Raw genomic sequence first — 57,671 nt, forward strand, 5'->3', positions numbered from 1 at the left:
CCTGATCGGCTTCCAGGGCGAGTTCATGACGCTGACGCGCGGCACGGGCCTGATGAGCCACGTGTTCGACGCCTATGCGCCGGTCGACAACTCGAAGGGCGAACTGGCCGGCCGTCACAACGGCGTGCTGATCTCGCAGGATGACGGCCAGGCCGTCGCCTACGCCCTGTGGAAGCTGCAGGATCGCGGCCGCATGTTCGTGTCGCACAACGACCCGGTCTACGAAGGCATGATCATCGGTATCCACTCGCGCGACAACGACCTGGTCGTCAACCCGATCAAGGGCAAGCAGCTGACCAACGTGCGCGCATCGGGCACCGACGAAGCCGTGCGCCTGGTGACGCCGATCCAGCTGTCGCTGGAATACGCGGTCGAGTTCATCGAGGACGACGAACTGGTCGAGATCACGCCGAAGTCGATCCGCCTGCGCAAGCGCTTCCTGAAGGAGCACGAGCGCAAGAAGGCTTCGCGCGAAGCGTAAGCATTCCGTCGGACCGACCGACCAGAACCGCCGCCTGCGTTTGCAGCCGGCGGTTTTTTTATGGGATCAGAGGTGCCTGTTCCCTTGGGGTTTCTGCTCAATACAATGCGCAAAACGCGCAGCTAATCATCATCCTGATTCTTTCGAATCACGCGACTTTTTATCCGTATCCCTCCCCTAGAATAAAAAACAGCTGATCAAGCAGCAGGGCAGAAAGCCCCAGAACACAGGCCATCGAAGGCCGATACCGGAGGAGACCCATCGTGATTGAGCATCCGAATACCCCCCAGCGTCAATGCCGCCTGACCGCCTGCGCATTGGCCGCGGCGCTGCTGGCGGCCCAGGCTGCGCAGGCCCAGGACAGCAGCCAGGGCGCCACCCCGGCCGCCAGCAGCGCCGGCGCCAGCAGCGGCGCCCGCCAGGCCGGCGGCGGCGACCAAGGCAACGTCGTCATGGTGGTCGGCACGCGCAAGTCCGTCGCCTCCGCGATCGACCGCAAGATCCGCAACGCCACCGTGTCCGATTCGCTGGTGGCCGAGGACATCAACCAGTTCCCCGACAAGAACGTGGGTGAGGCGCTGTCGCGCATCACCGGCGTGCAGCTGTCGCGCTCTTTCGGCGAAGGCTCGCAAGTGGCGATCCGTGGCGTGGAGCCGGACCTGAACCGGGTCGAGATCAACGGCATGTCGGTGCTGGGCACCAGCGGTGGCGCGGGCCGCGGCGCCGAGCTGCGCGAGCTGGCCTCCGAGCTGATCGCCTCGATCGACGTCTACAAGGGCACCACGGCCGACATGACCGAAGGCGGCGTGGGCGGCACGGTGGTCATCAAGACGCGTAAGCCGCTCGACTTCAAGAAGCCGACCGTCGCCACCACGATCTCGGGCGAGCATTCGACCAGCCGGGGCGGCGTCGATCCGCGCGCCAGCCTGCTGCTGGCGGACCGCTACTTCGGCAACCGCCTGGGCCTGATGGCCAACCTGGTCTACGACAAGGTGCTGACGCAGAACGACTATGCCCGCAATACCTCGTGGCGCTTCCTGCGCGACTGGGACATGAGCGCCGAGAAGACAGTCGTCAGCAAGAATCCCGCGTTGGCGGCGATCGGCACCAAGGCCGGCTGCGACGGCCTGGCCGCAGCCGACAAGACCGCTTGCCTGGCGCAGTGGAACGATTACTCGCCCGGCCTGCCGCGCTACGGCATCTGGACGCGCGACCACAAACGCTCGTCCGCCGAGCTGACCGCGCAGTACGAGTTCGCCAAGGACTTCACGGCCTTCGTCAGCTACCAGGACAACAAGCAGGACCAGCGCCTGAACGACCGCAACTTCGGCACCAGCTTCGAGGCGGAGAGCCGGCTGTTCAACGCCGGTACGGCGCCCGTGTATGACGCCAGCGGCAGGCAGACCACGGCGGGCAGCTGCACGCCAGTGACCACGACGGGAACGCCGCCCGGCATGACGGTGCGCGACCATTACGTCACCGAGTACACGGTCGGCGATTGCCTCTACGCGTCGGGGCAGGGCGGCCAGGGCGCGTTCCTCACGTCGGCGCGCGACTTCTCGCTCAACATCCGCTCGAAATACTATTCGACCGGCTTCAGCTTCAAGCGCGACCGGCTGGAGGCCGAGGGCTTGCTCGGCAAGTCCAAGTCCGAGTACATCAACCAGAGCAACAACGTGACGATGACGATGAACGCGCCGGGCCTGAAGGTCACGCTGGACCAGCAGGGCCTGCCGCACTTCGACTTCCCCGCCGCGTACTCGCCCGAGAACAGCAGCTCCTACACGCAGGTGCAGTTGCAGTACCGTCCGGAGGAAGTCAAGAACACGGAAGACCAGGCCAAGCTGGATTTGAAGTACCGCCTGGAGACGCCGTTCTTCACCAAGGTGTGGTTCGGCGCGCAGGCGCGCAAGAGTACCGGCTACCAGTACAAGGGCGGCGGCTTCCTGCGCAGTAACGGCGCCGACCTGGCCGGCGTCGGCGACGACGTCATCGTCCCCAGCGCGAACGTCAACCAGACGCTGATCTGGGACCCGGGCTGGAGCGGCACGCCGCGCGCGCCCGATCCGAAGTCGCTGCTCAACCCGAACAACGCCACGCAGTACGTCACCGCGGCGCAAATGGCGCAGCTGATCGACACCATCCGCACCCGCTCGCCCGGCAGCTTCTTCAAAGGCTTCGACAACGTCCGCAACCTGCCCACCAGCTGGGTCGCGCCGGACTTCGCCAAGGCCGCGCCGTTCTTCGACACGTCGCACTTCAACCACGACCTGGTGCGCAGCGCGCGCGCCAGCGACGGCAACGTCTATCCGCAGATCCCGGTTTACGGCGCCGAGGAGCGCGTGCGCTCGGCCTACGGCCGGCTCGATTTCGACACGGAGCTGTTCGGTTACGCGGTCAACGGCAATCTCGGCGCGCGCTACACGCATACGCGTGCGGTGGCGACGGGCTCGTACCAGAACAAGGTGCGCGTGGCCACCGGCACCGGCGCCACCGGCTGGGTCGACTACATCGTGGAAAACGGCATCGCCAGCGTGGCCAGTTCGTACCACGACGTGCTGCCCAGCGCGAACGCGATGGCATGGCTGGTGCCGGACGTGTTCCTGGCGCGGGTGGGCTGGGGCAAGGTGATGTCGCGTCCGCGCATCGACCTGCTGGCGCCGAACGCCACCTGCACCCTCAACAGCGGCCGCAATGAATTCGGCGGCGACGGCACCGACGACTGCACGGCCGGCAATCCGGACCTGAAGCCGTTCCGCGCAACGAACACGGACCTGTCGCTGGAATACTATCCGGGCCCCGATACGCAAGTCAGCGTGGCCTTCTTCAAGAAGGAGATATCCAGCTACATCCTGGAGAAGCAGCTGGTCAAGCAGGTCGACGTGTTCCACGACGGTACCCGCTGGGACGTGACGCAGCCGATCAACGGCAAGGGCGCGACGACGAAGGGCATCGAGATCACGGCGCGCACCGCCTTCACCTTCCTGCCCGGCTGGCTGGGCGGCTTCGGCGGCGACGTCAACTACACACGCATGACGTATAAGTACGCGCCCGGCACGGAGCGCCTGAATGTGCTGGACAACACGGTGCTGCCGTATCCGGGCCTGTCGAAGAACAGCTACAACGTGGCACTGTGGTACGACCGCGGCCCGATCAACGCCCGCGTCGCCTACAACGCGCGCGACCGCTACTACACGGGCGGTAACGACGTGTCGGGCAATCCCAACTTCCAGGAGAAGACGGGCTACCTCGACGCCAAATTCCAGTACCGCTACAACGACAACATCACCTTCTCGATCGAGGGCAAGAACCTGACCGACCAGGAGGAGATCACCGACGCGGGCGATCTGTTCCGCGTCAACGAACTGGCCTTCTCGGGGCGCCGCTACTACGCCAGCGTGTCCCTGAAATTCTGATCCGTGCCTGTGCGCAGTCGATCGCTGCGAAAACCCCAGGTGTCAGGCACTCATCTTCAGGTCGGAGACCTGAAGATGAGTGCCTGACACCTTTGGTTAACGCTTATCCCAGCCGCGAAAGCCAGGCCAGCCGATAAGCCGCCAGTCCTTCCAGCGGGAGCGGCTGCGCGACGTTTGCCCGCACGGCGGGCACGCGGCCCCAATGCGCCAGCATCCAGCCGCCGCACGTGGTGCCGCTGGCATCGTCCGTCACGGCGACGCGCCGGCCCGGCCGCAGCGCCGCCAGCAGTGGCGCGAAATACGGGTTGCCGGTGAAGCTGCCCTCGACCACGACATCGTCGCCGGCGCCCAGCGCGTCCAGGCAGTAGTCGCTCATCAAGGCGAGGTACAGTGTGGCCAGCGCACTGCGCTCGGTATCGTTGACGGGCGCCGGGCCGACGATGCTGCCGTGCCGCCCGGCGAACGGCCCGCCCGCGCCGGCAAAGCCGGGCAGGGCATAGGTGCCGCTGCAGACGATGCGCTGCAGGGCCGTCGTGTGGAACGCGGCAGGCCGCGACCCCGCCAGCTCGGCGAACTCGCGCCCGCCCATGAAACGCATGCACGGTACCGGCTGGCCCAGCGCGCTGGTGTTGGCCAGCATGTCGAACTCCTCGCGCAGGCCGTCCAGCGTCCGGCCGGGCGCAGCCGCGATGACCCAGGTGCCGGTGGACAGTACCGCCGGCGTGGCGTCGCCGCCCAGGTGGCGCAGCAGCGAGGCATTGCTGTCATGGATGCCGCACACGATGCGGCACGAGGCGGGCAGCCCGGTTTGCGCGGCCAGCGCCGGCAGGATCGTGCCCAGCGTGTCCCAGGCGCGGCGCAGCGGTGGCAGCAATGGCTGCCAGCCCATCTTCGCGACGAGGGACGAGTACTGCTGGCGTTGCGGGTCCCACAGGTCGGTATGGCAGCCCAGCGACGTGACCTCGCCAGCGGCGATGCCGCACAGCCGCCACGCCCAGTACTGCGGGTACATCAGGATATGGCGCGCTCGGGCGAAGGCGGCCGGTTGCGCCTGCACCAGCCATGCCAGCTGGCGGCCCAGGTTCAGGCCAGCGGGCAGGCGCGGCGAGCGCGTCTCGGCATAGGCCGGCCGCACCGCCAGGTACGCCGCCGGCGCGGCGGCCGGGTCGTGCTCGTAGTCCGGCACCGGCAGTACCAGACCGGCGTCGTCCACCAGCGCCGCCGTCGCGCCATGCGTGACAGGCACGATGGCCTCGACGTGCGCCATGCCGGCGAATTCCGCCAGCGTGGAGAGCATCCAGTGCCAAATGCCTTCCGTGTCGTGGTGCGGGTAAGGCCCCTGGCGCAGCGGCGCGTTCGGCCGGCGCCGTTCGGCCAGCAAGGTACCGGCATGGTCGATCAAGGCCAGCTTGACGTTGGTCTTGCCGATGTCCAGTACGACGACCGCGTTCATTCGGCCCTCACTTGGCCACCCTGCGGCCGCCCAGCAGCCGAGGCAGCGCGATCGTCACGAGCAGCAGCAGGCCGACTACGATCGTCATGTAGATACCGGGTACGTTCAGCAGCGACAGCCCATACGTCACGGTGCCCAGGGTCAGCACGGCCAGCAGCACGCCGCCGATGGTGCCGGCGCCGCCGGCGATGCTGACGCCGCCCAGGATCACCATCGTGATCACTTCCAGCTCCCAACCCATCGCGATGTTCGGCCGGGTGCTGCCGATACGGCCCGTCAGCAGCCAGGCCGCCAGGCCCGCCATCGCGCCGGTCAGCATGAACAGCACCAGGCGGTAGCGGTTCACTTCGATGCCGGCGAAGCGCGCGGCCACGGGATTGTTGCCGATGGCGTAGATGCGGCGCCCCCAGCGCGTGGCATGCAGTACCACGGCGAACAGCGCCGCGCACAGCAGCAGCACGACGAACTCGCGCGGAATCACGTCGAAGAAGTAGCCCTGGCCCCAGTCGGCCATCAGTTGCGGGTAGCCGGTGAAGGCCTGGTCGCCCAGGACCACGCTGGACAGTCCACGAAACAGCGAGACGGTGCCGATCGTGACGACGATCGACGGCAGCGCGAAGCGTGTCACCAGCACGCCGTTCAGCAAGCCGCATGCGCTGCCCGTCGCCAGCGCGACAGGCAGCAGCAGCGCCGGCGGCACGCCATGGGTGTGGGCCAGGCCGACGGCGACCGAGGACAGCGCCAGGATGCCGGACACGGAGATGTCGATCTCGCGGCAGATGATCAGCAGCGCCATCGGCAGCGCGATCAGCGCCTTCTCGCTGAAGTTGAAGGTGCCGTCGGCCAGGTTGTACGGATCGAGGAAATTCGGCACCAGGATGCCGTTGGCCAGGAACGCGGCAATGCACAGCAGCGCCAGCAAGGACTCCCATTTGCCCAGCAGGGCGCCCAGCCGGAAGCCGGGACGGTCGTGGATCGTGTAGCGCGAGGTGTGGGTGGCGGTCATGTCGGCGCTGTTCATGCGGTACTCCGGTCGGGCTGGTGCAGCGGCAGGATCTGGCGGCCGCCATGCTTGCCGTCGCGGGCGTTGATCAATACGGCGGCCAGGATGACGATGCCGGTCAGCGCGCTTTGCCAGAACGGCGAGACCTGCACCACTGGCAGCGCATTGCCGATCACGGCCAGGAACAGCGCTCCCAGCACGGCGCCCAGGACGGTGCCGCTGCCACCGGCGATGCTGATGCCGCCGATGACGCAAGCCGCGATGACGGTGAACTCGAAGCCATAGGCGATCTCGGTATAGGCCACGGCATAGCGCGCCACCCACAGGTAGCCGCACAGGCCCGCCATCAGCCCGGACAGGCCATAGGCCCACAACAGCCGGCGCGCCATCGGGATGCCTACGTAGCGCGCGCACGACGGTGCGTTGCCGATGGCGTACAGGTCGCGCCCGAAACGGCTGTGGCGCGTCACGAACCACGCCGCCAGCGCGACGGCGGCGGCGATCCATACCAGGTGCGTAATGCCCAGCAGCCGGGTGAGCGGGAAGGCGATGAAGTGCTGCGGCATCTGGTGCGACGAGACCCAGGCGCCGCCGGACAGCACGAACACCAGTCCTCGGTAGACGCTCATCGTGCCCAGGGTGACGACGATCGGCGGCAGCTCCAGCCAGCCGATCAGCCAGCCGTTGACGAGACCCAGCGCCAGGCCGATGGTCGCCGCCGCCAGCATGACCGCGACCAGCGGCAGCGCAGGGTAGCGCGACGCCAGCAGCGCGGCCATCATGCCTGACAGGGCCAGATTCGAGGCGACGGACAGGTCCACGCCGCGCGTGACGATCACCAGCATCTGCGTCAGCGCCAGCATGACCAGCAGGGTGCTGTCGGTCAGCAGGTTGCCCAGGCTGGCCGGGCTGACGAACACCGGCGAGCGCAGGCCCACCAGGAGTATTAGCACGACGATGGAGCACGCCAGCAGCGTCTCCCGGCGTTTCAGGATCGTCATGCGGCCTCCCTGGCGTGCGGTTCGCTGCCGGAAGCGGCAGCGACGACATTTTCCGGCGTGGCTTCGCCGCGCGCGAATTCGCGTTGCACGCGGCCTTGGTGCATCACGACGATGCGGTCGGCCAGGCCCAACACTTCCGGCAGTTCGGACGACACGAGGATGACGGCCAGGCCCTGGCCCACCAACTGGCCGATGAAGCGGTGCACGGCCGCCTTGGAGCCGATGTCGATGCCCTTGGTCGGTTCGTCCAGGATGATCACTTTCGGCTCGGTCGCCAGCCACTTGCCCAGCACGACCTTCTGCTGATTGCCGCCGGAGAGTTCAGCCACGTGCTGGTACAGGTGGCTGGCCTTCAGTTCCAGCTGTTCGGCGTAGTGGCGCGCTACCGCGTTTTCGCGGGCGCGGCGCCCGCGCAGGAAAAAGCCGATGCGGTCGAGGATGGGCAGGGTGATGTTGTGCAGGATCGGCATCGTCAGGTGCGCGCCCTGGTGCTGCCGGTCTTCCGGCACATAGGCGATGCCGTGCGCGATGGCATCCGCCGCGCAGCTGATGCGCACCGGCTGGCCCGCCAGCGTGACCGTGCCGCGCGCCAGCGGCGTCAGGCCGAACAGCGCCTGCATCGCTTCCGAGCGGCCGGCGCCCACCAGGCCGTAGAAGCCCAGGATCTCGCCCCGACGCAGCTGGAAGCTCACGCCGTCGAATTCGGTCGGGTGGCAGAAGTCGCGCACCTCCAGCACAACTTCGCCCGGCGGTACGTCCACCTTCGGGTAGGCCTGCTGCACGGTGCGGCCCACCATCAGCGCCACCAGCTCGGCCTCCGTCACGTCGGCGATGCGGCCCGCCGCCACGTACTGGCCGTCGCGCAGCACCGTGTAGCGGTCCGCCACCGCGAAGATCTCGTCGAACTTGTGCGTGATGAAAATGATGGCCGTGCCGGCCGCGCGCAGCTGGCGCACGATACGGTACAACTCGACGATCTCGCGTTGCGACAGCGCGGCGGTAGGCTCGTCCAGGATGACGACCCGGGCCTGTTGCGACAGCGCCCGCGCAATCTCGACGAAGTGGCGCTGCGCCACCGACAGGTCCTTGACCCTGGCGCGCACGGGCAGCTTGACCTCGAGCCGGGCGAACAGCTGCTCGGCCTCCCGTTCGATCCCGGCCCAGTCGACGCGCCCGCCGCGCAGCGGCTGGCGGCCGACCCAGATGTTTTCGGCCACCGTCAGCTCGTCGAACATTACGCTTTCCTGGTGCACGGCCGTGATGCCGGCCGCCATCGCGTCCTGCGCGTTGGCGAACGAGACCGCCTGGCCGCCCAGCGTGATGGTGCCTTCGTCCGGCTGGTAGATGCCTGTCAGCGTCTTGACCAGCGTGGATTTGCCGGCGCCGTTCTCACCGATCAGCGCCAGCACCTCGCCGGCGCTTGCCGATAGCGCTACCTTATTGAGCGCCACGATGCCTGCGAAGCGCTTGCTGACGCCGGCCAGCTGCAGCACCGGCGTCGCGTCTGGAGAAGTGGCCGTCATGTCAGAAGATCTTCGCGAACTGGTCGACGTTGGCCGCGTTGTAGAGGAACGGTTCGGCCATCGCGGCCTCGCCCTTGGCGTCGATGGCGATGCTGCCCATGCGGCCCGCGTCCACCTTGCCGCCCGCTTTCGCGTCCGGATGACCCTTGACGAAGTCGTAGGCCGCATAGGTGGCGGCGTAGCCCAGGTCGATCGGGTTCCAGATCGCGAATTCCTTGACGGCGCCGCTCTTGACGTGGCCCGCCATCTCGGACGGCAATCCCAGGCCCGTGACGTAGACCTTGCCGACCAGCTTCTCGTCGACGACGGCCTTGCCGGCCGCGTTGATGCCCACCGTGGTCGGCGCGATGATGGCCTTCAGGTTCGGGTGGCTGCGCAGCAGACCGAGCGCTTCGCGGTAGCTCTTGTCCGACTGGTCGTCGCCATACACGGTGGCGACCAGCTTCAGTTGCGCGAACTCGGGCCTGGCCAGCTCGCTCTTCATGACGGCTATCCACAGGTTCTGGTTGGTGGCCTGGGCCGAGGCGGACAGGATGGCGATCTCGCCGGCACCGCCGATCGCGTCGCGCGCCATCTCCAGCTGCTTGCGGCCGATCAGTTGCGCGCTCGACGGGTTCAGGTGCATCAGCCGGCCCTCCGGCGCCAGGCCGCTGTCGAACGACACGACCTTGATCCCGCGCTGCATGGCCTTCTTCGCGATGGGCACCAGCGCGCTCGGATCGTTGGCGGAAATGACGATGGCGTCGACCTTCTGGCTGATCAGCGAGTTGACGATCTCGATCTGGCCTTCCGCGCTCGGCGTGGTGGGACCGGTGTAGATGATCTCCACGTTCTTCAATTGGGCCGCCGCCTCCTTGGCGCCCGCGTGGGCGGCGTCGAAGAAGCCGTTGCCGAGGCTCTTGACGACCATGGCGATGCGGACCTTGTCACCGGCCTGGGCGGCCGGCCTGTCGCCGCAGGCGGCCAGCGCCAGGGCGGCCGTGGCCAGCACGGCGAGGGTGCGGCGCTTGTACTGGTTCGGGTTCAATGGGAGACCTCCGCCTGGAACATGCCCTGGGCATGCAGCTCGAAGCCGTACGGGAACGACATCGGCGGCTGCGGCGCCGGCACCGCCTCGGGCGCGACGGTGACGACCTTCACGCCGGACTGCTCGAGCAACTGCACGGCGCCATCGGACGCGTTGGTGTCGGTGATCACGGTGGAGACGCGATCGAGGCCGCACAGGATCAGGCCCGCCTTCTTGGCGAACTTGGAGCTGTCGGCCAGCACGATCAGTTCCTCGGCCTGGCCGATCAGGCGTTTCTCGGCCTGGATCAGCAGCGGGTCCGCTTCCATCAGTCCCAGCAGCGACAGGCCGTACACGCTCATGAACATCTTGGCGGCGTAGTGGTGCTGCGTGATGTCGTTGTCGAACGGGGACAGGATCACGTTCTGCTCGCGGTACACCTTGCCGCCCGGGAGAATGATCTCGTTCTCGCTGGAGACCAGCAGGCGCTCGGCCATCAGGAAGGAATTGGTCAGGATCTTCAAATGCTTATCGACCAGGAACTCGGCCATCATGAACGTGGTCGTGCCGCCGTTGATGACGATCGTCTCGCCTTCGTCGCACATGCCGGCCGCGTAGCGGGCGATGGCGCGCTTGCGCTCGGCGAAGCACTGGATATTGTGCTCGAAGGTCTCGCTGGTCAGGGTGAAGTTGCGCTTCTTCTGGGCCAGGTTGGCGGCGCCGCCGCGGGTGCGGGTCAACAGGTTGCGCGCGGACAGCCAAGCGATGTCGCGGCGCACGGTGGCGGGGGAAGCGCTGAGCCATTCGACCAGCTGGGGCACGCTGGCGCTCTGGTGTTCGGCGAGCAGTTTCAGCAAACGTTTACGGCGCTTGTGATTGACCATTGTCGTCTCCTTTGTTGTGAACCTACTGCGCGGGCGAACCCGGCGTGGTCTGTTTGTTAACGCTAGAGGCTAAACACTTCAATTTCGGCAGTCAATCACCGAGTGCTCAAAACCGTGATTATTTCCAGGGCGCGGCACCGCGTGCTGCGCGTTTCGATCATCCTTATGATTAATTCGTTCTTGGTCACGATGTTGAGCGGCGGCGCATTGACACCCCGAGGGGCCCTGCCTTCTACTGATCGCGCTGCCGGGTGGTGCACCACGCCGGCTCAACCCATGCGGCGGAAACGAACACTCAACGACGGAGAACACATGACGGCATCGCACGAATCGAACCAGCCAACCGACAGCCCGGCGCGGCACCGGCAGCCCATCGCCTCGCGATGGGACGACGCCAGGGCGGCCGCCATGAGCGAGCCGGAACTGCTGCTGTACCGCTCCAACCTGCTCGGGTCGGACCTGCGCATCACCAACTTCGGCGGCGGCAACACGTCGGCCAAGGTGATGATGGCAGACCCGCTCAGCGGCGAGCAGGTCGAGGTGCTGTGGGTGAAAGGCTCGGGCGGAGACCTGGGCAGCATCAAGCTCGATGGCTTCTCCACGCTGTACATGGACAAGCTGCGCGCGTTGAAGGGGCGCTACCGCGGCCTGGCGCACGAGGACGAGATGGTGGCCTACCTGCCGCACTGCACCTTCAACCTGAACCCGCGCGCGGCCAGCATCGACACGCCGCTGCACGCCTACATCGACCGCAAGCACGTCGATCACATGCACCCGGACGCCGTGATCGCGATTGCCGCCTGCGCCAACAGCAAGGCGCTGACGCAGCGCATCTTCGAAGGTGAGCTTGGCTGGCTGCCGTGGCAGCGGCCCGGCTATGACCTCGGGCTGAAGCTGGAGGAGCTGTCGCGCGCCCAGCCCACCCTGAAAGGCATCGTCCTGGAGGGGCATGGCCTGTTCACATGGGGCGACACGGCCAAGTCGTGTTACGAGACGACGCTGGCGATGATCCAGCGCGCCGAGGAATGGCTGGCCGCGAACATCGAGCAGCCGGTATTCGGCGGCGCCGCCGTGACGCCGCTGCCGGCCGAACAACGTGCCGCGCTGGCCGCGCGCCTGATGCCGCTCCTGCGCGGCAAGATCAGCAAAGGTGAATACAAGCTGGGGCACTTCGACGATTCGGCGGCCGTGCTGGAGTTCGTCTGCAGCCGTGACCTGCAGCCGCTGGCGGCGCTGGGTACGTCCTGCCCCGACCACTTCCTGCGCACCAAGATCCGGCCTTACGTGATCGCGTTCGATCCGGCCAATCCCGACTTCGAGCAGGTCGCCGCCAGCCTGGACGAAGGCCTGGCGCGCTACCGCGCCGACTACGTCGCCTATTACGAGCGTTGCAAGCATGCCGACAGCCCGGCCGTGCGCGATGCCAATCCGGTCATCTACCTGATTCCCGGCGTCGGCATGCTGTCGTTCGCCAAGGACAAGGCGACGGCACGCATCGCCGGCGAGTTCTACGTCAACGCCATCAACGTGATGCGCGGCGCGAACGGCGTCGACAGCTATGTCGGCCTGCCCGAACAGGAGGCGTTCGACATCGAATACTGGCTGCTGGAAGAGGCCAAGCTGCAGCGCATGCCCAAGCCGAAAAGCCTGGCCGGGCGCATCGCGCTGGTAACCGGCGGCGCCGGCGGTATCGGCCAGGCCGTGGCAAGGCAGCTGCTGGCCGAAGGCGCCTGCGTCATGCTGACCGATATCGACGGCGAAGCGCTGGAACAGGCGCGCGAGGGGCTGGCCAAGGCGGCCGGCAAGGACAACGTGGCCGGCTTCGTTGCCGACATCACCAGCGAGGCCGCGGTCGAACAGGTGCTGTCGGCCTGCGCGCTGCGTTTCGGCGGCATCGACCTGCTGGTCTCGAACGCGGGCATCGCCTCTTCGAGCCCGCTGGAGGACACCACGCTGGAGGTGTGGAACCGCAACCAGGACATCCTCGTCAAGGGCTACTTCCTGGCCAGCCGCGCCGCCTTCCGCACGATGAAGCAGCAGGGCCTGGGCGGCAGCATGGTGTTCGTGGCCAGCAAGAACGGCCTGGTCGCATCGGCCGGCGCTTCCGCCTACTGCACGGCGAAGGCGGCGGAGATCCACCTGGCGCGCTGCGTCGCGCTGGAAGGGGCGCCGCACGGCATTCGCGTCAACGTCGTCAATCCCGATGCCGTCATCCGCGGCTCGCGCATCTGGGACGGCAAGTGGAAGCAGGAACGCGCCCAGTCGAACAAGATCGACGCGGACGACGTGGAGAACTTCTACCGCGAACGCAGCATGCTGAAACGCTCGGTGCTGCCCGAGGATATCGCCGAGGCGGTGTACTTCCTGGCCAGCGACAAGGCGGCCAAGAGCACCGGCAATGTGCTCAATGTCGACGCCGGCAATGCGGCCGCGTTCACACGCTAGAATAAAACCAGAACAGGTATCGAAGGAGACAGGATGAGTGCAGTGAATATGCCGATCGACAGCGGCCGTGTGGCCGAGTACAACGCGAGCCTGGCAGCTGAAGTACAGGCGGATTACGAAGCGCTGGCCGGCATGCTGGCACGTCGTGGCGCAGACATCGAACGGCTGACGGCCCTGGCCCAGACGTTTGCCGTGGCCGTGCCCAGCTGGGGCGTGGGCACGGGCGGCACCCGCTTTGCCCGTTTCCCGGGCCGTGGCGAACCGCGCGACGTGTTCGAGAAGATGGAGGACTGCGCGGTCATTCACCAGCTGACGCGGGCCACGCCCACGGTCTCGCTGCACTTCCCCTGGGACCGCACCGACGATCCCGCGGCGCTGCGCGAGATCGCCCGGGGCTATGGCCTCGGCTTCGATGCGGTCAATTCGAACACCTTCCAGGACCAGCCGGGCCAGGAACAGACCTATAAACATGGCAGCCTGACGGCGCACAGCGGCGCGGTGCGCGCACAGGCCGTCGCGCACAATATCGCGTGCATCGAGCTGGGCCAGGCGCTGGGCTCGAAGGCGCTGACGGTGTGGGTGGGCGACGGCGCCAACTTCCCCGGCCAGCACAACTTGCGCGGCGCGCTCGAACGCTACCTGGACAGCATGCGCGACATCTACGGCGCACTGCCGGCCGACTGGCAGCTGTTCATCGAACACAAGCTGTTCGAGCCGGCCTTCTACGCGACCACCATTGCCGACTGGGGCACCAGCTTCGCCTGCGCCACCGAACTCGGGCCGAAGGCGAAGTGCCTGGTCGACCTGGGGCACCATGCGCCCAACACGAACATCGAGATGATCGTGGCGCGGCTGGCGCAATTCGGCAAGCTGGGTGGCTTCCACTTCAACGACAGCAAGTATGGTGACGACGACCTGGACTCGGGCAGCATCAATCCGTTCCAGCTGTTCCTGGTCTTCAACGAGCTGGCCGACGCCAGCCAGCGCGACCCGGCGTTCCGCCCGGCCTACATGCTGGACCAGTCGCACAACGTGACGGACCCGATCGAGAGCCTGATGTCCTCCGCGATCGAGGTGCAGCGCGCCTTCGTGCAGGCCGCGTTGGTCGACCGCGAGGCGTTGCGGGCGCACCAGGAAGCGAACGACGTGCTGCAGGCCGCGCAAACCCTGAAGGCCGCCTACCGCACGGACGTCAGCCCGATCCTGGCGATGGCACGCCTGCGCGCGGGCGGCGCGGCCGATCCGGTCGGCGCCTACCGCGCCAGCGGCTACCGCACGCAGGCGGCCGAGCGGCGGCCGGCGCGCGCCGGCGCTTCCAGCAGCGGCATCGTCTGACCCGTGCGGCGCGGCCTGCAGGCGCTGCTGGCGCCGCTGATGCTGATGTCGATGCTGGCCCTGGCGGCAAACGTCGGCGCGGCCACGTTCAGCGTGGCACGCTTCGGTGCCCGGCCGGATGGTGTCACGCTGAACACGCGGGCGATCCAGGCCGCCATCGATGCGGCGGCGGAGCAGGGCGGCACCGTCGTGTTCCCGGCCGGGACCTACCTGAGCGGCTCGATCTTCGTCAAGAGCGGCGTCACGCTGCGCCTCGACAAGGGCGTGACCCTGCTGGGATCGCAGGACATCCGCGACTATCCGGTACTGCCGACGCGGATTGCCGGCATCGAAATGGCGTGGCCGGCCGCGCTGGTCAACGTCTACCGCCAGCAGGGTGCCGCGATCGAGGGCGAGGGCACGGTCGACGGCGACGGCAAGGTGTTCTGGGACAGTTACTGGACCCTGCGCAAGGCGTATGAGCCGCGCGGCCTGCGCTGGGCCTCCGACTACGACGCGCGGCGCCCGCGCCTGATCCAGATATTCGAGTCGTCCCGAATCAAGGTTGGCGGCGGCTTGTTGCTGCGCCGCTCCGGCTTCTGGACGCTGCACATCTGCTACTCGGAAGACGTGACGGTGGACGGCGTCGTCATCCGCAACAACTCGGACGGGCTTGGCCCCTCGACGGACGGCATCGACATCGATTCGTCGCGCCAGGTGCTGGTGCAGCATGCCGACATCGACGTCAACGACGACGCGCTGTGCCTGAAGGCCGGGCGCGACGCGGACGGCCTGCGCGTGGCGCGGCCCACGCAGGACGTGATCATCCGCGATTCCATCGTGCGTGCCGCGGCGGCCGGCATCACCTTCGGCAGCGAGACCTCCGGCGGCTTTCGCAATATCGAGGCGTACAACATCACGGTGGCGGGCAAGGTCCCGGTCGGCATCCTGTTCAAGTCGGCACGCACGCGCGGCGGCTTCGGCGAAAACCTTCGCCTGCACGACATCACGATGAACGACGTGCCTGTCGTGCTGCGCATCACGATGAACTGGAACCCCAGCTACAGCTACGCGACGATCCCGCCGGAGGTGCGCGAAGTGCCGCCGGTGTGGCGCGTGCTGGCGACAAAGGTACCGCCGGAGCGGGGCCGGGCGCGCTTCCACGACGTCAGCCTGTGGAACATCAGGGCCACCGGCGCCACCCGCGCCTTCGAGGTGGACGGCTACCGCGAGGTGCCGCTGCGGCGCTTCAGCTTGAAGAATGTGTCGATCGAAGCGCGCGAGGGCGGCTGGCTGTACGACGTGGACGGCTGGCGCTTCGACGACACGCGCCTGACGCTGGGCAGTCCGATCGACCTGGAGGATCGCGCCGCGGTGCAGGGATTGCCCGCTGGTGCCGCCGTGGTGCGGCCGCGCCAGCCGAAGGCCGACCCGGCGCAAAAGAGCTTCGAGGAACAGGACAAATCATGAAGGAGCAGGAAATGACGCAGCAGGGCTTCAAGATGCGGCTCAAGCCGGGCATGGCGGAGGAGTACCGGCGCCGGCACGATGCGCTGTGGCCGGAGCTGGCCGAGGCCCTGACGGCGGCCGGTATCCATGATTATTCGATCTTCCTGGACGAGGAAACGCTGATCCTGTTCGCCGTCCTGAAGCTGCACCCCGGCCATACGGCGGACGCGTTGCCCGGGTTGCCCGTGATGCGGCGCTGGTGGGACTACATGGCCGACATCATGGAGGTGGAACCGGACAACCGGCCGTGCCAGTGGCCCTTGCGGCCAATGTTCTATTTCGCTTGAACCACGCCGGATGGCGTCAGCAGGCCGCGGCTGCGCAGCCATTCCTCGGCGCGGCGCGGCCAGCCGGACGCGTTGGCCAGGCCGTCGCGCATGCCCATGCCGTGGCCGCCCTGCTCGAACAAGTACATTTCGGCCGGCACGCGCGCACGCGTCAGCGCCTGGTAGAACAGGATGCTGTTCTCGACCGGCACCGCTTCGTCGGCCTGGGTATGGATCAGCAGGGTGGGCGGCGTGCGCGGCGTCACCTGGTGCTGCAGCGACATCAGCCGCACCAGTTCCGGCGCCGGGTTGGCGCCCAGCAGCGCCTTGCGCGAACCGGCGTGCGCCGCCGCGCCGTCCAGCGTGATGACCGGGTACAGCAGCATCAGGAAGTCCGGCCGGGCGCTGACCTGGTCCAGCGCGTTGCCGGTGCGGCCAAGCGGATGGTCGAACAGCGTGCCGGCGCTGGCGGCCAGGTGGCCGCCGGCCGAGCTGCCCATCACGCCGATGCGGTCCGGGTCGATGCGGAATTCGGCGGCGCGCGAACGCAGCAGCCGTACCGCGCGCAGCACGTCCTGCAGCGGCGCGGGGTGGCCATACTCCTGCATGCGGTACTTCAGCACGAAGGTGGTCACGCCCAGGGTGCCGAGCCAGTTGGCATACTGGATGCCTTCGCGTTCGTAGGCCAGGCGTACATAACCGCCGCCCGGCGCGACGATGACGGCGCTGCCGTTGGGACGGTCCACTGCGGGCCCGACACGCAGCAGCGTCGGCTCGCCCACGTTGGCGACGTAACCGCCGTCGACCCGTTCGGGGCCAATGGTGCGTGCGCCCGGCACGCCTTCGGGCCACAAGGGCAGGACGGTTTGCGCGAGGGCGGAGCAGGTGGTGGCGGTCATCAGCAGGGTGGCGGCAAGGGCCTTGGCGGTCATCTTCATGGTCAGGAGTGTAGCGGATCGAGGTTGGCATCGATGGTATCTCGCGGCACCGCGTCACGGGCGCCGGAGTGACCGCGTCACTTGCGCGCCAGCCAGTCCGGCGGCACGGGCACCACCACGATGTTCATCGAGCGCCCATCGGCGGCCAGCATGGCCGACTGGATCTGGATCCTCGTGCCCTCGGCATTGAAGGTCGGATGCGGATGATCGGCTGCCGTGGTCTTGTGCCCAGTTGTCAGCAGTTTCATCTCGCGCGTGCGGCGGTCGATCAGCCACACACTGCGTGAGAAATCGTCGCCGACCGCGAAGCGGCCGTCGGCCGAGCCGTGCACGTGCCACAGGCCGCTGCCGGATGGCGTCTGGCCGGCGATCGTCATCTCGCGCGTGCGCAGGTTGACGATGCCCAGGCCGCTGGGCTTCTCGCGCGTGCCGGCCGGGCCCCAGGCCGCATCCTGCCCCGGGTTGGCGCCACCCACGTCGGTGGCGGGACCGCCCACCGCCGCCGCGCCGCCCGGAATCGGGCGGTGGCCCATGATGGCGAACGCCACCTCGTCCGGCGTGATCACCGCTTCGTGCGTGACCCACTCGTAGGGCGCCTCGGGATACAAGGGCCGCAGGCCGCTGCCGTCGGCCTGCACGGTCCAGGTGCGCTGCGGCGACTTGCCGCCGGTCTCCCAGCTGAATACCAGCTCGCCCGGACGCCACAGGTTGGCCTGGATATGGCCGACCTGGAACGGTACCGACACCACGTGCCGGATCTCGCCCGTGCGCACATGCATGCGCGCGATGCCGTTCGGCCCGGCGCCCATCTTGCGCGGACCGAAATCCGGCTCGATCTTCGTGCCGGGCGCCAGATGGCGCGCCGCTTCTTCCTTGCCGACGCGGAAGTAGACCCATTCCTCGTCCGCGTCCAGCGCCATGTCGCCGCCGGCGCCCAGCGCGGCCGGCATCACGCCGCACAGGCGCTGGTAGGCCTCGGCCCGCCGCATTTTGCCGGCTGCGCTGTCGGCCAGCACCGCGCCCAGGTCCACCTCCACCACTTGCAGCCGGCCCGGCTCGCGGTCCTGGCGCATGAAGTACAGCTTCATCGATTTGCGTGCCAGGTTCAGCATGCCCGTGTAGCCGCCCTCCGTCACCTGCACGATGGCACCACTCGCCTCGTTGACGGCGAGCGCCTCGTTGCCGGCCAGTTGGGAGCGGAATACGAGCCATTGTCCGTCCGCCGTCCATTGGGGGTGGGTCGGATAGATCTTCGAATCGCCATGTGCTTGCGTGGTCAGGAAGGTCAGCGGCGTGCCGGTGACGGGGTCGGGAACGATCTTGCGCTCCGACGGGAAGCGCTGGCCGATGCCGGCGTGGGCGGAGGCGGCATACAGCAGCAGGCACAGGGCGACGCGGGCGGGCAGGGTCATGGTTGCGGTGGCAAGTGGGACACGTGACCATTGTGGTGGCGATCGTGCGCATCGTTCGCTCATCTTCCTGATTCTTTGCGGCCGCGCTGCCGGCTTAGAATGGACGGCATGAACCGATACCTGCGGGCGCTGGCCGGCGCCGTCCTTCTCCTCCTGTTCTGCGGCGCGTACGGCCAGACGCTGCCCGCCGCCGTCAACACCGATCCGGCTCGCGCGGTCGTCACGCTGCCGGAGCCCGCCAACCCGGCGCTGCCTTCCTTGATATTGATCGGCGACTCCACCGTCCGCAACGGCAAGGACGATGGCCAGGACCTGGGACCGGCCGGGCAATGGGGCTGGGGCCGGCCCATCGCGGACTACTTCGATCCGGCCCGCATCAACGTCGTCAACCGTGCCGTCGGCGGCCTGTCCAGCCGTACCTACCTGACCAGCGGTCACTGGCAGCGCACGCTGGCGTTCGTCAAGCGGGGCGACGTGGTCATCATGCAGTTCGGCCACAACGACGCCAGTCCCGTCAACGACGATCGCCGCGCGCGCGGTACCTTGCGCGGCACCGGAGAGGAAAGCGACACCATCGACAACCTGCTGACGGGGCAGCGCGAGACGGTGCATACCTACGGCTGGTACCTGCGGCGCTTCATCGCCGACATTCGCGCCCGCGGCGCCACGGCCATCGTCTGCTCGCCCGTGCCGTTCAAGCGCTGGGATGCCGACGGCCGCACCCGGCGCGCGCGCGCCGACTATGGCGGCTGGGCGGCGCAGGTGGCGCGCCAGGAACTGGCGGGCTTCATCGACCTGAACGAAGCCGCCGCGGCGCGGTACGACGCGCTCGGTCGCGACGCCGTACTGCGGCTGTTCCCGCAAGTGACGCCGGACGAGACGGTGCACACGAACCTGGCGGGCGCCCGGCTCAACGCCGAGGTCGTGGTGGCCGGCATCCGTGCGCTTGGCGTGCCCTTACTGGTGGGTGCGTTGAACGACAAGGGCCGGGCCATCGTGCCCCTCGACGATGCGCGGCCCGTCGTTACCGGGCCACCGGGTCCGCCGCGGCCGGCCAACGACCTGCCGGCGTTGTTCCTGGTCGGCGATTCGACGGTGAAAAGCGGCGGCAAGGATGGCATGGTGGGCTGGGGCGAGCGGATCGCGCCGTACTTCGACCCGACCAGGGTGAACGTCGTCAACCACGCCATCGGCGGGCGCAGCAGCCGCACGTTCTACACGGAAGGGCGTTGGGCGCGCGTGCTGGAGCAATTGCGGCCGGGCGATGCGGTGCTGATCCAGTTCGGCCACAACGACGGTGGCCGCATCGGCGATCCCGCCATGAAGGGCCGCGCCTCCGGTGCCGGCACGGGACCGGAGACGGTCATGGAGCGCAAGGCCGACGGCAGCGTGGAGGCGGTGCACACCTTCGGCTGGTACATGGCGCGCTACGTGGCCGACGCGCGCGCAAAAGGCGTGACGGTCGTGCTGCTGTCGCCGGTGCCGCATCGCGACCGCTGGCAGGAAGGCCGCGACTTCGCGGAGTTTGCCGCCTGGGACGAGGAGGTGGCGCGTCAGGGCGGGGCGCTGTTTGCCGACCTGACGATAGTGGTGACGGAGGGCTATCGGGCGCTTGGCGCGGCGGTGGTGGATGGGTTCTTTGCCGACGCGCGCACGCATACCAACGATGCCGGGGCGGCGTTCAATGCGCGCCAGGTAGTGCTGGCGCTGCAGGGATTGCCTGGCAGGCCTTTCGAACGCTGGTTGAAGGCGGGCATGTAGCGCTACTGGCTGCTGGCTCTCTTGCACCCAGAAGCGCAGAGCCGGGGTCGGACCCGCCGGGTCCGACCCCAGTCTTCGGTCTCGGGGTGAGGTGCACGAGGCGCCGGGGCTGCGTCAGCAAACTTCGGCGACAGACCCCAGCGGCCCCGCCTCAGCGCGGCCCCTGGTACATGAAGCCGCTGTCGTTGACGCCAAAGCGGTATGTGCGGTTCATCTCGATGACCTCGGCGCCGGCCAGCAGCACGGGACCGTAACCGTGCGCGGCGCGCACGCTGACGGGCCGGTAATAATAGAACGCCGGGTCGAACGCCATGCCGGTGCCGACGCAGGTACCTTCGACTTCACCCTTGGCGTTGACCTTGGCGGCTACCGCGTTCCAGGCCAGGTTGGCCATCGGGCCATACATCTCCTTGTCCAGGTAGCCGCGGTTGACGGCGCGTGCGATGGCGTAGGTGTAGATCGCGCTGGCCGACGTCTCCAGGTAGGAGTCGGGCCGGTCGATCAGCTGGTGCCACAGGCCATCCTTGTCCTGGAAGCTGGCCAGGCCGCGCGCGTGGGCGCGCAACTGGTTGACGACGGCCTGGTAGCCCTTGTGCGTCTTCGGCAGCACTTCCAGCACCTCGACCATTGCCATGATGGCCCAGCCGTTGGCGCGCGCCCAGTGCAGTTCCGGATGGTCCTGCATGCCCTCGACGTAGCCGTGCATGTAGATGCCCAGCTTGGGATTGAACATGCGCTGCGAGAACTGCAGCACCTGGCGCACGGCGTCGTCGTAGTATTTCGTGTTGCCCGTTTCCTTGCCCATCAGCGCGATGGTGGGCACGCCCATGAACATATCGTCCAGCCAGAGCGTATCGGGCAAGGGCCGCATCTTGACGCCGCCCTTGCCATCCGGCCCACCGCGTGCCAGGGTGCCGTCCTTCAGGCGGTATTCCTTGCGCGTGACGAAGGTGGCGCAGATATCGATCATCTGGCCGTAGTCGACCCGTATGCCGGCCTGCTGCGCTTTCAGGAAGCTCATGCACAGGGCGCCCGCGTCGTCCAGCGCGTGCGGGTTCAAGAAGCTCTTGATCGGCGCTTGCGCGTTGGCCGCATCGGCCTTTACGGCGGGATGGTAGAGGCGCGTCAGGTCGGACAGCAGCTGGTGGCGACGAACGGTGTAGTCGGTGTAGCGCCGGTCGCCGGTGGCGGCGCCGGCGGCCAGCATGCCAGCATATGTGACGCCCCACTCGTAGCTGGTCAGGCGAAAGTCGCCCGGTTTCAGCACCGCGTCCGGATCGGCCCGGTCCAGCCGCGCGATCGGCGCGCCGCTGCTCTTGCTGACGAGTTCCGCCGGCGTGCTGGCATCCAGATAGGCCAGCACGCGATCGAGCACCGCCTTGACCTCGGCGGCCTCCATCGCGCGGTAGGGATTGGGATACTGGACGGCCAGCGCATGCAGCATGGCGTCCTTCGGGGCCGGGCCTTTTTCCTGTGGCGGCGGGGCTGCCTGCGCCCGCGCCTGCGGCGGCAGGCAGGCCAGCAGCGTTGCAAGCAAGGTGGCGGCCAGGGTGATCTGCGTCTTGTTCGACTGCTTGTTCTGCGATTGATTCATCTTCGCTACGTCTCCACGGTTATGGCCGCATGCAGGCCATGGCCACAGTAGCTCATCATTCGGCGGTCCGCAATGCACCGCGCGGCGCGGCCGCACATCACTCGTATTGTTGATCGGAGCAGGACCTGGAGGCAGGGTTTGCGCAGCCGATCGAGCGGTCGTGGCGGATCTTCAAGGATGCGTTTCGTCGCCCAGCGGCCGTTCGTTGGTGAAGTTGGGACTGGCCGGTACGGCAAACGCGTCCAGCGGATCGGGCCGGGCCGGATCGAACGTGAAGCCGTCGATCACGTGGGCGGCGGCCGGCACGCCGGCGGCACGCATGCCGGCGACGACGGCCTTGGCCAGCTGGTAGGCGCCGTAGTTGTTGTGGTGCGTGTTGTCCACCTTGCCCGGCGCCGGCTGCGCGAACGCGGCCTTCGAGCCCTCCGGTCCCAGCGCCTCGTACAACGGCTTGCTGGCCGCGTTCAGGTCGATGAACGGCACGCCCAGCTCACGCGCGGCTTGCGCGGCCGCGGCGGCATAGTCGGCCAGCGAGCCAACCACCTTGCCGTCCGCATCGAAGGCACGCCGCTCCATCGGCGACAGCACGACGGGCACGCCGCCGCGCGCGCGGATGGCCTCGACGTGGACGCGCAATTCCGCCCTGTAGGTGGCAGGGCTGCCGCTGCCCTGTTTGAGCTGCTTCTGGTCGTTGTGGCCGAACTGCAGCAGTACCGTGTCGCCGGGGCGCAGCAGGCCGACGATCTTGTCGAGCCGGCGCCGCGCCAGCGCGTCGCGGTAGGTCTCGCCCGACTCGCCATGGTTGGCCACCGCGATGCTGGGCTGGAAGAAGCGCGGCAGCATCTGCCCCCAGCTGGCGTATGGCTCTTGCGGCTGGTCGCAGACGGTGGAATCGCCCAGCAGGTAGACGGTCGGCACACGCGCAGGCCTGACTTCGATGGTCCGCACGGGACCGTGTACTTCCAGCGTCAGGCGGGTGTCCCAGTTCCAGGCTTCCTGCACCGTCTCGCGCGGCGCCTTCAGATCCACGCTGCCGCCACCGGCGATCCGCGGCGTGCGGGTGTTGACAATGAACGTGCGCGTGACGGTGGCGCCGGCGGGCACGGGCACGCGTTCCAGCATCAGCCGGCGCAACTCCGCCTTGACGGTGGCGCTGGCGGGCTCGCGCACCGGGCCGAACGTGACGGTGACGGCGTGGTTGCCTTCCGGGACGTCGGCGGAGAAGAAAAAAGGTTGCGAGCCCGGTGCGGGGGATGGCTCGAAACCGAAACCGCGGGTGCTGCTGTAAGCCATGCCCGGCCGCACCGCGATGCTGGCGGCGGATGGGGCATCGGTAAAGTCGAAGCGCCAGGTATCGCGCGGCGCGGCCGCGCCGCCGCCTGCGGCTGCGCACAGGGCCGCGAACGTCACGGCACTGCGCGAGGCGGAAAAAATGGTGACTGTCACCGCTTTTTCAGCGCGGGCGGATCGGCGCCGGCATCACCGGCTTCATGCCTTCGCCAAGGTGGAAGCTGGGGTGTGGCGGCTGGTTGTAGCCGGCGTTCTGGCCCGCCACCTGCACGCGGTACTGCGGGTCGTGCATCAGGGTCGGAATGCGGTAGGGCGTCGGCGCGGTCGTCGCGAAGACCAGCAGGGCCGTGTTGTCGGCGCTGCGCAGCACCACTTCCTCGCGCCAGTCGCCCAGCAGGTCGGCCGACAGCACGGGCGTGGCCTTGGTGCCGTTGTTCGAGGCCGCGCCATCCGTGGCGCCTTCCAGGATGCGCTGGAACGCCAGGGTGGCCGGGTCCCACTTGTCGATGCCGGTGCCGTCCAGCGATTCGCGCAGCAGGTCGCCGTCCCACCAGGCGGCGAAGTTGATGCGGTTCGGCCGCGTCGTCGAGATCTGCTGGCCGCTCGCGCTCATCAGGCCACCGACGGAGGCCCAGCATTCCTCGCCCGGGAAGGCCGGGTCGATGTCCATGCAGACGCCGCGGCCCACGTCGCGCCCGTTGCCTGGCACACTCCACAGCAGCTTGCCGGTGGCCGCGTCGTGCATGCCAGCGCCGACGGTGCCGTAGCAACCGGGGCTTTCGTGCACCATGAAGACCTGTTGGCCGTCGCGTGCAGGATCGAGCTTACCCACGTGAAGCGCGTCGCCGTGGCACAGGTTGGTGCTGTACAGCAGGTGGCCGTCGCTGCCGATGGTGGCGGCGCCGTAGACGATGTCGTCGCGGCCGTCGTTGTCCACGTCCGCCACCGAGAACCAGTGCGCGCCTTGGCCGCGCGCCGCGGCGCCCTCGACGTCCGTGTCGAACACCCAGCGGCTGCTCAACACGCCGTCGCGCCAATCCCAGGCCGCCACCACGGCGCGCGTGTAATAGCCGCGCGCGAATACCGCGCTGGGGCGCGAGCCGTCCAGGTAGGCCACGCTGCCGGTGAAGCGGTCGACGCGGTTGCCGTACTTGTCGCCCCAGGCGGCCACGTCACCGCGCGCGGGCAGGTAGTTGGTGGTGGCGAGGGCCTTGCCGGTGCGGCCGTCGAACACGGTCAGGAACTCCGGCCCTGCCAGCACGTAGCCGGCGCTGTTGCGGTGATCCGCCGCCGCGTCGCCAATGACGGTGCCGCGCCCGTCGATAGTGCCGTCGGCCGTCTTCATCATCACTTCGGCGCGGCCATTGCCGTCGAAGTCGTAGGCCAGGAAGGTGGTGTAGTGCGCGCCGGCGCGGATATTGCGGCCCAGGTCGATGCGCCACAGGCGCTTGCCGCTCCATTCGTAGGCGTCGACATAGGTATTGCCGGTGTAGCCGGACTGCGAGTTGTCCTTGGCGTTGGTGGGCTGCCACTTGACGACCAGTTCGTACTTGCCGTCGCCATCGAGATCGGCGGCCGAGCCGTCGTTCAGCTCATAGGTGTAGGCCACGCCATCGGGCGTGACGCCGCCGGCCGGGGCCTGCACGGGAATGCGCAGCACGGCTTGCGGCCAAGTGGCGCCGGCGCTGTCCTTGTCCTTCTCGCTGCCCTTGACGACGGTGCGCACCACGTATTGCGCCGCCGCCGTGCCGGCCGGGTCGACGAGGTTGCTGGCTTCCAGTGGCGCCGCGTTCAGGCGCGCGCCATCGCGGTAGACGTTGTAGCGGGTGTCGGCAGCGTCCGTGCCCAGCACGCGCCAGCCGACAAACACGCCGCCGCCGGTGGCGATGGCGACGACGCCGCGATCGAGTTTTTCCACCTGCTTGCCGGTGTCGGCGGCGGCTGGCTGCAGCAGGGTGGTGGCGAGGAGGACGATGGGGGCCAGGCGCAGCGCAGGCGGGACGGCTCGTGTCATGGGATCACCGGTTCGTGGAAGAAGGCAGTCGAGTATCGACAGCGGCGATGGCAGTGTCAACGGAGCGGCCCCATGTAATCACGTTGATGAGCGTTGCGCGCTCGCCCGCACGGTCCGACACGGCGCCGCCGCCGGCTCGCCGCTTGTGGCACAATCGTCGGAACGGCTGCTTTTCCGGGGCCGCGTCTTCAGACGATGGGCTGCTCGACTGAGGCGTTATTGCAGGTACGAAGGCATTGCGGGACGGCTTGTACGTTGTGGCGATAGCGAAGGGGTGTCAAGTGGCTACCGATGACCAGTTCAGGGCTTGCCGCCGCAGTAATTACGTGCGTGCGGCCTATGTCGAGGCTGCGATCCGCGTCAACGATATGTTCGGTTCCGATCGGGCGTATTGGATACTGATTCGTGAAAGAGTCCCCGCTCCCGTCATCGAACGAATCCTGAAAGGTGGCAAGGAACACGTTCGGTGCAAGGACCGCCGTTACGCGACCCGCGTGGCCGGCACACGCGAACGCGACCGGGACTGCCCCCCTGGCAACGTCCGCTCGGACGAGCTGACCTCGCAACGCATCGAGGTGGCACTGGTGTTCCAGGCGATGCTGGGGACGGACGCGGCGGCACATTACCTGCGCGATGCCGGGATTCCGGTATGGATCACGGCCCGCGTGCTGGGATCGACCAAGCGCCGGCCGTCGCCGGACCTGGTCGAGGCCTGATCCGTGCGCGCCGAGGGCTGCGGCCCACCGCTTGCGCCTGCTTGCCCGGTGCGGCATTGGCGGAGCCGCTGCAGCCGGTTCTACCTGCATATTGCCTGTATAATGTGCGGCCCCGCGTTTCCCGCCCTTCGTCATGACCGCCACTCCCGCTACCCCTGCCACCAAGCCGCGCGGCCGCCGCATCAGCGTCGCCCCCATGATGGACTGGACCGACCGCCACTGCCGCCTGTTCCATCGCCAGATCACCAAGCACACCTGGCTCTACACGGAGATGGTGACGACGGGCGCGCTGGTGTACGGCGACGTCGAGCGCCACCTGCGCTTCAACGACGAGGAGCACCCGGTCGCGCTGCAGCTGGGCGGCAGCGACCCGCACGACCTGGCCGTCAGCGCGCGCCTGGGCGAGAAGTGGGGCTATGACGAGATCAACCTCAACTGCGGCTGCCCGTCCGAGCGGGTGCAGAAGGGCGCGTTCGGCGCCTGCCTGATGGCCGAGCCGGAACTGGTGCGCGACTGCGTCAAGGCGATGCGCGACGCCGTCAGCATCGACGTCACCGTCAAGCACCGCATCGGCATCAACGAGACGGAAAGCTACGACTTCGTGCGCGACTTCGTCGGGCAGGTTGCCGATGCCGGCTGCCGCACGTTCATCGTCCATGCCCGCAATGCCATCCTGAAGGGCCTGTCGCCCAAGGAGAATCGCGAGATCCCGCCGCTCAAGTACGAGTATGCGTATCGCCTGAAACGCGACTTCCCGGAGTTCGAGATCCTGATCAACGGCGGCATCAAGACGGAGGCGGAGATCGACGAGCACCTGCGCCACGTCGATGGCGTGATGCTGGGACGCGAGGCATACCACAATCCCTACCTGATGGCGACGTTCGACCGGCGCTACTACGGCGACGACGCGCCCGTGAAGTCGCGCGAGGAAGTCCTGCGCGCGATGATGCCGTACATCGCGGCCCAGCTGGCACAGGAGGGCGGCCGTGGCCTGAAACTGAACACGATCACACGCCACATGCTTGGCCTGATGCAGGGTTTGCCGGGCGCAAAGAACTTCCGCCAGACTTTGTCCGATTCGAAAAAGCTGGCGTCCGGTGACCCGGCGCTGCTGCTCGACGCGATTCCGCGCGGGCTCTGAGCGGTACCTCTTCTTCCAGAAATCCGTAAGGGATCAGGTGCCTGAAGCCGAGCGCGCGCTCGACTTCAGGCGCCTGTCCGAGCGACCTCATGCGCTACGGCGTGTCTGTTTTTCCACAAAGAATCAAATTTGCTTAGTTCTTAGGCAATATTTCCTTGCCCCTTGGCAACCTCGCCAACTATAATTTCCGCAGAGACATAACTTTCACCGTTAACAATACGGTGAAAAGGGATGAAAAACGACAACTTCTCGGCGTTTCGCTCCGCTTGTTTTGCATTCGCAGTCAATGTTTGTTACTGTCATTACTTGCGTGACAGCAATGATTAGTGAGTTGCATCAACGTCAAGCACTCTTGGGCAGTCGATAACAACCGTCATTTTTACGAAGAGCCGAAATGAATTTAAGCAAAATGAAAGTAGGGACCCGCCTTGGTCTCGGGTTCGCACTGGTGCTGCTGTTCCTGGTCGTGGTCACCGTGGTCGGCATCTTCCGCATGGCACAGATCCAGGACCGCCTGGATCACGTCGTCAGCGTCAACAACGTTGTGACCCGCCTGGTCGTCGATATGCGTCATAACGTGCAGGACCGTATCGGTTCGCTGCGCGTGCTGACCCTGATGTCCGACCCGGCCGATATGGAGCCGGAGTTCACCCGCCTGAAAGAGCAGACCGCGAAGTACGAAACCGCGCTGAAGAAGCTGGAAGCGCAGTTCGCCATCGAAGCGCTGCCGGAAGAGAAGAAGCTGCTGGCGCAGATCAAGGAACATGAAGCCGTCGCGATGCCGGCCATCGAGCGCGCCTCCGCGCTGTGGCTGGCCAACGACGCCATGGGCGCCACCAAGATCCTGATCAAGGAAATCAAGCCGGCCCAGAAGAAGTGGATGGACGCGCTGGACCAACTGGGTGCCTTCGAGGACAAGCTGAACAACCAGGTCAAGATCGACGCGGCCGAAGGCTTCAACAGCGCGCGCACCTTCATGATCGGCATGGGCGTGCTGGCCGTGCTGATCTCGCTGTCCGCGGCCTGGGCCATCACCCGCGGCCTGCTCAAGCAGCTGGGCGGCGAGCCGGAATACACGGCGGCCATCGCCGGCAGCATCGCCAACGGCGACCTGTCGATCGCGATCGACACCTCGTCCACCGACAAGGGCAGCCTCCTGGTCGAGATGAAGGAAATGCGCGACAGCCTGGTGGGCATCGTCGGCCAGGTGCGCGTGGGCACCGAGACGATCGGCACCGCCTCGCGTGAAATCGCCGCCGGCAATATCGATCTGTCGTCCCGTACCGAAATGCAGGCGTCGTCGCTGGAGAAGACCGCGTCGGCGATGGAAGAGCTGACGTCGACCGTCAAGCAGAACGCCGACAACGCCCGGGAAGCGAACCAGCTGGCCGCCAGCGCCTCCGACGTGGCCCGCAAGGGCGGCGCCGTGGTGTCGCAGGTGGTCGACACGATGAGCTCGATCAACGAGTCCGCCAACAAGATCGTCGACATCATCGGCGTGATCGACGGCATCGCGTTCCAGACCAACATCCTGGCACTGAACGCCGCCGTCGAGGCGGCCCGTGCCGGCGAACAGGGCCGCGGCTTCGCCGTGGTGGCATCGGAAGTGCGCAACCTGGCCCAGCGTTCCGCTGGCGCCGCCAAGGAAATCAAGGCGCTGATCGGCGACTCCGTCGAGAAGGTCGAGCGCGGTTCGAAGCTGGTCGGCCAGGCCGGCGTGACGATGGACGAAGTGGTCGCCTCGGTGCGCCGCGTGACGGACATCATGAGCGAGATCGCCAATGCCAGCCAGGAGCAGAGCGCCGGCATCGAGCAGGTCAACCAGTCGATCATCGAGATGGACAGCATGACCCAGCAGAACGCCGCCCTGGTGGAAGAAGCCGCCGCCGCCGCGCAAAGCCTGCAGGACCAGGCCGCCGAACTGGCCCGCGTCGTCAGCATCTTCAAGCTGGAAGCGGGCGAGGAGCGTGCCGTGCTGGCCGCCACTTCCGCCGTGCCGGGCAAGCAGGTCGCGCTGGTCAAGCCGGCCGCGAAGGCGCCGAAGGCACCGGTGAAGGCCGTGGCGGCGCAAGCGCCGGCCAAGCCGAAGAAGGTCGTGGCCGCCGCCACCTCCGGCGCGGACGAGTGGGAAGAATTCTAAGCCTGACCGGCCGCGGCGCGGCCGTCGCAAAACCTTAACACGATAAGTTGGAAAGAAAAATGAACAAGCGTTTCATCGGTTTTATCGCAGCAACCTTCGTCTCCGGCGCCGTCGTGGCATCGGAAGTCCCAGCCTCCGTCGATGCGCGCAAGTGCAAGGCGGAGTACCCGAAAGCTTCCCTGCTGAACGAAGAGCAAGGCGCCGTCTCGATGGCGTTCCTGGTCTCGCCGGCCGGTGACGTGCTGGATTCGAAGGTCGAAAAATCGAGCGGCTACAAGAACCTGGACAAGGCGGCGCTGAAGGCGCTGGCCGCGTGCAAGTTCAAGCCGGGTACCAAAGACGGCGTCGTGGCGCAGACCTGGACCAAGGTCGACTACGTGTGGTCTCTGTAATCAATCGATTTATCAATTTACTGGGGAGAATCTGATGTTCACGAACAAGCGTGTAATGAGTGTGGTGGCTGCGGTGCTGGTATCGGGTGCCGCGTTGGGTGCCGAAGTGCCGGCGTCGTTCGATGCGAAAAACTGCAAGGCCGAGTATCCGAAGGCCTCGCTGATGAACGAAGAGCAGGGCACCGTGTCGATGTCGTTCCTGGTCTCCGCTTCCGGCGACGTGAAGGATTCCAAGGTCGAGAAGTCGAGCGGCTTCAAGAACCTGGACAAGGCAGCCATCAAGTCCCTGTCGGCCTGCAAGTTCAAGCCGGGCTCGAAGGACGGCGCGCCGGCCGAAACCTGGACCAAGGTCGACTACGCCTGGAAACTGGACTGATTCGTCGTCGTCCCCGCAAAAAAGCCGGCTCTTCTGGGCCGGTTTTTTTATGGGCGGTGCGCGCCGGGCGCCGTCCCCTGTTTGTCGTCGCGGACATCTGTTAATCTGCTGGTATCGCTTGCATTGTTTCCACTCATGAAATACCTGCATTCCCTACCGCTGTCGCTGTCCGTGTCCACCCTGGTGCTGTCGACGCTGTCCGGCTGCGGCATGATGCGCAATGCGCACGATCCGGCGCGTGACAAGCTGACCGTTTCCGTCGTCAATGCGATGACCTGGACCAATCCGCTGTCGGGCAAGCGCGACGGCATACGGACCGCCTGGCCGCTGGCGCAGCTGGCCAATCACGAGGAAATCTTCCCGCTGGCGCAGATCAAGCACTGCGACGGCGCCCAGTTGCCGTGCAAGTGGGGCGTGCTGAGCGCTTCGCGCAGCATCACGCGTTACGAGTACATCGCCGGCGCCGTCACGCTCGACCTGGGCCTGCTGGTGGATGTGCACCGGCGCCAGCAGGACCGCCGCCGTAACTTCCATACGTCGATGGCGATTCCCGCCGATGTGGCGGCGCTGACCTACCGCAAGACCGCCCAGGAAGGCGTCGTGCTGCCATACGGGAAGGTCTACCGGGTCGAGATGGAATACGGCCTGCGCTACGAGATCTGCGCGCAACGTGTGGATGCCAGCGGCCGTGCGCTGGATAAGTGCGATATCCCGTATATTTAGTCGCCGGAGACGTGGGTCTCCAGAGCAAACGGGAGAGTTCAGATGGCGCAGTCGAAATCGTCGGGCAGTCAGAACAAGCAGTCGGCCACGCAGGCGGAGCAGGAGTCGACCCCTTCCAACAAGAAAGCCAAGAGCGGCAAGGAAGCGGCCAGCCACACCAAGGCCGGCAGCGACAAGGGCGCAGGCGGCGGCAAGAAGCAGGCGCGTCATCATTGATGACGCCAGGGCCGGGCCAGCCCGGCCCGCCGCCTTGTATGCTGTTGTTCTGTGCTGTAACGATGTGTAAAACCGCGGCAGCGCCACGCAATTTTCCCTATCATGTTTGATCGGGAAGGAGATTTGCGATGAAAACTTTATTTGTGGTCCCTGCGATGGCGGCCTTGCTGGCGGGCTGTGCCGTGCCCGGACCGTACTATGCCGCGCAGCCAGCCGATCCATACCAGTGGCGCACCGTTTCGGTAACGCCCGTACCGCTGGGCACCGGCGCCCGCGCACCCGCTGGCGGCGAATATACGTCGCGTCCCGTGCCCACGACGACCTATGTGCAGCAGCCGGTCTACGTGCCGACGCCTGTGTATGCACCTGCCCCGGTGTATGCGCCGGCACCGCTGTACGCGGCGCCGCCGGCATATTATTGGCCGCCGGTGTCGATCGGACTGGATTTCGTGTTCAGCCGGCACAGCCACCGTGGTGGCTGGGGTGGCCGTGGCTGGGGGCGCGGCAGGCGTTGATGGCAAAGGGGCCGAACGGCCCCGCCTCGTTAATGCAGCAGGAAGAACGTCGCCTCGGTCAGCAGGTCGGCAGAGCACAGCAGGTAAGTCGAGGTGCCGACGAACCCCAGCACAATCGAGCTCAGCGTAAGTGGAAGGTGGCGTAACATGATGTGCTCCTGATGACCGTCGCGTTGGGTTGGTGATGGTGTCATCTTAAGCAACGCTTAAGGAGCGGTCATCGGCAAAAGGTGCGAGCAGTTGTAGGAATAATGCTCGCCGCGATGCGCAGGCAATCCGGCCTGCGTTTTTTTTGCCGGAACGGGAAGATGGCCGGGCACGGCGCCCGGCCGTCGGGATTACTTGCGGCCGAACGTGATCACGGCCGATTCCGGTGCCGTGTCCAGCGCATTCGAGATCGTCAGCCAATGCGTCAGCCGCTCCGGATGGCGCAGCGTGATGCCGACGCCGTCGATATAACCGATCAGCTCGAGCGTGCGCGCATCCATCTTTGCCTTCGACACCGTCGGCGCCAGCGCGATCAGGCGGTCATACGCCTTGCGGATCTTGTTTTCCCACTTGTGCAGGCTGGTCTCGTCGAAACGGTTGGCCTCGAAATAAACGGTCAGCGAGCCGTCCGGATTGCCGAAGCCGACGATGCCCGCGCCCTTGCGGATCGTGGTGGAGGCGCCCAGGTCGAACGCTTCGGTGGGAACGAACACGCCTGCGCGCCCGCCGAAATTGGGGTGGCCGACCGGGGTGTCCTTGCTGTAGGTGCTGAGTTCCTTGACTGGAGTATCTTCTGCCATGATAGGTTGCGGTTGCAAAGATCGATGTCTTTATTTTAGCGCTAAATTAGTTCCATGTGGAAATAATCGCACACTCTGCAGCTGAAAATGTCGACATGTCGCAACTTCATGGCGCGGTGCGCCGCGCTCGATCGTCGATCGCCTCGAGGCTCTCCTGCATGCGGCCTCCAGGGAGGGCGTCAAGCTTAAGTAAACGTGCGCCGGTGTTCAAGGCCGCCAAAACAAAAAGCCCCGTGCGGACACGGGGCTTTTCATCGAATTCGGTGGGGTGGCTGATGGGGCTCGAACCCACGACAACAGGAATCACAATCCTGGACTCTACCAACTGAGCTACAGCCACCACTGAACTACTTCTCTGTTTCTGCAACACCTTCTGCATGACAGAGGCCGCATTATACATAGCCGATTTGCTTCTGGCAAATCTAAATGCATGTTTCTCAAAAAATGGGGACAGACCCCATTTTTCAGGCAACTTCCACGGCTTCGACGTGCGGCGCCAGCCCCAGCAAACCCTGGAAGGCGGCGGCCAGCACGGCGGCGTCGGCCGTCGTGTAGCCGCGCAGGTGCGCCATGCCGGCGGGGCGCAGCAGGCCCGCGCCTTCCAGCAGGCGCGCCAGTTGGCGCGCCACGGCGTCGCCCGTGTCCACCAGCGTCACGGGCCCGTTGGCACGTGTGCTCACGATCTGGCGGATGGCGTCCTCGACGAACGGGTAGTGCGTGCAGCCCAGCACCAGCGTGTCCGCGCCTTGTTCCAGCAGCGGCACCACGTACTTTTCCAGCATGGCGACAGTGCCCGCGGAGCCCAGCTCGCCCAGCTCGATCTGATCGACCAGGCCGATGCAGGGCTGCAGCAGGAACTGCGCGCCCGTGCCAGCGGCGATCTGGTCGCGCAACTGCAGGAACTTTTCGCCGCGCAGCGTGCGGTCCGTCGCCAGTACGCCCACCTTGCCGGACTGCGTGACGGCGGCCGCGGGCTTCAGGCCCGGCTCGACGCCGACGATGGGCATGCCGGGCCACTGTGCGCGGATGGCCTTGATGGCGGCCACCGTCGCTGTGTTGCAGGCGACGACCAGGGCCTTCGCACCCTGGTCGAACAGGAAGCGCGCCACCGCCAGCGAACGGGCGATGAGCCATTCCTCGCTGCGGCCGCCGTACGGCGCAAAGCCGGAGTCGGCGAAGTACAGCAGGTGCTCGTGCGGCAGCTGCGCGTGGATATGGCGCAGTACCGACAGCCCGCCGACGCCGGAATCGAAGATGCCGATCGGCGCGTCAAACGGGGCGTTGGCGACGGGCTGGGTCATGGCTGCCTCAGGCCGGGACGGCGTTCTTCAGCGACTCGATCTTGACCGACCATTCCTTCGGGCCGGTCTGGTGCACCGAGGTGCCGGTCGAATCGACGGCCACGGTGACCGGCATGTCGACCACGTCGAACTCGTAGATCGCTTCCATGCCCAGGTCTTCGAAGCCGACCACCTTGGCGTGCTTGATCGCCTTCGACACCAGGTAGGCGGCGCCGCCAACGGCCATCAGGTAGGCCGACTTGTGCTTCTGGATCGATTCGATGGCGGTCGGGCCGCGTTCGGCCTTGCCCACCATCGAGATCAGGCCGGTTTTTTCCAGCATCATGTCGGTGAACTTGTCCATGCGCGTGGCCGTGGTCGGACCGGCCGGGCCCACCACCTCGTCGCCGACCGGATCGACCGGGCCCACGTAGTAGATCACGCGGTTGGTGAAGTCCACCGGCAGCGGCTCGCCCTTGGCCAGCATGTCTTGGATGCGCTTGTGCGCGGCATCGCGGCCCGTCAGCATCTTGCCGTTCAGGAGCAGGGTCTGGCCCGGCGTCCACGATGCCACTTCTTCCTTCGTCAGCGTGTTCAGGTCGACGCGCTTGGACTTCTCCGTGTCCGGCGCCCAGCTGACGCTCGGCCAGTCCGACAGCTTCGGCGGCTCGATATAGGCCGGGCCGGAGCCGTCCAGCACGAAATGCGCGTGGCGCGTGGCGGCGCAGTTCGGGATCATCGCGACCGGCTTGGACGCCGCGTGGGTCGGGTACATATTGATCTTCACGTCCAGCACCGTCGTCAGGCCGCCCAGGCCCTGGGCGCCGATGCCCAGCGCGTTGATCTTGTCGCACAGTTCGATGCGCAGTTCTTCCAGCTTGTTTTGCGGGCCGCGCTGCTTCAGTTCATACATGTCGATGTCTTCCATCAGCGACTCCTTCGCCAGCAGCATGGCCTTCTCGGCGCTGCCGCCGATGCCGATGCCCAGCATGCCGGGCGGGCACCAGCCGGCGCCCATCAGCGGCACGGTCTTCAGCACCCAGTCCACCAGCGAGTCGGAAGGATTCAACATGACGAACTTGGTCTTGTTCTCGGAGCCGCCGCCCTTGGCCGCCACGGCCACTTCGACGGTATTGCCCTCGACCAGTTCCATGTGCACCACGGCTGGCGTGTTGTCCTTGGTGTTTTTGCGCTCGAAGTGCGGGTCCGCCACGATCGACGCGCGCAGCTTGTTGTCCGCGAAGTTGTAGGCGCGGCGCACGCCTTCGTTGACGGCATCCGTCACGGTGCCCTTGAAGCCTTCGAAGCGCACGCCCATGCCGATCTTCAGGAAGACGTTGACCATGCCGGTGTCCTGGCAGATCGGGCGCTTGCCTTCCGCGCACATGCGCGAGTTGGTCAGGATCTGCGCGATCGCGTCCTTGGCGGCCGGGCTCTGTTCCGCTTCATAGGCGCGGGCCAGGTGCTGGATATAGTCGGCCGGGTGGTAGTAGCTGATGTATTGCAGCGCTGCCGCCACGGATTCGATCAGGTCGTCTTGCTTGATGATGGTCATGTTAAAAGCTCACTAGCGTTTGGCTGGATTAATGCTGCTTGGTTGCTTGGTGCGTCAGGGTGGTCAGTCGGTCGGTGTAGGCGATCGCCATGGCCGATACGAGGAAAGCAACATGGATGCCGGTCTGCGCGAGCAGGGTACGGCCGTCATACACCTGGGCGTTGATGAAGGTCTTCAGCAGGTGGATCGACGAGATGCCGATGATGGCCGTGGCCAGCTTCGTCTTCAGCACGGAGGCGTTCACGTGCGACAGCCATTCCGGCTGGTCCGGGTGGCCTTCCAGGTCCATGCGCGAGACGAAGGTCTCGTAGCCGCCCACGATCACCATGATCAACAGGTTCGAGATCATGACGACGTCGATCAGGCCCAGCACCACCAGCATGATGGTGGTTTCATTCAGCTTGGTTGGCATCGCCGCCCCAGGCACCGCGACTGCCTGCAAGATGTGCTGCAGCGCGGCCTCGTTGCCCAGCGCGGCGCCGATCAGGTCCTTCAGCTCGACCCAGAAGTGGAACACGTAGACGCACTGCGCCAGGATCAGGCCAATGTACAGCGGCAGCTGCAGCCAGCGCGACATGAAAATGAAGGCGGGCAGGGGCCTGAGGCGGTGCGGCTGCTTCGGGTCGGTCATCGTGTTGCGTCTCCTCTTGAATGATGCGGACAAAAACACCCGACATTCTACACCGGTCGTATCGCTGCCGCAGCGGCCCAGCGGTACTTCCGCGGCCCCATGCAACACGGCCGTCGATTGTGAGTAGAATGACAGGATTGCCATTTGCCGCCCGGTGTGGCACCCGGCTGTAAGGACGCTGTAAGCGCGGCGCCTTACTGTCTTGGCAAACCAATACCATGATGGAGACAAGCATGAGCGCTACCGCAGCACAGCAGGGTATCGAACAACAAGGTCCGGCCGAATCGCGCGTGTTCGCGCCACCGGCACCGTTCGCGGCCAAGGCCGCCGTTGCCGGCATGGAGGCCTACCAGGCCCTGTGCGACGAGGCCGCGCGCGACTACGAAGGCTTTTGGGCGCGCCTGGCGCGCGAACACGTCGAATGGCAGACGCCGTTCACCCGCACGCTGAACGAAAGCGAAGCGCCGTTCTACAAATGGTTCGAAGACGGCAAGCTGAACGCGTCGTACAACTGCCTGGACCGCAACCTCGCCAACGGCAACGCCGACAAGACCGCCGTCATCTTCGAAGCCGACGACGGCGCCGTCACCCGCGTGACGTATAAGGAGCTGCACGAGAAGGTGTGCAAGTTCGCCAACGGCCTGAAGTCGCTCGGCATCAAGAAGGGCGACCGCGTCGTCATCTACATGTCGATGTCGGTCGAGGGCGTCGCCGCCATGCAGGCCTGCGCGCGCATCGGCGCCACCCACTCCGTCGTGTTCGGCGGCTTCTCGGCCAAGAGCCTGCAGGAGCGCATCATCGACGCGGGTGCGGTGGCCGTCATCACGGCCGACGAGCAGCTACGCGGCGGCAAGCAGCTGCCGTTGAAGGCCATCGTCGACGAGGCGCTGGGCATGGGCGGCTGCGATACCATCAAAAACGTCGTCGTCTACAAGCGCACCGGCGGCAACGTCAACTTCGTGCCGGGGCGCGACCTGTGGCTGTCCGAGCTCGTTGACGGCCAGAGCGCGGACTGCGAGCCGGAGTGGGTGGAGGCCGAGCATCCGCTGTTCATCCTGTACACGTCCGGCTCGACCGGCACGCCGAAGGGCGTGCAGCACTCCACCGGCGGCTACCTGCTGTGGGCCGCGCTGACGATGAAGTGGACCTTCGACATCAAGCCGGACGACGTCTACTGGTGCACCGCCGATATCGGCTGGGTCACGGGCCACACCTACATCGCCTACGGCCCGACGGCGGTCGGCGCCACCCAGCTGATCTTCGAAGGCGTGCCGACTTTCCCGCATGCCGGCCGCTTCTGGGAAAACATCGCCAAGCACAAGGTCTCGATCTTCTACACGGCGCCCACCGCGATCCGCTCGCTGATCAAGGCCTCGGATGGAGACGAGAAGGTCCATCCGAAGAACTTCGACCTGTCGTCGCTGCGCCTGTTGGGCACCGTGGGCGAGCCGATCAATCCGGAAGCCTGGATGTGGTACTACCGGAACGTGGGCCAGGAAAAATGCCCGATCGTCGATACGTTCTGGCAGACCGAGACGGGCGGCCACATGATCACGCCGCTGCCGGGCGCGACGCCGATGGTGCCGGGCTCCTGCACCCTGCCGCTGCCGGGCATCATGGCGGCGATCGTCGACGAGGCCGGCGCGGACGTGCCGAACGGCCAGGGCGGCATCCTGGTCGTCAAGCGCCCATGGCCGTCGATGATTCGCACGATCTGGAACAACCCGGAGCGCTTCCGCACGAGCTACTTCCCCGAGGAGCTGGGCGGTAAATACTACCTGGCGGGCGACGGCGCGATCCGCAACAAGGACACCGGCTACTTCACGATCACGGGCCGCATCGACGACGTGCTGAACGTCTCGGGCCACCGCATGGGCACGATGGAGATCGAGTCGGCACTGGTGGCGAACCCGCTGGTGGCGGAGGCGGCGGTGGTCGGCAAGCCGGATGACACGACGGGCGAATCGATCTGCGCCTTCGTCGTCCTGAAGCAAGCCCGCCCGACCGGCGAGGACGCGAAGAAGCTGGCGACGGAGCTGCGCAACTGGGTCGGCAAGGAGATCGGTCCGATCGCCAAGCCGAAGGAGATCCGCTTCGGCGACAACCTGCCCAAGACGCGCTCGGGCAAGATCATGCGCCGCCTGCTGCGCGTGCTGGCCAAGGGCGAAACCATCACGCAGGACGTCTCGACGCTGGAGAATCCGGCCATCCTGGAGCAGCTGAAGGAAACCGCGTAAGGCCTGCCCGTCGCGTTCGAAAAGCCACCTGCGGGTGGCTTTTTGTATTTTTGGCTTGCATTGTCATCGCGCCGTCACGCGCCTGTCATATAACAGTGGCCACCATCACAATATGAGGAGCCACCGCATGCCGTTCGTCCCATCCCTGTCCCGAACCGTCATCGCCGCCGCCGTGTTGGCGCTTGCCGCCAACGCCAATGCCGCGTCGTTCACGATCGCCGGTACGTCGAACACCGCGCAAACGCTCGGTCCTGGCGCCGGCCAGACCGGCACGATCGCCGCCGGCGGCCAGCTGACGGTGGGCGGCTCCACCGTCGCCGTGACGATTTCGGGTGGTAACGCGGTGCTGGGCAACCTGGGCACGATCGACCAGACCGGCTCGGGCCGCGCGGTGCGCGACAACAAGGGCACGACGGGCCTGGTCATCAACAACGGCGCGACGGGCCTGATGCGCACGGCCGACGCGGACGTGATCCAGGTCGGCGGCAACGGCAGCGTCACCTTGCACAACCACGGTTCGCTGTTGTCGCTGAACGCGACGGCCGGCGGCGCGCAGGCGGTCGATTTCTCGTCCATGACGGGTGCGAACATGATCAACAATTACTTCGGTGCCGTGATGACGGCGCACGAGGCGGATGCCGTGCGGCCTGGCGCCAACGGCCTGTTGTCGAACGCGGGCACGATCCAGTCGCTCACAAGCGCCGGCGCCAGCAGTGACGGCATCGACGGCCAGGCCAACTCCGGCATCCGCATCGTGAATGCGGGGTCCGGCCTGGTATCCGGCGGCCGGCACGGCATCACGGCGGAGCAGGCCGACGCCGGCAGCGCGTTCACGCTGCACGTGACGAACGACGCGGGCGGCACCATCCGCGGCACCGGCGGCTCCGGCATCAACGTCGATGGCTTCAATGGCCGCCAGGTCGTCACCATCGTCAATGCCGGTGCCATCTTCGGCAATGGCGTGACCGGTGACGGCGACGGCGTCGACGTGGACGGCCTGGTGGACATCACCAACGCCGGCACGATCCGCTCGTTGAATGCCTTCAGCGCACCGGGTGCCGGTCTCGCGTTCAGCGAGGGCATCTCGGCCGGCGGCGGCCGCATCGTCAACACAGGCATGATCGAGGGCCTGGTCAACGCGGGCAATGGCAACGCGGTCGGGCGGGGCATCACGCTGGCGGGCAACGACATCGCCAGCGGACCGCTGGCCGGCACGCGCGAGGGCTTGTACGGCAACGCCATGATCGTCAACCAGGGCCTGATTCGCGGGCAGGGCGGCAGCGCCATCGTCGCGGTGGGCGCCGCCAGCGGTCACACGGTCACGATCGACAATCGTGCGGGTGGCCGGATCGTTGGCGGTGGCTTGGGCTCGGCCGCGATCCAGGGCGGTGCGGACGGCACGTACATTACCAACGCCGGCACGATCGACGGCGGGGCTGGTGGGCGGGCGATCGCGTTGGGTGGCGCGGTCAACATGGTGACGATCAGCGGCGGCAGCGCTGTCGTGGTCGGCGATATCGATGGTGGCGGCAATGCGGGCAGTGCTCTTGTCATCGACGCCGGTGCCGGTAATGCGTTCGCGTACGGTGGCGCGGTTTCCGGTTTCGGCAGCGTCGTGCTGCGCAGCGGCGTCATGACGCTGGTTGGCGCCAACCGTATCGACGCCAGCAGCGCGCTGGTGCTGGCGGGCGGCACGCTGGACCTGTCCGGCGCACCGGAGCAGACGTTCGCGCGGTTGTCGTTAACGGACAGCTCGACGATCCTGCTGGGTTCGTCGGCATTGACGTTCAATGGTTTGAGCGAAGTGGGTGAGGGCGCTGCGTTGGCGGTGATCGGTTCCGGCGGCACGTTCCGCTTCCTGGGCGACTACGCAGGGAACGCCATGTTTGCCGACCTGATGCGGGTAACGACGGTGGATCACATGGCGGTGACGTACAGCTTCGACGGTTTGTATACCAATGTGCAGGCGGTACCGGAGCCATCGGCGCTGGCGTTGCTGCTTGGCGGTTTCGGCGTGCTGGGCCTGTTCGCACGGCGGCGGGCCCGGGTGGTGTAAGGGCTTCAAGAAGTCTTACGCCAAAAAAACTTGGTACTCAACGGCTATCCTTGCTATAATCTGCGCCTCTCGCGATGCGGGAGAAGCAGGAGAGATGGATGAGTGGTTTAAGTCGCACGCCTGGAAAGCGTGTATAGGTTCATAGCCTATCGGGGGTTCGAATCCCCCTCTCTCCGCCAGAACAAAAAACAAAGCCGCCCACTGGGCGGCTTTTGTTTTTTGGGCTGGCGGAGAGAAGGAGAGCCCCTGCGGGCTCTCCGCGGGGGATTCGAAGGGCTGCGCCTGCAGGCGCAGCCCTCTCCGAATCGGCCATCTGTCGTTTGGAAGCGCTTCGTCGCTGCGCGGCGAAGCGTTTCCAAACGGCGCCGCGCGCCGAGGGCGCGCGTTCCACACTCCGTTCAAACACCCTGTGCGCTCCCGCGCCCGTAAGCCCCCGGCAACGAGCGAAGCGACGTTGCCGGGGCCAGCGGCCGCAAAAGGATGACTTCAAACCGGAGCGCCTCTATCTCAGCTGAGGAGCCAAGGTACGCTACCGCTGCGCGAAGAACGTTCTTGAGCTCCACAAGGGGCTTTGCGCTCGCCTCTACCCCCACCCAGTCGACGACCGAGCCGCGAACCACAAGCCCATCAGGGAGCTTCCCGAACCGTTCAGACAGTCCTTGCCGCGACATGGGCGCGCGACCGTGCGCAGTCGCATACTCGCCGTACGTGGTTTGCGCAGCCATTCCAGCCCGGTGGATGCAGTGTCCGATGGATGAACGTCGCCCCCGCCACGCCTACGATGTCGCGACCAGGTGCCCGACCGCTTCGCGGCTGGGGGCGGGGCTAGCGCCCCCACCAACGAGACAAGCCTTGGGGCTTGCCCGGCCTTGGACCGGCCTTATCGTTGGCGGCTCCCCGACCGCCGCGCGTTGGGCGTCGGAACTGCCGGGCTGGGGCAGCGTCGGGCTCAAACTACATTAATCGCCCTCACGCTTGCTGGATGCTTCTTCGTATGCATGAGCAAGTTCCTCAAGCAAGCGACGCTCATCATCATCCAGCTGACTGGACATATCCGTGATGATGGCCACCACAAGGTAGTACTCAGTTTCGTTGCTGATACGCCGCTTCTTCAAGACTGAGCGGTACTGGCCCGAGAATCGACGTCGCACTTCGGAAAGAGTGAGCACGTCATTTGCAAGGCAGGCCCGGTCCAATGCGGCAGTTTGTTCTTGCGTAAAGCTCGATGCATCCTCGACAGTGTCGTTCGCAGCCTGCCTAAGCCCAGATAACAACTGAGATTTCGTCACCTTTCCCGGAACCGGCGTCAAGAAATGTGAAGGGTGCTCTGGCGCCTCAGGCGAGACACGCCAAACATGTGTCGTGTAGAAATTGACGTACTTGGCCAACTCTTCGAACTCTTTTTCGTTCTCTGGTGATAGTTTTCTCATGACTAGTTGTATCTTGTTACGCCAAGGCAGAAGGTAGTGGTGTTCCATCTTCGAACGGCCCAAGCTCCTCTCGCGCCAGCCTGAGTAATCGTTCGACTTGCACGAAAGGCAAGTCAATCTGGAAGAGAGAGACCTCTAGCGAATTAGTCGCGTCGCGACGAAAGACCTCTGCGACAACTTCTCCTTGTTCGTTCAGAAGCTCCAGCCCCACCCCATCTCGCTGAACGTCTGAGGCAAATTGCAAACGGAAACTCATCCCCATCCCCCTATTGATACTTCCTGCCTGTTCTCGAATCGTGCGAACTCGAGAATCCTATCACGTGGTGTTACCCCCTTCCTCGAACGCCCGCGCTGAGTTTAGCCGTCGCTCTTGAATGATGAGCCGGTCAACCGCGTTCCCCATCATGCGTGAGGTTGAGCTTGCGTCGCCGAGCGGCGATATCCAAAGTCGCCTGCAGCCGATTTTGAATGTCGGACGCAGGCGATACGGATGTATTATCTTAAAGAAGAAGTATTTTTATAAGAGAATAAAAGAAGTTTAAAAGAGCAAGGTCGCCCGAAGGCTGTTTTATAAGGCGCCGCGCGCCGAGGGCGCGCGTTCCACACTCCGTTCAAACACCCTGTGCGCTCCCGCGCCCGGACCCCCGGCAACGAGCAAAGCGACGTTGCCGGGGCCAGCGGCCACTGAAGACCCAGCGCTCCCGCGCTAGCAAATCCCGGCAAGCGCATCAACGCCAAGTGAGCCGACCAAAGCAGACGCCGGCACATCGATAGCGAACCCGTCACATGCCCGCGATAAAAACCGGGGTCAGTCCCCATGCGGGGACAGACCCCAAGCCCGGAAGCTTTGCCACCACGCAAAAAAGGCCCCCTGAAAAGGAGGCCCCCACCAACCCAACATATCAACCAACCATCAGGTCAGGCCAGTGTAACCATCCGCCTGCTCAGCAACCCTGCGCCGTGCAAAGCGGCACGATATTGCTGCTGGTGAAGCGCGGTCCGTTGAACGTCTGGCCGAACGTGCCCGTGCAGGCGGCGCTCTGGTAGCCGTGCACCACGGAGTTGACGTAGTTGCCGCGGCGGTATTGGCGGATCCATGGGCCGCCGCTGGAGCCGTAGGTCATGTTGCAACCCATGTTCAGGATGGCGGCGCCGCCGCAGGCAGAGCTGGCCCCGAAACTTTCGGACGTGCAGGCCTGCAGGGTTTGGCCGCTGCCGATGTTGCCAGGATAGCCCAGCGCATGGTGGTTCTGGACCGTGCCCCAGTCCCACGAACGGCCTAGCCAGCCGGTGTAGTAGGTCACGGGGCGGCCCGCCGTGTTGTTGCCCAGCGTGATCAGGCAGATGTCGGATGCGGTGTCGCCGTTGTTGATCCAGCTCACCGGCACCCGCGCGGAGGTCCAGGGGAACATGCCGTAGGGCGCGCTGCCGCTGTTGTACGCCGGAGCGAACGACCAGCCGTAGACCCAGTTGTTGGTCGAGCGGTTGTAGCAGCAGTGGGCCGCTGTGACGATGATGTTGTTGCCACTGATGACCGAGGCGGAGCAGGTGCCGCTGTTGCTGAACAGTTTGCCGATGGCGCGCGGCGTATTCGAATTGCCGGTTTCCTGGTATTGCGTATAGACGTCCGGCGTGCCGGCAAAGGCCTGGCCCGACAGGCCGACACAGATGGCGAGGACGCTGGAACGCAGCAGCGGCTGACCGAGGATTTGTTTCGTGATCATTTCGGAACTCCCTTGCTTGGTGTGATTAGCGATCCTGCTGGTCCATTACTTTCCATTCTTCGGAAAAGTCGCGGCGGGCTTCGTCGTCCGCGCTGCTGTCCGGCGCGCCGCCTTCCAGCATTTGCGGTTTCGCGGCAGCCAGCAAGGCTTTGTCCTCAGCCGACAGTTCCGCAACCTTGCCCGGCTTGCCGATCGTCGTGGACGGATCGAGCGGTTTTGCCGCAAGGCGCTGTTCGCGCGTCATCGAAACGGGGCCGGCCAGGCCGCGCGCCATATTCTGTTCAGCCTTGACCGCGACAGTTTTGTCCTGCACGGATTTCACCTGGGCGGTGGCCACGGCACTCAATTGCAGCAGTGCGACACCGGAAGCGATGAATACAGCTTTCGTTAAAATCTTTGACATCTTTTCCTCCTGATTCATTTGAATGGCCCTGGCATTATTAGCCTCAGCCCAGCGATATGCTGTTCCCCGGATAACCTGGCGATGACGTCGAGTTAATCTCGTATCGATTTCGTCTCTCGGTTATCAGTCTCCAGATTAAGGGAATGCCGGGTCCATTGATATCGGCAGTTCGTATCCTTTTGAAAGCAAATTGTCGCCACTATGTATCTCGCTCAGCGATAAAGATGCTCATCAGTCATTCAACGAGAGCGCGACAAGGGTCATGGCGAAAAATAAAAAAGCCCCGCAATTTCAGCGACTTGCGAGCCCTCGTTGCGCCAAATTCCGGCGTGGTCGCACCAGATCGCAGCACGGGAGAATATGTAACTCATCAATTGGGCAGAAAGTGCTTTGACGATGGAATTCACAACGCCACCGTGTCGCCGGTGGGTCGGTGCGATCCGCTGATTTGCTTGCGTTCTGCATGAAAGATCCCGTGCGTAAGCCGGGCCTGCGCCAGAGTCGAGCATCATTTGGCGGACGATACTGGACCGTGGCGCCATTTGCCGGGCTTGCCGGATGAGCCGTTGCGATTAACGCAGCTGGCCCGACTCATCAAGGAGCGGCCGGCCGCCTGAATCCCCCCGGGCATTATGTCGGGCCGATGGATAAACTGCCGCGTCCGGTGTCGATTTCACTTTTGCGCGGCAGTCGTGCCCGCGTGCGCGCCGTCGCGATGGCGCCAAGCAACCCAGCATAGTTGTATATATGCCCAAACATAGTGTGTGCTATTGAGAGGCGTATGCGCCCGTGCTAGGATCGTCAACAACCGTTGAGTTCAGGCAGTGCAGCGGTCGGCTTGGCATCGCCGAAGTCGCTTACCCATCATGACAAACCCTGTATCGATGCCAGACCTGTTAAGGAAGTTACACCACCATCCGGCTACCGGCTGGCTCGCCAGAGCCGCCGGCTTGCCCGACCCTGTGGAGCTGTCGCGTGCGGCTGGGCCGACCGGTGCCCAGCCCCTGACCGGCAGGCGTACTGCGATTCGCGCCGCCGAAGGCGGGTACGCCGCAGATGTTCTTACCGCTTGCGCCGTCGGCGCCGGCGGCGTCATCGATCCGCAAGCGTCGGCCATCGACATCCTCATCTTCGACGCGACGGGCTGCCGCGCCCCCGCCGACTATGCCGCGCTGTACGACACCTTCCACGCGGCGGCATCCCGCATCGCCGTGAACGGCCGCGTGCTGCTGGTTGCGGCGCCGCCGGACGCGACGCCGGACCCCGTCGCGGCTGCGGCGGCGCGCGGCATCGAAGGATTCGGCCGCTCGCTGGGCAAGGAGCTGGGCAAGACGGGCATCGCCGTCAACCTTGCCTATGTGGCAGCGGATGCGCTCGACCGCCTCGATGGCCCGGTGCGCTTCTTCTGCGGCGCGCGCAGCACCTACGTTTCCGGACAAGCAGTCCGGCTGTCGACGACGGCAATCGGTGGAGATACCGCTAGCGCCGGCCTGAGCGGCAAGGTCGCCGTTGTCACCGGCAGCGCGCGCGGCATCGGCCTGGCCGCCGCCCAGCGCCTGGTGGAAGAGGGCGCCACCGTTGTCTGCGTGGATGTGCCGGCCGCGTCGCAGGCGCTGCACGACAGCTGCCGGGCCATCGGCGCCACCGCGCTGGTGCTCGATATCGCCGCGGCCGATGCGCCGGTGCGCCTCACGCAATGCCTGCGCGAGCGCGGCGGCGCCGACATCGTCGTCCATAACGCCGGCATCACGCGCGATCGCACGCTGGCCCGGATGGCCCGGCAGGACTGGGAGCTGGTCGTCGACGTCAACTTCCGGGCCATTGTCGCCATCGACGAAGCCTTGCTGGCCGGGCAAGTGTTGCGCGACGGCGGCCGGGTGATCTGCCTGTCCTCCATCAGTGGCGTGTCCGGCAACTTCGGCCAGAGCAATTATGCGGCCAGCAAGGCGGCGCTGATCGGCTACGTGGCGGCGCGCGGTGCCCAGCTGGGGCCGCGCGGCATTACCGTCAACGCGGTCGCGCCGGGCTTTATCGAAACGCCGATGACGCAGCGGATGCCGTTCGTGCCGCGCGAGCTGGGCCGTCGCCTGAACTCGCTGAAGCAGGGCGGCCAGCCGCGCGACGTGGCCGAGTTGATCGCGTTCCTGGCCACGCCCGGCAGCGTGGGCATCACGGGCAACACGATCCGGGTGTGTGGCCAGGCGCTGATCGGCGCCTAAGGAGACGCAAGGCCGCACAGAACAATGCGACGCCAGCGTCGCCGCAGTACGCAAGGGTTTCAGCAGTTTGCTTGCATGACGTATCACCACACCTATAACAATGGAGGAGATTCATGAAGAAAGCAGTGAAACAGTCAACGATGCAGCGCGCCATGGCGATGTCGGTCATGGCGCTGGCCTGTGGCGGCGCGTGGGCGCAGTCCTCGGTGACCGTGTACGGCCTGCTGGACGCGGGCGTGGACACGGTCAAGAAGGGCCAGGGCAATGTGCAGGGCACGCTGTTCGGCCTGTCCGGCACGACGCCCGTGCCGAATGCGATCGCGTCGCCCGAAAACCGCACCACGCGGATGGCGCCGTCGCTGTCGGCGCAAAGCCATTTCGGTTTCAAGGGCACGGAAGACATGGGCGGCGGCTACAAGGCCGGCTTCACGCTGGAAGGCGGGCTGCAGATCGACAACGGCGTGCTGGCCAACGACGGCCGCCTGTTCGGGCGCCAGGCGTTCGTCAGCCTGACCACGCCGGTCGGCGAGGTCCGCCTGGGACGGCAGGCATCGCCGATGCTGATCGGCTATTACCTGGCCACCACCGAGCGCCTGGGCAGCACCGACCTGATGGGTGCCGGCCTGGTCGTCAACACCTTGCAGACCTACCAGGACAATGTGGCATCGTACCTGGTGCGCAAGGGCCCGTGGCTGGGTGTGCTGTCCTATTCGACCAACGCCGGCGTCGCCAGCCGCGTCAGCGCGGCACGCAACGGCGCCACCAGTGCCACGCCGGCCGCCAATGCGACCACCGGCCAGATCGTCGGCGGCCTGACCGCTGGCGCGGAAAGCACGGACGAGCGCGGTCGCGCCCAGGGCGCGCTGCTGGCCTACAACGGCACGCCGCTGGCCGTCATTGCGGCTTACCACCGCAACGACTTCCGTGGCGCCCAGGTCGGTGTCGCGTCGCCGGCCGGTGGCGGCACGTTCATTCCGCTGTACACGGCCGACACGTTCACCGGCGCCATGATCGGGGCGAAGTATGCTTTCCCGACCGGGACCTTGCTGGTGGCGAACTTCCACCGTGGCCAGTACAAGAATGTTGGCGCGCTCGACCCGAAGGTGCACACGGCATCGATCGGCATCAAGCAGACGCTCGGCGCGTTCGAGCTGGGCGCGCAGTACATGCAGAGCCGCTTCAAGAATTTCACGCGCGGCAAGGACACCGGCGTGATGCTGGGCGCCGACTACAACTTCTCGAAGCGTACCGCGCTGTACAGCCGCATCGGCTACGTGGATGACGATCGCGGCGACATCGTGCGCGGTACCGTGACGCCGCTGCCGATCGCGGGCGGTCCCGGCGCGCTGCTGGTACCGCTGGGCGCGCAGGAAGTGCCGCTGTTCTCGGGTGCGGGCCAGAATGTCGACGCGCGCACGAGCATCGTCAGCATCGGCCTGCGGCACTTCTTCTAGGTCGACGTGCCCGACAGCGGCTGCAGGAACAGTTTCTTGGCGAAGTTCAGCTGCCGCTTGCGCGCCTTCTCGTCGTTGACGTCCCACAGCAGGGCCTGCGACATCTGGAAGCTGTAGATCAGGAAGGCGCGGTTTTCGGCCTCGGCCTTTGAAAAGCCGCTGTTGCGCAGCGCGTCCGTGTACAAGCCGAGCCGTTGCTGGTCCACTTCCAGCACGGCCTGGCGCGCCATCTCGTCGCGCCGGGCCCAGGCGCGGATGGCGAATTCCACCATGGCCGCGTGGCGCGCCGTCAGCCCGTGCAGGGGCAGCGCCATCAGTTCGTACGCCAGCTCGTCGATCGGCATGCCGGCGTACTCTTCCATCACCTGGGCGGTGGTGCGCTCGTGCCACTGGCGCAGCACGCTGGCCAGCAGGTCGTTGCGGTCCTTGAAGTGGTAATAGAAGCTGCCGATCGTGATGCCGAGGTCGCGCGCCAGCGTGGCGGGGTGGATGGCATCGACGCTCTTGCTGACGAGGATCTCGGTGGCCGCGTCGATCCAGTCCAGCCGTGTCAGCGTGCGCCGGGGCGCCTTGCGGGCCGGGGTCTCCTCCGGCGTTGCATCGTTATCGTTCTGTTTTCTCACACCGTACCTTGTGGGTTGCTGCAAAGTGGCGGCCACGCGCGTGGCGTGGCCCGGTGCCGATTATAAAGCGTGCAACGCCCGCTTGCCGATGACCTCGCAGGCCATCAACGCCGCCGGCCCAGCACCTGCGTCCAGTAGACGCGGCCGCGCTCGGGGTTGACGGCATACGCCAGGCCCATCTCGTCGAAGCCTGGATTCATGATGTTGGCGCAGTGGCCGGGGCTGTCCAGCCAGCCCGCCACCGCTTCCGCCACCGATTTCTGCCCGGCGGCGATGTTCTCGCCGATGCGCGTCCACGCGTAACCGGCACGGGTGGCGCGGTCGTCCACCACGCTGCCATTCTTCTGCTGGTGGCTGAAGTAGCGGTGGGTTGCCATGTCGCTGCTGTGCGCCAGCGCCGCCTGCGTCAGCGCCGCGTTCCAGCGCAGCGGCGGCGCGGCGTGGAATTGCTGATCGCCGCAGCGACGCGCCTGCGCGCGCGCCGCGTTGACGGCAGCCAGTACTTGCGCGTCCAGCACCTCCGGCGCCGGCAGTGGCACCTCGTGCAACGGCCGCGCAAACAGCACGATCCAGTCGTCGCCCGTGCGCACGGTGCCGGTCGCCGCGAAATCGGTGCTGAGCAGTTTTTCGCAGAAATTCTGGCGCAGCAGCGTCATGGCGGCAGCGGCATCGTCGACGTTGGACAGATAGACCGCCTCCGCATGCTCGACCGGATAGCCGGCCCGTTCCAGTGCATGCTCGAGGAAGGTGCCGGCGCCAATGCGCACCCGCGCCATTGCCGCCGGGGCTTCGAGCGGCGGCAGCGGTGCCACGCGCTCGCCGCCGCAGTGCTGGGGCGCGGCCCGGTAAGCGTTGATCAGGCCGACGAGATCCTGCCGGCTCGCGTGCGCGGGCAGGGCCGTCAGCAGGGCGGCGGCCAGCGTCGCCGCCAGCAGGCGATAGCGATGGATGAGCATGGGAACGGTGTGCGGTCCCGGAACCGGGACGTGAATGTGACTTGAGCAGAAGAGTGTGTCACAAAACGCGGAGCGGGGCAATTGTCAACACGTCATGCCGGGTGCCGATTACCTGGCGCGTAATTGGCGCGTGGCGGGCCAGGGCCGAGACTGACGTCACTGCCAACCCATCGAAGGAGAAGATCATGAAGACGATCGTACCATCCCGCTTGCTGCGCAATGCGTTCCTTGCCGACGCCGCCGCCAGCGGCGCCATCGCCGCGCTGCACTTGTTCATTTCGGGCGAGCGCACCGGTCCGGTTGCCGCCACGCTGGGGCTGCCCGCGCCATTGTTGGAGGGAACCGGCATTTTCCTGGCCCTGTACGCGCTGTTGCTGGTCGTGCTGGCGCGCAGCCGCGTGGTCTGGTCGGCACTGGCCTGGTTCATCGTCCTTGGCAATGTGGGCTGGGCGGCGCTGAGCGGCTTGCTGCTGGCGACCGGCGGGCTGGCGCCCGCGCCGCTGGGCGGGGCGTACGTGGTCGTCCAGGCGCTGGGCGTGCTGCTGTTTGCCGGGCTCGAGTGGCGGGGCGTGCAGGTGTCGCTGCCGGGGGCGCGGGTGACCGCGCAGGCAGGCAAAGACCTGGCCCGCGGACACGCCGGTTGAACGCTCGCTCGTGCTGGGCGGGAGCGCATCACCGGGCGCGGCCCACTGCGCGATTTCACTCGCCGCTGGCGGCCGGCTCCTGCTGCGCACCGAAGCGCTTGCGCCACCGGAAGCTGGTGTTGCGGTGGATGCCCACGCTGGCCGCGGCGCCGCGCACGCTTTCGGCGCGCAGCGCGCACTCCAGGAAAGGCAGCCACTTGCCGCGCAGGCGCAGGAAGGCCAGCGGCGTGTTGGTTAGCGCATTGCAGGTCTTGCGGCAGAGCCGGCAGCGATAGCGCTGCAGCCCACCGCCGTAGCCGTGGCGGTACAGCCGCTCGTGGCCGCAGTGCGGGCACTGGTGCATGCCCTTGCCGCGGTCTTCGATGGCCTGCAGGCACTGTGCCAGCGGCGTGCCGCTGTCCAGCAGGGCGCGCAATTGTTCACTGTACAGTTCGGAAAAGCGCAGTTGCTCGTGTGCCGCGGCGCGTGTGGCGATGGCGTTCCGGTCCATAGGTCGCTCCCTTGTCCAGGTTACACAGCGTTGGACAATGGCCGAGCGGGAAAGTTCGCGTCGCGACGCGGCGGGAACAAAAAAAAATGGCCCGCACGGGGCGGGCCATCCAGGCGGCGACATCGCCGGCACGAAGCCGGCCCGGTCGTCAGAAGCGGTACTCGGCGGTCACGCGGACCGAGCGGCCCTGGACGTCTTCGACGTCCTGGGGGATGATGCCGCTGCCATCCGAGCCGAACTGACGCAGGTCCACTGGTGGACGATGATTCAGCACATTCCGCACGAACAGCGACAGCGTCAGGTTGCGAATGCCCGTATAGGTGAGGTTGTAGTCCCACCGCACGTACGAGGCCACGCGGCACTCGTTCGGCTCGTAGCCGCTGTCGGCGCAGCCAGCGGGGGTGTACTGCTCGTCATAGTAGTCGTACTGCAGCTTCTGCGGGCTGCGCAGCGTGGCACGCAGGCTGTGGCTGAACGCGCCCAGGCCCAAGGTACCCATCAGGTTGGCCGTCAGCTTCGACGTGCCGTGCTGGCCGGCCAGGTCGTCGCCCCAGCTGCCGCCGTTGCGGTTCGGCGCGAAGATCTTGTAGTCGAGCAGGTAGGTCGCGTTGCCGATCACGTCGACACGGCCGATCGGCGTCGGGATGCGCGACGTCAGCGACAGGTCGACGCCGCTGGTCTTCGTCTGAGCCGTGTTCTCGAACATGCCCGACGTCGAGGCCAATGGACCCACGTTGCCGACGCCATAGTCGCTGCGCTCCTGTGCCGTGAACGTACGATCCAGCGCTACCGGAAGGCGATTGACGATGCCGGCGGGCAGCGAATCCTCCGAAGCCAACAGTTCGGCGGTGCTCTTCAAGCCGATCTCATCCTTACGCTTGATGTGCCACACGTCCAGCGAGAAACTGGTGCCTTTCACGGGCTCGAGCACGAAGCCCAGCGTCGCGCTACGCGACACTTCCGGTTTCAGGTCCGGATTGTTGCGTACCGTGTTGGCAAGACTGGCCGTGCATTCGCGCGACTCGACGGTGTCGGCACGTGCCGACAACAACTGCTTGTTCGGGTCCGTGGCCGGCAGCGCGTCGGACTGCGCACGCAAATCGTTGGCCAGCCGCTGCGCTGGATCGCAACGTTTTGGATCCGCCTCGCCGTTGCTGAACGAGAACTTGGTCGACTGGGCGCTTTCGGTCAGGTTCGGTGCGCGGAATCCGGATTCCCACGTACCGCGTACCATCAGCTGCGGCGTCGCTTCCCAGCGGGCGGACAGCTTCGGCGACGCGTGAGCCTTGACGTCCTTGAACTTGTCGATGCGCACGGCGCCGGTCAGTTCCAAGCTGTTGAACGGCTTCAGATTGGCTTCGGTGAATACGGACGAGTTGGTACGGCTGGCATTGGCCATGGAGGCGCCGTTGCTGACGATGTCGCCGGCCATCAGGTTTGCAGTCGGATTGATGGCGAATTTTTCGTGACGGATTTCGCCGCCAACTGCCACATTGACGGGATTGCCCATGAACTTGCCGACTTCGCCGGAGATCTTGCCGTCGACAAAGGTCTGCGTGATCTTGCCGTCGTAGCCGTTTTCAGGGAACAGCAGGTTCAACACTTCCGGCGTGTTGGTCTGGCCCAGCCGATATCCGCGGTTGAAGAACTGTGGATCGACCGTGTCCTCATCGGTGGCACCGATTACCTGCTGGAAGCCGGACAGGCTGAAGAAGCCGCCACGGCTGCGGTCCTTGGTCTTGCTGCCCATGACACCGGCTGCCGCTTCCCAGTCATAGTTGCCGAGGTTGCCACGCAGACCGGCCAGCACGCGATACTGGTCGCTGCTGGTAGTACGATAGCCCGGGTCGTCGGCGAAGCGATAGCGCAGCGGCGCTTCGTCGCCGGTCGTGTTCAACGGGTGCGTGGCCGGCAGGTTGCGATACGTGAAGGTGCGTTGTTCGCCAGTGCGCGGATCACCCCAGATCGACGTCGATCCGGTCGAGTCATAGGTCGCGTACGCGGACATGTAATCGGTCTTCGTATGCGAGTACAGCACCTCGGCAAAGCCTTCCAGCGTGTCGCTGATGGCCAGCTTGCCCGATACCAGCGCATTGACGCGGTTGGCCGACGGTTGCGCCTGGAAGCGCGAGAAGCGGTCGTAGACGCACAGGCCGGCGGCGTTTTTCGTTTCGCAACCCGGCAGCGCACCCTGGCCGATGATGTTGCCAGGGTAGCTGAACGTGGATGGCGCGCCGCGCTCGCCGAACATCTGGCCGCTGCCGGGCGCCACGGCGGAGAACTTCTCGCCGTAGGCCGGATTGATGTCGTCGACCATCGAGCGCCAGTTGGTGGCGTTGCGGCGGTACACCTCGACGTTTGCCAGCACGTTGTAGCGGTCGGTGCTCAGGTCGCCCATGCCGCCCGTCAGCGCGACGGTCGATTCGTGGATCTGGCTGTTCTTCGTGGACTGGTTGTGCGAGGCACGTGCCTGCACGCCCTTGTAGTCGGAACGGGTGATGATGTTGATGACACCCGCCACCGCATCGGAACCGTAAATGGCGGAGCCGCCGTTGCGCAGGATCTCAACGCGCTCGACGGCGTCCAGCGGCAGCGTATCCAGGTTGGTGAATACCTCGTTGTAGTCGGCCAGCGCATACGGCGCCACGCGGCGCGAGTTCAGCAGCACCAGGGTGGATTGCTTGCCCAGGCCACGCAGCGAGACCGACGAGGCGCCGCTGGCAAACGAGTTGCTGCCGCCAACGTCCGACAGCGCATTGCGGTCGGCCGACGTCAGCGTGTCCATCAGTTCCTTGACGGTATTCACACCCATGCGGGTGATTTCTTCCTTCTTGACGACCTGCACTGGCGTCGCCGTTTCGCTGTCGATGCGCTTCAGGTTCGAGCCCGTGATGACGACACGCTGCGGTGCCTGCGTGTCGGTAGCGGCGTCCTGCGCCAGCAGCGGCGAGGAGCCCAGTGCCAGCGCGACGGCCAGCGAACATTGTTTCAGTACCAGCTTGTGCTTCAAGATTCTCTCCGAATTCCCTGTGCCGCCGGGCGGCCCAGCAAGATCGCGGGACCGGGCCAACTGCCGGGCTTACGCGGCGGCAATGTCTATGCACTGCTCGCAAATTCGAAGGTAGCGTTTTGTCACTATTTAGGTCAAATGAACATTACATAAATGACGCGTGCGCGCAACGGTTTGGTACGGAAAATTGTGCCAGGCTGCCAAATCGTCGATGGATATCCGGATGAGGCAGGCAAATGCCATGTGTTGTGTGACATGGACGGCGAGGGCCCGAACAAACCGTGCCGGCAACGTCGCGCCAACAAAAAAGCCCGCCAAAGCGGGCCTTGTTCACGGCATCAGCCGATCAACGCTTGACCGATTGGTCGTCTGCATTGCTCGGGTTGCTGGGCGAGGTGCCTGGGGTGCCGCTCGTCGACGAGGACGAGGTGCCGGTCTGGCCGCTGGTGCCGGAGGTGCCGGTGGCGCCGCTGGTCGAATCGGTCGAGCCGCTCGTCGCGCTCGAGCCCATCGTGGAGCTGTCGCTGCTGCCGCTGCTCGTGTCGGTGGTGCTGCAGGCTGCCAGGGCGGCGCAGAATGCCGCGGCGAACATCGTCTTCATAATTGCCATGATTGTTCCTTTTATAAGCGGGTTGAAACGATAAAGCCAGAAAGTTGATCTTATAAAAAGCCCCAAAGTTACGGCGCGCGATTGAACTATGGCAATTTTTTTCGTGTTCAAAACGCCACATCCGGCCAGCGCCCGGTGCGGGCGTCGCGTTGGCGCCAGCCCGTGTACCATGAGACCACTTTCAATCGTGTGCACATTGACAGTACCTTTTCCGCATGTCAGCATCAGTTTCTTGAAAACAACAGACACTCACCGTGGAGCGTTCTATGAGTGCACTCAGCTTTGAGCAGGCCGACCTGGCGCAGCGCCTCGGCGCGGCCAGCGCCGAGGATCTCGATGCCATCGATTTCGGCGTCATCGGTTTCGATGGCGATACCATCGTGCGCCAATACAACCGTTTCGAATCGCAGGCGGCCGGCCTGTCGCCCGCCAGTGTGCTGGGCCTGCCGCTGTTCACCACCGTCGCGCCTTGCATGAACAATTTCATGGTGGCCCAGCGCTTCGAGGACGCGGCGGCCGACGGCGGCGCGCTCGACGAAACCATCGGCTACGTGCTGACGTTGCGGATGAAGCCCGTCAAGGTCCTGCTGCGCCTGCTGGCGCTGCCCGGCGCTCCCATGCGCTACGTGCTCGTGCAGCGCCGCCTGTGAGCGACACGACAGGCAGCCTCGCCGCCGAACACGAGGCACTGATGCAGTTCCTGTACCTGGCGCCGGTCGGCCTGGTGCAGGCCGCGCCCGACGGCGAGATCGCGATGATCAATCCGGTCTCCGCGCAGCTCTTGATGCCGCTGTCGCGCGACGGCGGCCTGGCCAACTTGTTTACCGCGCTGCAGGACGTGGCGCCCGAGCTGCGCACGCTGGTCGCGCAGTTCGCGGCGCCCAGTGGCGTGATCTGCGATGGCCTGCACCTGCACCTGCACGGCGGTGCGGGCCGCGGGCCGCAGATCCTGTCGCTGTCGCTCGTCAAGCTGGACGCGGCGCGCCTGATGGCGGTGCTGGCCGACGTCACGCTGCAGGTCCAGCGCGAACGGCAGCTGCGCCGCAGCGACGCCTGGCTCAACGCGCTGCTGGCCAGTGGCACCGAGTACGCCCTGGCCAGCCTCGATGGCCAGGGCCGCATCGAACGCTGGCACGACAGCATCGCCCGCGTCACTGGCCATACCGAAGCAGTGGTGGGGCAGCCCTACACGGCCTTGCTGGCGCCGGCGTCCGGTGCCGGCGACCAGCGCCTGCGCGAGGCCGACGCCACCGGCTGGAGCGGCGCCGAGCAATTGTGCCGCCGTGCCGACGGCAGCAGCTTCCGCGGCAGCTCGATCATCGCGCCGCTGCCGGCGCAGGACGCCGACGAACCCGCCTATTGCATGGTGCTGCGCGACCTCGGCGCCTGCCAGGGCGATGCGGCGGCGGCCGGCCAGCGCGTGCCGACCCAGGGAGGTGCCGATGGCGGTTGACGACAGCGCTTACGAAGCCCTGATGCAGTTCCTGTACCGTACGCCCATCGGGCTGGTGCAGACGACACTGGACGGCACCATCGAAATGCTCAATCCGATGTCGTCGCAGCTGCTGATGCCGCTGGCGCACGACGGCGCGCTGGAAAACCTGTTCGCCGTGCTCGATCGCGTCGCGCCACAGCTGCGCCAGATGGTGGGCGCCTTCGCGCCGGCGTCCGGCGTGGTCTGTGAAGGCCTGCGCCTGGACGTGGATGGCGGCGCCCAGGTGTTGTCGCTGAACCTGCTCAAGCTCGATAACGCGCGGCTGATGGCGGCCGTATCGGACGTCACGCTGGAGACCCAGCGCGAGCAGGAACGGCTGGCGAACCGGCTGTCCAATGCGGCCCGCACGGATGCGCTGACGCGCATGCCGAACCGCAGTGCCGTGCTGGAGCAACTGCGGCTGGTGCAGGGCCGCGATGCGGGGAGCGACGACGGTGGCGGCTTTGCCGTGCTGTTCATGAACTGCGACCGCTTCCGCCAGGTCAACGACGCGCTGGGGCAGCGTGCCGGCGACCAGTTGCTGATCATGATCGCGGACCGCATCCGCAGCGTGCTGCGCCCGCCCACGGACCGCATCGGCGTGCACGGCGGCCAGCTGGCGGCGCGCGTCGGCGGCGACGAGTTCATCGTCGTACTGGACGGGCTGCGCCGGCCGGAGGACGCGGAAAGCGTGGCGGCGCGCCTGATCGCCACCGTCGGCCGCGGCTACACGGTGCAGGGGCACGACGTGGTGTGCAGCGTCAGCGTCGGCATCGCCTGGGGCGGCGCGCCGGCGCAGGACCCGGACGAGCTGCTGCGCGACGCCAGCATCGCCATGGTGGAAGCCAAGCGCGCCGGCGGCGGACGGCACGTGCGCTTTGCCCAGGCCATGCGCGAGCGCGCCGCGCGGCGCAGCGACATCGAGGCCGACCTGCGCCTGGCGCTGCAGGAAGAGCAGTTGTTCGTCGTGTACCAGCCGGTGGTGGCGCTGCGCACGGACGGTTCGACCGATTACGCGGCCGGCGTCGAGGCGCTGGTGCGCTGGCAGCATCCGGTGCGCGGCGTGGTGCCACCGTTCGAATTCATCGGCATCGCCGAGGAGTGCGGCCTGATCGGCGCGCTGGGCGACTTCGTGCTGCAGCGGGCCTGCACCGATTTCCAGGCCTGGCGCCAGTCGCTCGGCGACACGGCGCCGCGCCTGCTGGCCGTCAACCTGTCGCGCGCCCAGCTGGGCCAGGCCGGCTGGAGCGAGACGGTGGCGCGCATCCTGGCACAGACCGGCGTCGACGCGCGCCAGGTGCAACTGGAGGTGACGGAAAGCCTGGCCGCGCAGGATGCGCAGATCCAGCAGCGGCTGCACGAGCTGAAGGCGCTCGGCATCACGCTGGCGCTGGACGATTTCGGTACCGGCTACTCGTCGCTGGCCAGCCTGCACCTGCTGCCGGTCGATACCGTCAAGATCGACCGTTCCTTCGTCAGCCAGAGCGAGAGCAGCGAGCATCACCGCGTGCTGATCGAGGCCACCGTCAAGGTCGCGCAGAGCCTTGGCATGAGCACCGTCGCCGAAGGGATCGAGACGACGGCGCAGGCCGAGGTGGTGCGCGCGCTGCGCTGCGACAAGGGGCAGGGTTATTTGTACAGCAAGCCGCTGACGTCGGACGCGCTGCTCACGTGGCTCGCCACGCACCGCACAGCCGGCTGAAGACGGAGCGGGGCAGGTTGGTGCGCTCATGCGGCGCGCGCAGGAAGTCCTGCAGCACCGTGTCGTACAGGGCCAGTGCATTGCCGTACTGGCGCTGGCGCATCGCCTGCGGCGCCAGCAGGAAGCGCAGCGCGAAGTAATCGGCCAGCAGGTCGCCCTGCGCTTCCATGTTGAAGTCGCACAGGCGCTTGTGCGGCGCCAGCGCGTAGGCATAGGGCAGGCCGATGCGCAGGGCGCCGCGCCATTTGACCGGGTAGCCCAGCTGGTGCTGCCACACGTGCGTCATCTCGTGCACGAACCACAGCAGGCGCCAGGCATGCTCGCGCGCGAAGTCGGGGCTGAAATCGGCGCGGTTGAACCAGATATGGCCGTCCGGCGCGACGGCCGTGTGGCGCCGCTGCAGGTTGAACCAGAAATAGCTGCCGGCGTGCACGCGCACCGGTGCGTAATCGATGGCGTCGCCGAACAGCCGGCGGCACCAGAAGACTTCGCCGCCCGTCAGCGGCCGCGTTGCGATGGCGATAATGGCTCCTGTCTGACAAAACCAACAAACTGCTGGGCTGGGCGCCTTTCGTGCGTCGCGCCTGCCGCCGCGTACTAGAATCGACGCATGTCCTTCCGTGGAGAACACGATGCTCGCACGCCTCACCCTGCCTCAGAAATTCCTGCTGCTTGGCGCCATCGCGGTGCTGATGATCGCGATTCCCACGTGGCTCTACCTGCGCACGGCGAACGAGGCGATGACGACCTACGAGGCCGAGCAGCGCGGCCTGCCCGCCGTCGTGCGGGTGCTGCAGGCCGTCAAGCTGACGCAGCAGCATCGTGGATTATCCGCCATCGCGCTCAATGGCGGCGG

At 66.1% G+C, this 57,671-nt stretch carries 47 protein-coding genes, 2 tRNA genes and 1 pseudogene (2 of these 50 running past the window's edge); 25 read left to right on the plus strand and 25 right to left on the minus strand.

Going from position 1 to position 57,671, the window contains the following annotated elements; all coding sequences use genetic code 11:
• Positions 1-481 carry the final stretch of a translational GTPase TypA gene (gene typA, locus E7V67_005280; protein ID WUR14520.1) on the plus strand. The gene continues 1,352 nt to the left of window position 1, outside the view, so only the last 481 of its 1,833 coding nucleotides appear in the window; its start codon lies beyond the left edge, outside the window; it ends in the stop codon at positions 479-481.
• Positions 482-744: 263 nt separating this feature from the next.
• On the plus strand, positions 745-3,897 hold the full coding sequence (locus E7V67_005285) for a TonB-dependent receptor (GenBank protein WUR14521.1): 3,153 nt from the start codon (positions 745-747) through the stop codon (positions 3,895-3,897).
• 103 nt (positions 3,898-4,000) lie between these two features.
• Here the strand turns inward: E7V67_005285 and E7V67_005290 are convergent, their stop codons facing one another.
• From E7V67_005290 to E7V67_005315, 6 genes are read right to left on the minus strand one after another with little or no spacing between them, the layout of a single operon-like run.
• Positions 4,001-5,350, minus strand: a complete 1,350-nt coding sequence (locus tag E7V67_005290) for an FGGY family carbohydrate kinase (GenBank protein WUR14522.1) — start codon at positions 5,348-5,350, stop codon at positions 4,001-4,003.
• A gap of 7 nt (positions 5,351-5,357) precedes the next feature.
• Complete coding sequence (locus E7V67_005295; protein ID WUR14523.1) at positions 5,358-6,371, minus strand: ABC transporter permease; 1,014 nt, start codon at positions 6,369-6,371, stop codon at positions 5,358-5,360.
• Entirely contained in the window at positions 6,368-7,354 is a 987-nt protein-coding gene (locus tag E7V67_005300) for an ABC transporter permease (protein WUR14524.1), read from the minus strand. The genes E7V67_005295 and E7V67_005300 overlap by 4 nt, the downstream gene beginning before the upstream one ends.
• Positions 7,351-8,877 carry a sugar ABC transporter ATP-binding protein gene (locus E7V67_005305; GenBank protein ID WUR14525.1) on the minus strand — a complete coding sequence of 509 codons (1,527 nt, stop codon included), beginning with the start codon at positions 8,875-8,877 and terminating at the stop codon, positions 7,351-7,353. The genes E7V67_005300 and E7V67_005305 overlap by 4 nt, the downstream gene beginning before the upstream one ends.
• A gap of 1 nt (position 8,878) precedes the next feature.
• Positions 8,879-9,850 (minus strand): rhamnose ABC transporter substrate-binding protein, encoded by a 972-nt coding sequence (rhaS, locus tag E7V67_005310; GenBank protein ID WUR16232.1) that lies wholly within the window; start codon positions 9,848-9,850, stop codon positions 8,879-8,881.
• Positions 9,851-9,900: 50 nt separating this feature from the next.
• Positions 9,901-10,767, minus strand: coding sequence for a DeoR/GlpR family DNA-binding transcription regulator (locus tag E7V67_005315; protein ID WUR14526.1), 867 nt, complete (start codon positions 10,765-10,767; stop codon positions 9,901-9,903).
• A 312-nt stretch (positions 10,768-11,079) separates the two neighbouring features.
• Here E7V67_005315 and E7V67_005320 point away from each other — a divergent pair, with 312 nt between their 5' ends.
• Genes E7V67_005320 through E7V67_005335 form a run of 4 tightly spaced genes read left to right on the plus strand, consistent with a single transcriptional unit; the run spans position 11,080 to position 16,322 of the window.
• Positions 11,080-13,212 (plus strand): bifunctional rhamnulose-1-phosphate aldolase/short-chain dehydrogenase, encoded by a 2,133-nt coding sequence (locus E7V67_005320; protein WUR14527.1) that lies wholly within the window; start codon positions 11,080-11,082, stop codon positions 13,210-13,212.
• 33 nt (positions 13,213-13,245) lie between these two features.
• Complete coding sequence (rhaI, locus tag E7V67_005325; GenBank protein ID WUR14528.1) at positions 13,246-14,547, plus strand: L-rhamnose catabolism isomerase; 1,302 nt, start codon at positions 13,246-13,248, stop codon at positions 14,545-14,547.
• 3 nt (positions 14,548-14,550) lie between these two features.
• Entirely contained in the window at positions 14,551-15,996 is a 1,446-nt protein-coding gene (locus E7V67_005330) for a glycosyl hydrolase family 28 protein (GenBank protein ID WUR14529.1), read from the plus strand.
• Positions 15,993-16,322 carry an L-rhamnose mutarotase gene (locus tag E7V67_005335; protein WUR14530.1) on the plus strand — a complete coding sequence of 110 codons (330 nt, stop codon included), beginning with the start codon at positions 15,993-15,995 and terminating at the stop codon, positions 16,320-16,322. The genes E7V67_005330 and E7V67_005335 overlap by 4 nt, the downstream gene beginning before the upstream one ends.
• Here E7V67_005335 and E7V67_005340 read toward each other — a convergent pair.
• Together E7V67_005340 and E7V67_005345 are read right to left on the minus strand one after the other, a co-directional pair.
• A complete protein-coding gene (locus E7V67_005340) occupies positions 16,310-17,239 on the minus strand; it encodes an alpha/beta hydrolase (protein ID WUR14531.1) in 930 nt (309 codons plus the stop codon). The genes E7V67_005335 and E7V67_005340 overlap by 13 nt on opposite strands.
• Before the next feature lie 77 nt (positions 17,240-17,316).
• The gene (locus tag E7V67_005345; GenBank protein ID WUR14532.1) at positions 17,317-18,651 is read right to left on the minus strand and encodes a hypothetical protein; all 1,335 of its coding nucleotides are present in this window, start codon (positions 18,649-18,651) and stop codon (positions 17,317-17,319) included.
• 108 nt (positions 18,652-18,759) lie between these two features.
• Between E7V67_005345 and E7V67_005350 the strand changes: the two genes are divergently transcribed.
• Positions 18,760-20,412 (plus strand): rhamnogalacturonan acetylesterase, encoded by a 1,653-nt coding sequence (locus E7V67_005350; GenBank protein ID WUR14533.1) that lies wholly within the window; start codon positions 18,760-18,762, stop codon positions 20,410-20,412.
• A gap of 151 nt (positions 20,413-20,563) precedes the next feature.
• On the opposite strand, the gene E7V67_005355 is transcribed toward E7V67_005350, so the two are convergent.
• The 3 genes from E7V67_005355 to E7V67_005365 form a co-directional block, all read right to left on the minus strand.
• Complete coding sequence (locus E7V67_005355) at positions 20,564-22,006, minus strand: glycoside hydrolase family 88 protein (protein ID WUR14534.1); 1,443 nt, start codon at positions 22,004-22,006, stop codon at positions 20,564-20,566.
• Positions 22,007-22,177: 171 nt separating this feature from the next.
• Positions 22,178-23,452 carry a rhamnogalacturonan acetylesterase gene (locus tag E7V67_005360; protein ID WUR14535.1) on the minus strand — a complete coding sequence of 425 codons (1,275 nt, stop codon included), beginning with the start codon at positions 23,450-23,452 and terminating at the stop codon, positions 22,178-22,180.
• Positions 23,453-23,459: 7 nt separating this feature from the next.
• Positions 23,460-25,310 carry a rhamnogalacturonan lyase gene (locus E7V67_005365; protein ID WUR14536.1) on the minus strand — a complete coding sequence of 617 codons (1,851 nt, stop codon included), beginning with the start codon at positions 25,308-25,310 and terminating at the stop codon, positions 23,460-23,462.
• 281 nt (positions 25,311-25,591) lie between these two features.
• On the opposite strand from E7V67_005365, the gene E7V67_005370 reads away from it, so the two are divergent.
• From E7V67_005370 to E7V67_005405, 8 genes are all read left to right on the plus strand, one after another.
• Positions 25,592-26,026 carry a hypothetical protein gene (locus E7V67_005370; GenBank protein ID WUR14537.1) on the plus strand — a complete coding sequence of 145 codons (435 nt, stop codon included), beginning with the start codon at positions 25,592-25,594 and terminating at the stop codon, positions 26,024-26,026.
• Positions 26,027-26,159: 133 nt separating this feature from the next.
• Entirely contained in the window at positions 26,160-27,167 is a 1,008-nt protein-coding gene (dusA, locus tag E7V67_005375; protein ID WUR14538.1) for a tRNA dihydrouridine(20/20a) synthase DusA, read from the plus strand.
• 409 nt (positions 27,168-27,576) lie between these two features.
• Complete coding sequence (locus E7V67_005380) at positions 27,577-29,307, plus strand: methyl-accepting chemotaxis protein (protein ID WUR14539.1); 1,731 nt, start codon at positions 27,577-27,579, stop codon at positions 29,305-29,307.
• Between the two features lie 59 nt (positions 29,308-29,366).
• A complete protein-coding gene (locus E7V67_005385; GenBank protein ID WUR14540.1) occupies positions 29,367-29,699 on the plus strand; it encodes a TonB family protein in 333 nt (110 codons plus the stop codon).
• Between the two features lie 34 nt (positions 29,700-29,733).
• Positions 29,734-30,075, plus strand: coding sequence for an energy transducer TonB (locus E7V67_005390; protein ID WUR14541.1), 342 nt, complete (start codon positions 29,734-29,736; stop codon positions 30,073-30,075).
• A 135-nt stretch (positions 30,076-30,210) separates the two neighbouring features.
• Entirely contained in the window at positions 30,211-30,798 is a 588-nt protein-coding gene (locus E7V67_005395; protein ID WUR14542.1) for a hypothetical protein, read from the plus strand.
• A gap of 42 nt (positions 30,799-30,840) precedes the next feature.
• On the plus strand, positions 30,841-31,014 hold the full coding sequence (locus E7V67_005400) for a hypothetical protein (GenBank protein ID WUR14543.1): 174 nt from the start codon (positions 30,841-30,843) through the stop codon (positions 31,012-31,014).
• 128 nt (positions 31,015-31,142) lie between these two features.
• Complete coding sequence (locus E7V67_005405; protein ID WUR14544.1) at positions 31,143-31,529, plus strand: hypothetical protein; 387 nt, start codon at positions 31,143-31,145, stop codon at positions 31,527-31,529.
• A gap of 338 nt (positions 31,530-31,867) precedes the next feature.
• On the opposite strand, the gene E7V67_005410 is transcribed toward E7V67_005405, so the two are convergent.
• The 5 genes from E7V67_005410 to E7V67_005430 all read right to left on the minus strand — a co-directional run bounded on the left by E7V67_005410 (position 31,868) and on the right by E7V67_005430 (position 35,783).
• Positions 31,868-32,317 (minus strand): hypothetical protein, encoded by a 450-nt coding sequence (locus E7V67_005410; protein ID WUR14545.1) that lies wholly within the window; start codon positions 32,315-32,317, stop codon positions 31,868-31,870.
• 264 nt (positions 32,318-32,581) lie between these two features.
• Positions 32,582-32,657, minus strand: a tRNA-His gene (locus E7V67_005415).
• A gap of 124 nt (positions 32,658-32,781) precedes the next feature.
• Complete coding sequence (gene murI / locus E7V67_005420) at positions 32,782-33,618, minus strand: glutamate racemase (protein ID WUR14546.1); 837 nt, start codon at positions 33,616-33,618, stop codon at positions 32,782-32,784.
• A gap of 7 nt (positions 33,619-33,625) precedes the next feature.
• Complete coding sequence (locus E7V67_005425) at positions 33,626-35,152, minus strand: fumarate hydratase (GenBank protein WUR14547.1); 1,527 nt, start codon at positions 35,150-35,152, stop codon at positions 33,626-33,628.
• Between the two features lie 28 nt (positions 35,153-35,180).
• Entirely contained in the window at positions 35,181-35,783 is a 603-nt protein-coding gene (locus tag E7V67_005430; protein WUR14548.1) for a YqhA family protein, read from the minus strand.
• A 233-nt stretch (positions 35,784-36,016) separates the two neighbouring features.
• Between E7V67_005430 and acs the strand changes: the two genes are divergently transcribed.
• The 3 genes from acs (at position 36,017) to E7V67_005445 (ending at position 40,255) form a co-directional block, all read left to right on the plus strand.
• Entirely contained in the window at positions 36,017-38,020 is a 2,004-nt protein-coding gene (gene acs / locus E7V67_005435; protein WUR14549.1) for an acetate--CoA ligase, read from the plus strand.
• Between the two features lie 127 nt (positions 38,021-38,147).
• Positions 38,148-40,076, plus strand: coding sequence for a PEP-CTERM sorting domain-containing protein (locus E7V67_005440; GenBank protein WUR14550.1), 1,929 nt, complete (start codon positions 38,148-38,150; stop codon positions 40,074-40,076).
• An 88-nt stretch (positions 40,077-40,164) separates the two neighbouring features.
• Positions 40,165-40,255: transfer RNA gene (locus tag E7V67_005445), tRNA-Ser, on the plus strand.
• Between the two features lie 780 nt (positions 40,256-41,035).
• Here E7V67_005445 and E7V67_005450 read toward each other — a convergent pair.
• The 3 genes from E7V67_005450 to E7V67_005460 all read right to left on the minus strand — a co-directional run bounded on the left by E7V67_005450 (position 41,036) and on the right by E7V67_005460 (position 43,651).
• Complete coding sequence (locus E7V67_005450) at positions 41,036-41,506, minus strand: hypothetical protein (protein ID WUR14551.1); 471 nt, start codon at positions 41,504-41,506, stop codon at positions 41,036-41,038.
• A gap of 944 nt (positions 41,507-42,450) precedes the next feature.
• The gene (locus E7V67_005455; protein WUR14552.1) at positions 42,451-43,230 is read right to left on the minus strand and encodes a trypsin-like peptidase domain-containing protein; all 780 of its coding nucleotides are present in this window, start codon (positions 43,228-43,230) and stop codon (positions 42,451-42,453) included.
• A 25-nt stretch (positions 43,231-43,255) separates the two neighbouring features.
• The gene (locus E7V67_005460; protein ID WUR14553.1) at positions 43,256-43,651 is read right to left on the minus strand and encodes a hypothetical protein; all 396 of its coding nucleotides are present in this window, start codon (positions 43,649-43,651) and stop codon (positions 43,256-43,258) included.
• Between the two features lie 866 nt (positions 43,652-44,517).
• On the opposite strand from E7V67_005460, the gene E7V67_005465 reads away from it, so the two are divergent.
• Together E7V67_005465 and E7V67_005470 are read left to right on the plus strand one after the other, a co-directional pair.
• Positions 44,518-45,852, plus strand: a complete 1,335-nt coding sequence (locus E7V67_005465; protein WUR14554.1) for a 3-oxoacyl-ACP reductase — start codon at positions 44,518-44,520, stop codon at positions 45,850-45,852.
• Between the two features lie 113 nt (positions 45,853-45,965).
• Complete coding sequence (locus tag E7V67_005470; GenBank protein WUR14555.1) at positions 45,966-47,306, plus strand: porin; 1,341 nt, start codon at positions 45,966-45,968, stop codon at positions 47,304-47,306.
• Here E7V67_005470 and E7V67_005475 read toward each other — a convergent pair.
• Together E7V67_005475 and E7V67_005480 are read right to left on the minus strand one after the other, a co-directional pair.
• The gene (locus tag E7V67_005475; protein WUR14556.1) at positions 47,303-47,929 is read right to left on the minus strand and encodes a TetR/AcrR family transcriptional regulator; all 627 of its coding nucleotides are present in this window, start codon (positions 47,927-47,929) and stop codon (positions 47,303-47,305) included. The two genes, E7V67_005470 and E7V67_005475, sit on opposite strands and share 4 nt — an antisense overlap.
• 104 nt (positions 47,930-48,033) lie before the next feature.
• On the minus strand, positions 48,034-48,885 hold the full coding sequence (locus E7V67_005480; protein WUR14557.1) for a CAP domain-containing protein: 852 nt from the start codon (positions 48,883-48,885) through the stop codon (positions 48,034-48,036).
• Positions 48,886-49,070: 185 nt separating this feature from the next.
• Here E7V67_005480 and E7V67_005485 point away from each other — a divergent pair, with 185 nt between their 5' ends.
• On the plus strand, positions 49,071-49,529 hold the full coding sequence (locus tag E7V67_005485) for a hypothetical protein (protein ID WUR14558.1): 459 nt from the start codon (positions 49,071-49,073) through the stop codon (positions 49,527-49,529).
• Positions 49,530-49,620: 91 nt separating this feature from the next.
• On the opposite strand, the pseudogene E7V67_005490 reads toward E7V67_005485, so the two are convergent.
• From E7V67_005490 to E7V67_005500, 3 genes and pseudogenes are all read right to left on the minus strand, one after another.
• Positions 49,621-49,863, minus strand: a pseudogene (locus tag E7V67_005490) (IS1595 family transposase).
• Positions 49,864-50,167: 304 nt separating this feature from the next.
• The gene (locus E7V67_005495; GenBank protein ID WUR14559.1) at positions 50,168-53,029 is read right to left on the minus strand and encodes a TonB-dependent receptor; all 2,862 of its coding nucleotides are present in this window, start codon (positions 53,027-53,029) and stop codon (positions 50,168-50,170) included.
• A gap of 346 nt (positions 53,030-53,375) precedes the next feature.
• Positions 53,376-53,639 (minus strand): hypothetical protein, encoded by a 264-nt coding sequence (locus E7V67_005500; GenBank protein WUR14560.1) that lies wholly within the window; start codon positions 53,637-53,639, stop codon positions 53,376-53,378.
• A gap of 266 nt (positions 53,640-53,905) precedes the next feature.
• On the opposite strand from E7V67_005500, the gene E7V67_005505 reads away from it, so the two are divergent.
• The 3 genes from E7V67_005505 to E7V67_005515 are packed head-to-tail and all read left to right on the plus strand — an operon-like array spanning position 53,906 to position 56,815.
• Entirely contained in the window at positions 53,906-54,289 is a 384-nt protein-coding gene (locus E7V67_005505) for a phosphonate transporter (protein ID WUR14561.1), read from the plus strand.
• On the plus strand, positions 54,286-55,092 hold the full coding sequence (locus E7V67_005510) for a PAS domain-containing protein (protein WUR14562.1): 807 nt from the start codon (positions 54,286-54,288) through the stop codon (positions 55,090-55,092). The genes E7V67_005505 and E7V67_005510 overlap by 4 nt, the downstream gene beginning before the upstream one ends.
• Complete coding sequence (locus tag E7V67_005515; protein WUR14563.1) at positions 55,082-56,815, plus strand: bifunctional diguanylate cyclase/phosphodiesterase; 1,734 nt, start codon at positions 55,082-55,084, stop codon at positions 56,813-56,815. The genes E7V67_005510 and E7V67_005515 overlap by 11 nt, the downstream gene beginning before the upstream one ends.
• Here the strand turns inward: E7V67_005515 and E7V67_005520 are convergent.
• Entirely contained in the window at positions 56,781-57,254 is a 474-nt protein-coding gene (locus tag E7V67_005520; protein WUR14564.1) for a Rhs element Vgr protein, read from the minus strand. The two genes, E7V67_005515 and E7V67_005520, sit on opposite strands and share 35 nt — an antisense overlap.
• A gap of 193 nt (positions 57,255-57,447) precedes the next feature.
• Here E7V67_005520 and E7V67_005525 point away from each other — a divergent pair, with 193 nt between their 5' ends.
• Positions 57,448-57,671: the 5' portion of a methyl-accepting chemotaxis protein gene (locus E7V67_005525; protein WUR14565.1), read on the plus strand. 1,747 nt of this gene lie beyond the right edge of the window; only the first 224 of its 1,971 coding nucleotides appear in the window; it begins with the start codon at positions 57,448-57,450; its stop codon lies beyond the right edge, outside the window.

The sequence above is a fragment of the [Empedobacter] haloabium genome, assembly GCA_008011715.2.
GTDB lineage: Bacteria > Pseudomonadota > Gammaproteobacteria > Burkholderiales > Burkholderiaceae_D > Rugamonas > Rugamonas haloabia.

What these genes read in the sequence shown, in the direction of transcription:
- E7V67_005290 (WUR14522.1), bottom strand. Translation starts at nt 5,350, where the DNA reads ATGAACGCGGTCGTCGTACTGGACATCGGCAAGACCAACGTCAAGCTG.
- E7V67_005295 (WUR14523.1), bottom strand. Translation starts at nt 6,371, where the DNA reads ATGAACAGCGCCGACATGACCGCCACCCACACCTCGCGCTACACGATC.
- E7V67_005300 (WUR14524.1), bottom strand. Translation starts at nt 7,354, where the DNA reads ATGACGATCCTGAAACGCCGGGAGACGCTGCTGGCGTGCTCCATCGTC.
- E7V67_005305 (WUR14525.1), bottom strand. Translation starts at nt 8,877, where the DNA reads ATGACGGCCACTTCTCCAGACGCGACGCCGGTGCTGCAGCTGGCCGGC.
- E7V67_005315 (WUR14526.1), bottom strand. Translation starts at nt 10,767, where the DNA reads ATGGTCAATCACAAGCGCCGTAAACGTTTGCTGAAACTGCTCGCCGAA.
- E7V67_005320 (WUR14527.1), top strand. Translation starts at nt 11,080, where the DNA reads ATGACGGCATCGCACGAATCGAACCAGCCAACCGACAGCCCGGCGCGG.
- rhaI (WUR14528.1), top strand. Translation starts at nt 13,246, where the DNA reads ATGAGTGCAGTGAATATGCCGATCGACAGCGGCCGTGTGGCCGAGTAC.
- E7V67_005335 (WUR14530.1), top strand. Translation starts at nt 15,993, where the DNA reads ATGAAGGAGCAGGAAATGACGCAGCAGGGCTTCAAGATGCGGCTCAAG.
- E7V67_005340 (WUR14531.1), bottom strand. Translation starts at nt 17,239, where the DNA reads ATGAAGATGACCGCCAAGGCCCTTGCCGCCACCCTGCTGATGACCGCC.
- E7V67_005345 (WUR14532.1), bottom strand. Translation starts at nt 18,651, where the DNA reads ATGACCCTGCCCGCCCGCGTCGCCCTGTGCCTGCTGCTGTATGCCGCC.
- E7V67_005350 (WUR14533.1), top strand. Translation starts at nt 18,760, where the DNA reads ATGAACCGATACCTGCGGGCGCTGGCCGGCGCCGTCCTTCTCCTCCTG.
- E7V67_005355 (WUR14534.1), bottom strand. Translation starts at nt 22,006, where the DNA reads ATGAATCAATCGCAGAACAAGCAGTCGAACAAGACGCAGATCACCCTG.
- E7V67_005365 (WUR14536.1), bottom strand. Translation starts at nt 25,310, where the DNA reads ATGACACGAGCCGTCCCGCCTGCGCTGCGCCTGGCCCCCATCGTCCTC.
- dusA (WUR14538.1), top strand. Translation starts at nt 26,160, where the DNA reads ATGACCGCCACTCCCGCTACCCCTGCCACCAAGCCGCGCGGCCGCCGC.
- E7V67_005380 (WUR14539.1), top strand. Translation starts at nt 27,577, where the DNA reads ATGAAAGTAGGGACCCGCCTTGGTCTCGGGTTCGCACTGGTGCTGCTG.
- E7V67_005385 (WUR14540.1), top strand. Translation starts at nt 29,367, where the DNA reads ATGAACAAGCGTTTCATCGGTTTTATCGCAGCAACCTTCGTCTCCGGC.
- E7V67_005390 (WUR14541.1), top strand. Translation starts at nt 29,734, where the DNA reads ATGTTCACGAACAAGCGTGTAATGAGTGTGGTGGCTGCGGTGCTGGTA.
- E7V67_005395 (WUR14542.1), top strand. Translation starts at nt 30,211, where the DNA reads ATGAAATACCTGCATTCCCTACCGCTGTCGCTGTCCGTGTCCACCCTG.
- E7V67_005400 (WUR14543.1), top strand. Translation starts at nt 30,841, where the DNA reads ATGGCGCAGTCGAAATCGTCGGGCAGTCAGAACAAGCAGTCGGCCACG.
- E7V67_005405 (WUR14544.1), top strand. Translation starts at nt 31,143, where the DNA reads ATGAAAACTTTATTTGTGGTCCCTGCGATGGCGGCCTTGCTGGCGGGC.
- E7V67_005410 (WUR14545.1), bottom strand. Translation starts at nt 32,317, where the DNA reads ATGGCAGAAGATACTCCAGTCAAGGAACTCAGCACCTACAGCAAGGAC.
- murI (WUR14546.1), bottom strand. Translation starts at nt 33,618, where the DNA reads ATGACCCAGCCCGTCGCCAACGCCCCGTTTGACGCGCCGATCGGCATC.
- E7V67_005425 (WUR14547.1), bottom strand. Translation starts at nt 35,152, where the DNA reads ATGACCATCATCAAGCAAGACGACCTGATCGAATCCGTGGCGGCAGCG.
- E7V67_005430 (WUR14548.1), bottom strand. Translation starts at nt 35,783, where the DNA reads ATGACCGACCCGAAGCAGCCGCACCGCCTCAGGCCCCTGCCCGCCTTC.
- acs (WUR14549.1), top strand. Translation starts at nt 36,017, where the DNA reads ATGAGCGCTACCGCAGCACAGCAGGGTATCGAACAACAAGGTCCGGCC.
- E7V67_005440 (WUR14550.1), top strand. Translation starts at nt 38,148, where the DNA reads ATGCCGTTCGTCCCATCCCTGTCCCGAACCGTCATCGCCGCCGCCGTG.
- E7V67_005450 (WUR14551.1), bottom strand. Translation starts at nt 41,506, where the DNA reads ATGAGAAAACTATCACCAGAGAACGAAAAAGAGTTCGAAGAGTTGGCC.
- E7V67_005455 (WUR14552.1), bottom strand. Translation starts at nt 43,230, where the DNA reads ATGATCACGAAACAAATCCTCGGTCAGCCGCTGCTGCGTTCCAGCGTC.
- E7V67_005460 (WUR14553.1), bottom strand. Translation starts at nt 43,651, where the DNA reads ATGAATCAGGAGGAAAAGATGTCAAAGATTTTAACGAAAGCTGTATTC.
- E7V67_005465 (WUR14554.1), top strand. Translation starts at nt 44,518, where the DNA reads ATGCCAGACCTGTTAAGGAAGTTACACCACCATCCGGCTACCGGCTGG.
- E7V67_005470 (WUR14555.1), top strand. Translation starts at nt 45,966, where the DNA reads ATGAAGAAAGCAGTGAAACAGTCAACGATGCAGCGCGCCATGGCGATG.
- E7V67_005480 (WUR14557.1), bottom strand. Translation starts at nt 48,885, where the DNA reads ATGCTCATCCATCGCTATCGCCTGCTGGCGGCGACGCTGGCCGCCGCC.
- E7V67_005485 (WUR14558.1), top strand. Translation starts at nt 49,071, where the DNA reads ATGAAGACGATCGTACCATCCCGCTTGCTGCGCAATGCGTTCCTTGCC.
- E7V67_005500 (WUR14560.1), bottom strand. Translation starts at nt 53,639, where the DNA reads ATGGCAATTATGAAGACGATGTTCGCCGCGGCATTCTGCGCCGCCCTG.
- E7V67_005505 (WUR14561.1), top strand. Translation starts at nt 53,906, where the DNA reads ATGAGTGCACTCAGCTTTGAGCAGGCCGACCTGGCGCAGCGCCTCGGC.
- E7V67_005515 (WUR14563.1), top strand. Translation starts at nt 55,082, where the DNA reads ATGGCGGTTGACGACAGCGCTTACGAAGCCCTGATGCAGTTCCTGTAC.